36 protein-coding genes and 2 pseudogenes are annotated in these 45,924 nt (G+C 33.6%); 31 read left to right on the forward strand and 7 right to left on the reverse strand.

The window, feature by feature from the left end:
* Nucleotides 1–380 (forward strand): annotated as a pseudogene (locus GXK58_RS24225) (phospho-sugar mutase); the annotation flags it as partial.
* 282 nt (nt 381–662) lie between these two features.
* Here GXK58_RS24225 and GXK58_RS24230 read toward each other — a convergent pair.
* Nucleotides 663–1,448: a WecB/TagA/CpsF family glycosyltransferase gene (locus GXK58_RS24230; RefSeq protein ID WP_160725741.1), complete on the reverse strand. Its 786-nt coding sequence runs from the start codon at nt 1,446–1,448 to the stop codon at nt 663–665.
* Nucleotides 1,449–1,761: 313 nt separating this feature from the next.
* On the opposite strand from GXK58_RS24230, the gene GXK58_RS24235 reads away from it, so the two are divergent.
* The 5 genes from GXK58_RS24235 (at nt 1,762) to GXK58_RS24255 (ending at nt 8,251) form a co-directional block, all read left to right on the forward strand.
* The gene (locus tag GXK58_RS24235) at nt 1,762–3,060 is read left to right on the forward strand and encodes a CDP-glycerol glycerophosphotransferase family protein (RefSeq protein WP_237389769.1); all 1,299 of its coding nucleotides are present in this window, start codon (nt 1,762–1,764) and stop codon (nt 3,058–3,060) included.
* Nucleotides 3,061–3,063: 3 nt separating this feature from the next.
* Entirely contained in the window at nt 3,064–4,272 is a 1,209-nt protein-coding gene (locus tag GXK58_RS24240; protein ID WP_160725742.1) for a CDP-glycerol glycerophosphotransferase family protein, read from the forward strand.
* Nucleotides 4,269–5,075, forward strand: a complete 807-nt coding sequence (locus GXK58_RS24245) for an ABC transporter permease (protein ID WP_160725743.1) — start codon at nt 4,269–4,271, stop codon at nt 5,073–5,075. Before GXK58_RS24240 ends, GXK58_RS24245 begins: the two co-directional genes overlap by 4 nt.
* A gap of 24 nt (nt 5,076–5,099) precedes the next feature.
* Nucleotides 5,100–6,764, forward strand: a complete 1,665-nt coding sequence (locus GXK58_RS24250; protein WP_160725744.1) for an accessory Sec system protein Asp2 — start codon at nt 5,100–5,102, stop codon at nt 6,762–6,764.
* A 218-nt stretch (nt 6,765–6,982) separates the two neighbouring features.
* Nucleotides 6,983–8,251 (forward strand): glycosyl hydrolase family 28-related protein, encoded by a 1,269-nt coding sequence (locus GXK58_RS24255; protein ID WP_160725745.1) that lies wholly within the window; start codon nt 6,983–6,985, stop codon nt 8,249–8,251.
* A gap of 46 nt (nt 8,252–8,297) precedes the next feature.
* Here GXK58_RS24255 and GXK58_RS24260 read toward each other — a convergent pair whose 3' ends face one another.
* The 4 genes from GXK58_RS24260 to galU (GXK58_RS24275) form a co-directional block, all read right to left on the reverse strand.
* Complete coding sequence (locus tag GXK58_RS24260; protein WP_160725746.1) at nt 8,298–9,869, reverse strand: glycosyltransferase; 1,572 nt, start codon at nt 9,867–9,869, stop codon at nt 8,298–8,300.
* A gap of 27 nt (nt 9,870–9,896) precedes the next feature.
* A complete protein-coding gene (locus GXK58_RS24265) occupies nt 9,897–13,298 on the reverse strand; it encodes a CDP-glycerol glycerophosphotransferase family protein (RefSeq protein ID WP_160725747.1) in 3,402 nt (1,133 codons plus the stop codon).
* A gap of 44 nt (nt 13,299–13,342) precedes the next feature.
* Complete coding sequence (locus GXK58_RS24270; RefSeq protein WP_160725748.1) at nt 13,343–15,934, reverse strand: CDP-glycerol glycerophosphotransferase family protein; 2,592 nt, start codon at nt 15,932–15,934, stop codon at nt 13,343–13,345.
* A 254-nt stretch (nt 15,935–16,188) separates the two neighbouring features.
* Entirely contained in the window at nt 16,189–17,073 is an 885-nt protein-coding gene (gene galU / locus GXK58_RS24275) for a UTP--glucose-1-phosphate uridylyltransferase GalU (protein ID WP_160725749.1), read from the reverse strand.
* A 278-nt stretch (nt 17,074–17,351) separates the two neighbouring features.
* Between galU (GXK58_RS24275) and tagH the strand changes: the two genes are divergently transcribed.
* The 3 genes from tagH (at nt 17,352) to pyrH (ending at nt 20,362) form a co-directional block, all read left to right on the forward strand.
* Nucleotides 17,352–18,971 (forward strand): teichoic acids export ABC transporter ATP-binding subunit TagH, encoded by a 1,620-nt coding sequence (gene tagH, locus GXK58_RS24280; RefSeq protein WP_160725750.1) that lies wholly within the window; start codon nt 17,352–17,354, stop codon nt 18,969–18,971.
* Between the two features lie 219 nt (nt 18,972–19,190).
* Nucleotides 19,191–19,331, forward strand: a complete 141-nt coding sequence (locus GXK58_RS24285) for a hypothetical protein (protein ID WP_160725751.1) — start codon at nt 19,191–19,193, stop codon at nt 19,329–19,331.
* A 308-nt stretch (nt 19,332–19,639) separates the two neighbouring features.
* Nucleotides 19,640–20,362 (forward strand): UMP kinase, encoded by a 723-nt coding sequence (gene pyrH / locus GXK58_RS24290; RefSeq protein WP_160725752.1) that lies wholly within the window; start codon nt 19,640–19,642, stop codon nt 20,360–20,362.
* A gap of 119 nt (nt 20,363–20,481) precedes the next feature.
* Here the strand turns inward: pyrH and tagU are convergent, their stop codons facing one another.
* Entirely contained in the window at nt 20,482–21,408 is a 927-nt protein-coding gene (gene tagU, locus GXK58_RS24295; protein ID WP_160725753.1) for a polyisoprenyl-teichoic acid--peptidoglycan teichoic acid transferase TagU, read from the reverse strand.
* A 303-nt stretch (nt 21,409–21,711) separates the two neighbouring features.
* Here tagU and GXK58_RS24300 point away from each other — a divergent pair, with 303 nt between their 5' ends.
* Both GXK58_RS24300 and GXK58_RS24305 read left to right on the forward strand, forming a co-directional pair.
* A complete protein-coding gene (locus tag GXK58_RS24300) occupies nt 21,712–22,233 on the forward strand; it encodes a hypothetical protein (protein WP_160725754.1) in 522 nt (173 codons plus the stop codon).
* A gap of 182 nt (nt 22,234–22,415) precedes the next feature.
* Nucleotides 22,416–22,571 carry a hypothetical protein gene (locus GXK58_RS24305; RefSeq protein WP_160725755.1) on the forward strand — a complete coding sequence of 52 codons (156 nt, stop codon included), beginning with the start codon at nt 22,416–22,418 and terminating at the stop codon, nt 22,569–22,571.
* Between the two features lie 159 nt (nt 22,572–22,730).
* On the opposite strand, the gene GXK58_RS24310 is transcribed toward GXK58_RS24305, so the two are convergent.
* Complete coding sequence (locus GXK58_RS24310) at nt 22,731–23,519, reverse strand: SGNH/GDSL hydrolase family protein (RefSeq protein WP_160725756.1); 789 nt, start codon at nt 23,517–23,519, stop codon at nt 22,731–22,733.
* Nucleotides 23,520–23,729: 210 nt separating this feature from the next.
* Here GXK58_RS24310 and GXK58_RS24315 point away from each other — a divergent pair, with 210 nt between their 5' ends.
* From GXK58_RS24315 to GXK58_RS24410, 20 genes and pseudogenes are all read left to right on the forward strand, one after another.
* Complete coding sequence (locus GXK58_RS24315; protein ID WP_160725757.1) at nt 23,730–24,476, forward strand: YveK family protein; 747 nt, start codon at nt 23,730–23,732, stop codon at nt 24,474–24,476.
* Entirely contained in the window at nt 24,469–25,167 is a 699-nt protein-coding gene (locus GXK58_RS24320; RefSeq protein WP_160725758.1) for a CpsD/CapB family tyrosine-protein kinase, read from the forward strand. The genes GXK58_RS24315 and GXK58_RS24320 overlap by 8 nt, the downstream gene beginning before the upstream one ends.
* 56 nt (nt 25,168–25,223) lie before the next feature.
* Nucleotides 25,224–25,985 (forward strand): tyrosine-protein phosphatase, encoded by a 762-nt coding sequence (locus tag GXK58_RS24325; RefSeq protein WP_160725759.1) that lies wholly within the window; start codon nt 25,224–25,226, stop codon nt 25,983–25,985.
* A gap of 315 nt (nt 25,986–26,300) precedes the next feature.
* A complete protein-coding gene (gene galU, locus GXK58_RS24330; protein WP_160725760.1) occupies nt 26,301–27,194 on the forward strand; it encodes a UTP--glucose-1-phosphate uridylyltransferase GalU in 894 nt (297 codons plus the stop codon).
* Between the two features lie 49 nt (nt 27,195–27,243).
* Complete coding sequence (locus GXK58_RS24335; protein ID WP_237389770.1) at nt 27,244–27,894, forward strand: sugar transferase; 651 nt, start codon at nt 27,244–27,246, stop codon at nt 27,892–27,894.
* 20 nt (nt 27,895–27,914) lie between these two features.
* Nucleotides 27,915–28,856 carry a GDP-L-fucose synthase gene (gene fcl / locus GXK58_RS24340; RefSeq protein ID WP_160725776.1) on the forward strand — a complete coding sequence of 314 codons (942 nt, stop codon included), beginning with the start codon at nt 27,915–27,917 and terminating at the stop codon, nt 28,854–28,856.
* Between the two features lie 18 nt (nt 28,857–28,874).
* A complete protein-coding gene (gene gmd / locus GXK58_RS24345) occupies nt 28,875–29,954 on the forward strand; it encodes a GDP-mannose 4,6-dehydratase (RefSeq protein ID WP_160725762.1) in 1,080 nt (359 codons plus the stop codon).
* A 193-nt stretch (nt 29,955–30,147) separates the two neighbouring features.
* Complete coding sequence (locus GXK58_RS24350; RefSeq protein ID WP_160725763.1) at nt 30,148–31,269, forward strand: glycosyltransferase family 1 protein; 1,122 nt, start codon at nt 30,148–30,150, stop codon at nt 31,267–31,269.
* 32 nt (nt 31,270–31,301) lie between these two features.
* Nucleotides 31,302–32,465, forward strand: a complete 1,164-nt coding sequence (locus tag GXK58_RS24355; protein ID WP_160725764.1) for a glycosyltransferase family 4 protein — start codon at nt 31,302–31,304, stop codon at nt 32,463–32,465.
* Between the two features lie 325 nt (nt 32,466–32,790).
* Nucleotides 32,791–33,360, forward strand: coding sequence for an acyltransferase (locus GXK58_RS24360; RefSeq protein WP_160725765.1), 570 nt, complete (start codon nt 32,791–32,793; stop codon nt 33,358–33,360).
* Nucleotides 33,361–33,404: 44 nt separating this feature from the next.
* A complete protein-coding gene (locus GXK58_RS24365; RefSeq protein ID WP_160725766.1) occupies nt 33,405–34,688 on the forward strand; it encodes a hypothetical protein in 1,284 nt (427 codons plus the stop codon).
* On the forward strand, nt 34,688–35,557 hold the full coding sequence (locus tag GXK58_RS24370) for a glycosyltransferase family 2 protein (RefSeq protein WP_160725767.1): 870 nt from the start codon (nt 34,688–34,690) through the stop codon (nt 35,555–35,557). Before GXK58_RS24365 ends, GXK58_RS24370 begins: the two co-directional genes overlap by 1 nt.
* A gap of 542 nt (nt 35,558–36,099) precedes the next feature.
* The gene (locus tag GXK58_RS27795) at nt 36,100–36,387 is read left to right on the forward strand and encodes a DapH/DapD/GlmU-related protein (RefSeq protein WP_442862504.1); all 288 of its coding nucleotides are present in this window, start codon (nt 36,100–36,102) and stop codon (nt 36,385–36,387) included.
* Nucleotides 36,388–36,536: 149 nt separating this feature from the next.
* Entirely contained in the window at nt 36,537–37,811 is a 1,275-nt protein-coding gene (locus GXK58_RS24380) for a glycosyltransferase family 4 protein (RefSeq protein ID WP_160725769.1), read from the forward strand.
* 18 nt (nt 37,812–37,829) lie between these two features.
* Nucleotides 37,830–38,828, forward strand: coding sequence for a polysaccharide pyruvyl transferase family protein (locus tag GXK58_RS24385; protein ID WP_160725770.1), 999 nt, complete (start codon nt 37,830–37,832; stop codon nt 38,826–38,828).
* A gap of 25 nt (nt 38,829–38,853) precedes the next feature.
* Entirely contained in the window at nt 38,854–40,383 is a 1,530-nt protein-coding gene (locus GXK58_RS24390; RefSeq protein WP_160725771.1) for a lipopolysaccharide biosynthesis protein, read from the forward strand.
* 190 nt (nt 40,384–40,573) lie between these two features.
* Complete coding sequence (locus tag GXK58_RS24395; protein WP_160725772.1) at nt 40,574–41,893, forward strand: UDP-glucose dehydrogenase family protein; 1,320 nt, start codon at nt 40,574–40,576, stop codon at nt 41,891–41,893.
* Nucleotides 41,894–41,993: 100 nt separating this feature from the next.
* Nucleotides 41,994–43,382 carry a sugar phosphate nucleotidyltransferase gene (locus tag GXK58_RS24400; protein WP_160725773.1) on the forward strand — a complete coding sequence of 463 codons (1,389 nt, stop codon included), beginning with the start codon at nt 41,994–41,996 and terminating at the stop codon, nt 43,380–43,382.
* A gap of 60 nt (nt 43,383–43,442) precedes the next feature.
* Complete coding sequence (locus tag GXK58_RS24405; RefSeq protein WP_160725774.1) at nt 43,443–44,528, forward strand: glycosyltransferase; 1,086 nt, start codon at nt 43,443–43,445, stop codon at nt 44,526–44,528.
* Between the two features lie 17 nt (nt 44,529–44,545).
* Nucleotides 44,546–45,804: pseudogene (locus GXK58_RS24410) on the forward strand (phospho-sugar mutase); the annotation flags it as partial.
* Nucleotides 45,805–45,924 lie beyond the last annotated feature (120 nt).

Consider the following 45,924-nt stretch of genomic DNA (forward strand, 5'->3'; position numbering starts at 1 on the left):
AAGAAGGGCTTCGTTCATTGACATTAAAAGGAAAAGAAGGGGCAGAAATGATTCAGCGCCTGTTAGCCTCGTTCCGCAGTGAGCCGTTAAAAAACTTAGGATTCATGAATACACTTGCCAGTGAGGATTATCAGACAAGTATCCGAGTAACAAAAGATGACGAACAAGTGATTCAAATGCCAAAGTCGAATGTTTTGAAATATATTTTTGAAGATGGTTCATGGGTATGTTTACGTCCATCTGGAACAGAGCCAAAAGTAAAATTCTACTTTGGTGTAAACAGTTCAAGTTTGGCAGAGAGCAAGCAAAAACTGCAAACTATTGAAAAAGATTTTATGGAATTGGTTGATAAAAAAGTCAAAATGGTTCAAATGAAATAATTAAAGAAAACGGTTGCTATTAGTGAGGAAAGCTAAAAAATTCTACTTAATAGTAGGTCCCAGTTAAAGTAGGCTGTTAATTTTTGCTCCAATCAACTGAGTTTTTTAACTGAACTAGATAATAAAAAAGGTATATTTCTCATTACTAAAGAGGAATATACCTTTTTTATTATAGGAATAAATATTATCAATTACCATGATTTAAAAAAGTCTTGCTTTTATAAGAATAAATAGTCGACTTAGTATTCACTTTTAGTTAAAGTCGCATTTTATTAGTATAATTTAATGATTCTTTAAAAAATCAAAGAATTTCAATGTTCTTGCAAAGAAGGAGTTGTTACGTAACTCGTGTCTAAACACGCGATTTAAAAATACAGGAATAGCAAACATTCGCTTGGATCTAGATGGCTGCCTAATTAAACGATAAAGCCATTCAAGATTAAGGGTGCGCCAGAACTTTGGAGCCCGTTTATCCACACCTGCCCAGACGTTAAGACAACCTCCTATTCCCATAAAAATCCCCTTCTCGAATTCATGGAGATTTTGTGCAATCCATTTTTCCTGTTTAGGAAAACCAAGGCCGACAAAAACGAGGTCGGGCTTTCTTTTTTTTATCACATTAATGATATCTTCTTGGGCTTGCTCAGATTTAAAGTAACCATGGTGATAACCAACAATGTTAATATTGCCGTACTTCCTCTTAATATTCAAAGCGGTTAAATCAATAACGTGAGGCTTTGTGCCTAATAGGTATACACTATAATGATTTTCATTAGCTAATTTAAGGAGTTTTTCCATCAGGTCGAATCCTGCAAGTCTTTCCTGGAGAGGCTTACCCAATATTTTGGAAGCAAAAACAATTCCTATTCCATCTGGTATTACGTAATCAGACTTTTTTATTATTCTCTCATAGGAAGCATTGGATTGTGCATAAGTAACAATTTCCGGATTAGCAGTTACAATGAACGTTTTTTGGTCGTTAATAATCCGTGTATGAACAACACTAACAAGTTCATTCATGCTATTATTGACAAAATTGTATCCGAGTACTTGCTGATAATTAAGCATAATTTTTTATCTCCCAATTCGAAAAAGCGAATGTAAAGTTATTGTTCGAAAATATTTATTGAAATATTCTAATGACCATAATTAGAGTGAATTTATATCATTACAATATTTAGAAATAAATCATCTAAGTAAAGCTATTTATTTATACAAAACTAGTATAATTGTAACATAAAATTCACTTATTAGTCAGCATCTAACACAAATTTACAATTCCTCAATGGATATTGACATTTTTTTATAAAATACTACAATACTTATAGGAAACTAGTAAACTAATATAATAGGGAAATTTATCGTATAGGGGGTAGAGTAATTGAAAAGGATTCTAACGAATGGCACTTTTGGCCTAGTACATTTAAGCCGATTTAACGTATTAGAAATCAAAGAAGTCGTCATTGCTACTTATTTATTACTTTTTAAGTGTGTCTTTTTCTTCTTTTCTTTAAGCCCCCAAAAGCAAAAAGTTGTTTTTGTTGTTTCCTTTGAGGAAAATGCCTATTACATTCATCAAGAAATGGTAATGCGCAACGTACCCTTTGAAATTGTCTTTTTATGTAAGCCATCACTGTTGAAGAACCTTCAATCAAAACTTCCTGATACAAAAATTATTCCATTTGAAGCGCCCAAAGTGTTTTTTTGGTTTCAATCAATCTATCATCTTGCAACGGCAAAAGTAGTAATTGTTGATAATTATTTTGCCTTTTTATCTTCGATTAAATTCAAACGAAATGTAGAATGTTTCCAAGTTTGGCATGCTGCTGGAGCATTAAAAAAATTCGGTTTAAAAGATAAGTCGACTTCAAATAGACGAAATGCTGCCATAAAACGGTTTAAAAAGGTTTATGAAAAATTTAATAAAATAGTTGTCGGTTCAGAAGAAATGGCGGATATTTTTATGGAGTGCTTTGATGTTCCATCTGAAAATATCTTACGGATGGGAATTCCGAGAACGGACTTTTTTTATGAAGAAGACAATCAAGAAAAGGTAAAGTCTCTCTTATATAAAGAACACCCATTCTTGAAGGATAAAAAAGTCATTCTCTATGCACCTACATTTCGAGACACTCAACTTGATCATTTTAAATTTGAGCTCGATATAGAAAAAATGTACAGTGAATTAAAAGAAGATTATGTTTTACTCATAAAATTGCATCCGGCTGTGAAATATAATAGTGATTTACAGACTCTATATCCTGAATTTTTATATGACTTTTCCAAATATAAAGGAATAAATGAACTATTGGTGGTAACTGATTATTTGATAACTGACTATTCCTCCATTCCCTTTGAGTTTGCTTTATTAAATAAACCAATGATTTTTTACCCTTATGACTTAGAAGAATATCAGTTACAAAGAGGGGTTATACCTAATTACATCGAACAGGTTCCTGGACCGGTTGTGTTTAAAACAGAGGAAATAATTAACCGCTTGAAGCGGGATCAATTTGACCTTGGACAGGTTTATGAGTTTTCAAATCGATGGAATCGTTATTCGAATGGAAAATCGTCAGGAAATCTTGTCCAGTATATCATAGCCCAATTAGAGGTAGCTCCTGCTAGCCAAGTAAATCAACTAGATGTAACACCTACTGGCAAGTCAATTTGGAGGTAGAATGTGAAGAAGTTTACAAAGGTCTTACGTGAGCCGAGAAAAATTGTTTATAAGTTGTATCACACATTGTTTAATTTAATTGGTTTTTTTCCAATTAAGAAAAATTTAATCATCTTCGAAAGCTTCCTGGGTAAACAATATAGTGATAATCCTAGAGCTATTTATGAATATTTACGAGAATATTACCCAAATTATCAACTACTTTGGAGTATAGATAAAAAACAGAAGCGAAGATATCTGGAGGATAACATACCGTTTATCAATCGTTTCTCAATTAAATGGCTATTTGTTATGCCACGGGCTAATTATTGGGTGATAAACAGCAGAATGCCTTATTGGATCAAAAAACCAAGGCATACTATCTATTTGCAGACATGGCATGGTACTCCGCTTAAGAAGTTAGCTGGTGATATGGATGAAATCTATATGCCGGGAACAACGACAAAAAGGTATAAGGAAGCCTTCTATAAAGAGGCACAAAACTGGGATTATCTAATCTCACCTAATGCCTATTCAACGGCAATATTTGAGCGTGCGTTTAAATATGACAGAAGCAAGATTCTTGAGACCGGCTACCCTCGGAATGATTTTCTAAAACAACAAAATACTAAGTCGGCTGATGACAAAATTAAGGACGAATTAGGAATTCCAAAGCATAAAAAAGTTATCCTATATGCACCAACCTGGCGCGATAACGAATATTACGGAATAGGCAAGTACAAATTTTCACTCAAGATTGATTTTGAACAACTCAGGGATGCTCTTGGTGAAGAGTGTGTGATATTGTTAAGATTGCATTATTTAATTGCGAATCGAGTCGATATTTCAGCTTATAAGAATTTTGTGTATGATTTATCTAGTTATGATGATATAAGGGAACTGTATATAATAAGTGATTTACTAATAACCGATTACTCATCGGTGTTTTTTGATTTTCTATGTTTGAAACGACCGATTATTTTTTATACTTATGATTTTGAAACCTACCGAGACCATTTAAGGGGATTTTACTTTGATTTGGAAAAGGAGGCCCCTGGCCCGCTAGTTAAGACGATGGAGCAATTAGTTGTTGCCATACAGCAGGCAATCAAGGAAGGAAGACAACCTTCAGAAGCCATAATAAAATTTCATCAAAAGTTTTGTCACCTTGAGGATGGTTTTTCAACAAAGAGGGTCGTAAAAAGCGTTTTTTTGGAAAGGGCATCAGAATGAAATCATTAATTCAAATTGTAAAAGAGAATGTTACAAATTTTTATCTGATAATTAGACTTTCAGTATTCCAATTAAAGAGTAATAATAATAATAATTATCTAGGTATGTTATGGGAAATTTTAAATCCGATGATTCTTATTGGTATTTACTGGCTTGTGTTCGGATTAGGTATTAGGGGCGGGAAACCGGTAGGTGGTATAGACTTTTTGCCATGGATGCTTTCAGGAATCTCAGTATGGTTCTTTATATCACAAGCTATTATACAAGGATCAAAGTCAGTGTACTCAAGGATTAAAGTTATTGCAAAAATGAATTTTCCAATGAGTGTAATTCCTTCATTTGTTATATTTTCCAGGTTCTATCATCATGTGATGCTTGTAATAATTATAATGGGATTACTTTCTTTTTATGGTTATTCTCCAACAATATATTTAATTCAACTACCCTATTTTATGATTTTATGCTTATTATTACTAATGGCTATTTCTTTAATTACATCGACACTATCTACCATTATTCGTGATATCCAAATGGTTTTACCTGCTATTGTTCGAGTATTAATGTATCTCTCGCCCATCTTATGGTCCAATGAGAAATTACCGCCGACAGTTCTGCATTTTTTGAAGATAAATCCATTTTATTACATTATTGAAGGATATAGATCCACTTTATTAGGAACAGGCTGGTATTTTATTGAAAATGGAAGGTACACGCTCTATATGTGGTTATTAACATTTATTCTGCTTCTAATTGGCTCTATTCTTCATATGAAATTCAAAAAGAACTTTGTCGATTATTTATAAAAAAAGAGGAAGAGGGAAAGACTGTTGGATATAATAAATCTTGGTGAAGGATTGAAATTATCTGAAGTAAGCAATAAAAATGTACACTTGGTGAATGCATACACGATCACCGAAATTCTGGATGCCGAGACTGAAAAGTTAGAAAGCTTGAAAGAAGAGCTATCTAAAGTCGACTACATTATTATAGATCTAATTAAAGAAAAACCTTTGGAACCAACAAATAGAGTTCATATATTAGACTTTTTTACCAGGATGCAGCCAATCAAAAAATTTCTTACCATTGTGCAGGATATCGTTCCGCGTCATAAACTACTTCTGCATGAGGTTTATTATTTTCAAAGTCAGCTTCCTGATAATGAGAAATGGAAAAAATATAATAAAGAGTTAAATGAGCAATATGAGAAATTAAAACAATTTTTTGAATATGAAATTGAAACAATACTTATGAAGGATATTGAGAATTTGGATATAGATTCTTACTTCATAAAGTTTTATAAAAACTTATTTAATGATTATGATAAGACACAGGAAGTATTTAAAGTACAGTTATGGCATGAAGATTTCCTTAGGAGAACGTGGGACAGTGTCTTAGAGTTCCATGGAGGATATATTACAAAGTTTAAAAGCATGACCCATCTAGAGTGGCATCAACTTGCTTTTTGGAGCAATTACACGAATCCTATCTCAGGGAAAACAGTTAAGAGAGTACCGAAGTTGAAAAAAGGTGCAACATATGAAGTTTTACCTACCTTTATTAAAAATGATTTTAATACGAGAATCATTTTTAATTTCTATGGCAGTAATGATAAAGTAATTAGCAGTCAAAAAGTGGAGGATGGAAATTCGCTTATAACTGTGCCAGAAAATTATAATTACTACAGAATGGGGATAAGGCTTCTGGGATCTGGGGAAGCCATTTTTGAATATATTAAAATAAGGCGATACCGTCAAAAAGGATTTGTATCATCCTTTGACCAAATTGAGTACTTTGATAATAGCGAACCTGTCACCTATCAATTTACGAAAGCCCCTAAAGCTAACCATTTAGTTATTTGTTTTAGCGGGGTTAAAGTAAGCAGAGCTGAATATGAGTTCCTAGGTGTTTTACGGAATGTATCCGTACACAAATTATACTTTTTAGATGACTATGCTACAACAGGAAGCTTTTATCAAGGCAGAAATAAGAGCCAAGCTCTTCAGGAAAATATTATAAAAATTATTAATCGATACGCCGAAATGTATAATATCCCAAGAGAAAATATCATTACACTTGGGAACTCCAAAGGTGGCGGTGTAGCTTTATATTATGGGTTTAAAATCGGTGCTGGGGTCATTCTAGCTAGTGGTCCTACACTAAGATGGGGAAAACGATTAAATCAGAACTCGCAGTGGCCAGCAAGTGCATTAAACTATATTGTAGGCGAACCAACGATAGAGAATGTAGAATATCTTGATAATATGATAATCAATGCGATACAATCTGCTCCTTCCTATCCTAAAATTTATTTTATGTTAATAGAAAAGGATAGTCTCACTCAGCCTTATTTCGATGACTTTAGAAAGACCTTAGAGGAGAAGCAAATAAGTTATTCGATTGATTGGAAGGATGGAGAAGGTCATAATGACCTAATAAAGCATGTTGGCGGATGGGCAAAGGGAAAAATTCAACATGATATTTTAAGCCGTTAAAGCGACCTAAAAAATTTAAGTCAGGGATAAAGGGGACTGAAAGAAGCTTCCCTTTATTTTTTTTGCCTTAAACTCCAGAATTTACCGCATAATTCTTGTACGTTCTTGTAACAGATTCATTCCTTTTAACCATATACTTTATATAGAATATTGTTTAGAATAGTGGTTATCTAATTCGTTTTTACTATTAGAAACTCACAAATTAAGGAAGTATTAGTATGAAAAAAATAGTTTCAATGGTTTTATTGTGTATATGCTTAATTTATGGCATGTATCTACTTCATTCCCATACAAGTACAAGTTCTAGCCAAAAAATAAGTAAAAGTACAAGTTCTAGTCAAAAAAAAAGTGATAGTACAAGTCCCTCTAAAAAGAGTAACAGTCAAGCAGAATCCAACCCCTCAAATAATCAAATCTCACTAGAACCTACTACCATCAATAATTCTTTCGAAGATAACGTTTTAAAACTATTTGAAAAGGATTATAAAATAGTAAAGGTGAGTTTTCCAAAAGGCAGTAATCCAAGTAAACAAATCCAGAAGGCATTAAATCTGGCTAAAGATTCAAAAACATCCATTAAGGTTATAATTCCAAAAGGTAAATATACGTTAAAGGATACACTCCATATCTACAGCAATACGTGGCTTTATACGGATCCTGACACCATATTACGGAAATCGGATAAGCACGATGATATCATGCTAATAAATGGTGAATTTAATGCCACATATAAGAAGTACGGTGGAAATTCTAATATTATAGTAGATGGTGGGGTATGGGATGCTAGGGGTGAAAGCTCGAAACAAAGAACCCCATCTGTCTTTGGTTTTGCGCATGGAGAAAATATTATCATCCAACATACAAATGTAAAGAATGTCTATGCAGGACATGCCGTGGATTCCTCTGGAAATAAAAATATCATCATCCGAGATAACAATTTCCTTGGTTCTAGGAACGGGAATGAGTATACAGAAGCTATTCAAATTGATGGTATGGTTTCAGATTTGGCGTTTCGAAGATTCGGCAGTGTGGACCTAACGGTTACCACTAATATGGTGGTAGACAATAATTATTTTGGAAATTCTAATGAAAAGGGTATGAAGGCTTGGGGAGTAGGAATTGGCAGCCATTCAGCTGCATTGAATAAACCATATTCTAACATCCAAATCTTTAATAATACATTTGAAAGGATGACATATGCAGCTATAAGGGGACACAATTGGGAAAATATCATGATAACAGGTAATTACTTCTACGATTGTGTTCTAGGAATCCAAATAGATAGTAGTGGAAAATATTACTATTTAAATAATGGTGAGCACCATCAGGGTTATGGAAATCTTCTAGTATCTGAATATGAAATAAAAGAAAACCATTTTCTTGGTAAAGAGGGATCATCGATTAAGCTGGATGGAAAAAGTGAAGATTTTGAAGGACATATTTATTCAGCGGATAACTCTTTTTATACGCTTAATCTTTCTCATTAATGTGAAAAAAACTACCTGATAACTAAACCAGGTAGTTTTTTTGTTCCTATTTTTCTAAGTTTTCTTTAGCCGATACTTGACGGAATAATTTTCCCCAATTTTCGATAAAATGTTCTTCACTAAACTTTGAAGTCACTTCACTTGCATGTTTAGACATTTCCTCGATTAATACAGGGTTGTCAAAGGCATAAATAATTTTTTCAGCTAAGGCATCAATATCTTTATCCTTTACTAGAAATCCGTTAGTGCCATCAATAATCATATCACTTGGGCCGTATTTTAAATCATATGAAATAACAGGACAACCAACAGATAAACTTTCTAATATGACCAACCCAAATCCTTCGTGGTCACTGGATAATACAGAAAAAGCAGCGCTCTTGTATACATTAGAAGGGTTATTAGTAAAACCCATTAGGCGAACATTTTTTTGTACCTTTTTCTTTTTTATTAATTTAGTTAATTTTTCTTCATCTTTGCCAGTCCCGTAAATCTCCAATTTTACGTCAGGTAAAGTCTCAAGTACTTTAGAAAATGCCAAAATGGCATGATCAATTTGCTTTTGAGGAGCAAGCCGCCCTATTAATACAGCTTTTTTCATATCTTTAGGAATGGTTTCATCATTTAATTGTGGTGCATCTTTATAAGCATGTGGAATTAAAAAGAAATTTGACTTTTCTCCGTATCGAGACACAATATCGCTTTTTTGTTTATTTGTTAAAATGACAATGGCATCAGGTTTATCGATATTTTCAAAAACCTCTTTATTTTCCTTAAGTAAAGGAGAATCAAAATTCCTAGGCTTTTCTAAATGTACATCATGCGTCATGAATATTTTAAACGCATGTTTGTTTTTATAGGACATGATAATTGGATCAGCAGCTCGTGCTTCAGAAATAATAAAATTTTTCTCTTCGTTATTAGTCAAAATATCAAGAAAATAATGCTGCATCTGTAAGTCACTATCTAATACTGTAATTATTTCACCACTTTGGTCATAGATTTGGATTCTTTCTACTTGGTTTTCATTGTCCACTAACTTAAACCACTTCGTCATATATGCAGAACCATTTTTTCGATAAAAGATAGTTTGTCTAACAATATCAGGACTAAATAAATCATAATAATGAGTACGATGAATATAACCCATATTGTCATATTCATCAGTTTTATATCGATATCTGTTCTCATTAAAGTGATGAACCACTTTTAAGTTTCCTTCTTGGTCGAATCTTTTGTACTTTTTATATAGGCCGTTGTAAAAAAACCTATAGATGTTTGTTCCTTGCTGGTGATAGACTAATCCTTCTTCCTCGACTTTATTCTCTTTTTTCTCGTACTGAACCGATTCACGACGGAAATAGTCATATAAATTAATAAAATGAATACTATTTGACATGATTTTTCTATCTCTTAAATTGTCAATAACAGATCCATAATTGGGATTATAATTAAATGTAACAACTGTGGAATGAACATTGGCATATTGACCAAATAATCTTCCTCTTTGAAACATAGAGGAGGTTAATCCCCCGAAGCTCTCACCGAATTTCGATGTAACAAAAAAGTAATTCCCATCGGGAAAAGCAGTGTGATTAGTGTGTTCCGATTCTAACATATAAGCCCCTCTTCACAATAAGTAAGATTATTTTTTATATAGTACTTTTTTATGTTTCTTTATTTCTTTGAAAATCCTCTCTGAATTTTGTCTGTCGTGATATTTAATATGCTTAGCACGATAAGGTTTAAATTTCTCTTTCTCAGTAAAGTCTCGTTGAATGTATTCATCAATTAAATCAACCATTCCATCCACTGTGAAAGCTCGGTCACCAAATAATTCTGTTTCCATGTTAATATAGCTGCCTTCATATTGATTATATTCATCAATATCGAACTGATAAAAGAGAACAGGTTTTGACATATAGAACATATCCCATGCAATGCTCGAATAATCGGTGACTAAAATGGAAGATTCCATAATCTTTTGGTTAACCTTGATATCCCCAAATTGATAAATATTTATATCAGGATTATCAATTTCAAAATTCCCAATATATTCTTTGAACTTTGGATGGATAAAGAAACTTAACTGAATATTATGGTCACTAACCATTTTCTGTAAACGCTCAGAAGTTAACAGGCCAAAATAGTGCTTGTAATAATCGGTCGCTAGAAACTCTTCTTGTGTCATCCCCTCTAACCATGTTCTCCATGTTGGCATAACAAAGATTTCTTTCTTTTCTACCTGTTGTGATTTATCTTCTAATACATCCCAACGTGCGAGACCTGTCACGATAATTTCGTTGTTTTTATAATTAAAATAATCCTTAATGATGGTTCTTTCATAGTCGGAGCTGACCACAAATAAGTCAACTGCATTATTCTTAGTTTTATTTAGTCCGCCGGTATGAGCTTGCTTTAATCCAAATACGCCGTGTTGAAGAAAGACTATTTTTTTTCTATCCAGCGCATTTTTTAATCGGCCTTTTTGAACTCGGATATTCACACTATGGACTTTTAATTCTGATGCAATAAATAATTTAGCTGCATAAGTATAAACCATGTGTTTAAAACTCTTTAATTTAAGGACCCTGTCCTTTTGCTTAGCCAAGGTCTTAAAATCCTTAGAATCTTTATCAATTACATAGAAATAATTCTTGTGTTTATTATTTTCATAACAATACTTAAAGAAGTAGTAACCATTATCCTGAGCAGTTTGTGAGAATTTTTCGAAACCGATCCAAATATCCTTTTTATCAAAGTACTTCTTAAATAAACGATAAGTGTAATAGGCTAAATCCTCCTTGATTTTATGCCAATTTGTTTCGTATTTTTCCTCTGGCCGATAGGTAAAGGATAATTCTTTGTTTACAGTTATATAGGGATAAATAATATAGCCGTTAGTGAAATTATATTGATTTTTTATTAAATGTTTATTTATATCGACTTTTACATTGGATGTGGGATTTTTCACCCTAATATTTACTATTTCAGTACCGGCTTGAACAGCAATGTATAGATCCCAGTAAAATGGTTGAAATTCAAACGCATTTACATTAATGACAGTTTGTATATAAACACCATTTTCAAGTTTATCTGTACGTATAGGATTAATTTTGTATTCTAGAGATTCTCCAGACCCTCTCAATACTAATTTTAAAGAATCTATAGCAAAGTCGGCTAAGTCAACCATTGTTAAGTTAACACCAATCGTGACATGATTTTTTTTCATATCAAATGTTACTAGTTGAATTTTTGACTCATACTTTTCTGAAAGAAGTTTATTATATGGTTTGATTACACAAGATAAATAATTTTTATTCGTAAGGTAAAATCCAAGAACATTATTGGTATCAGTAATTACTTGATTGGTAATGGCAGGAAAATATCTTTGATGCTTTGGTTTTAAACTCTGGCTTAATAGTCCGACCTTTCCTTTTAATATCAAATCACCTTGCAAAACTTTCAAATATATATCCCATCTTGAGTCTTCTGAGATTGCACTTGCTATAAAGTCGTCCAAAACACAAACAAGGTATCCCTCTTGGTCAAGATTTAAATCATATTCATAAACCTCTTTTTTTCCTCTCGCTGTAAAACCCAGGGTTATCTGATGTGCATGATGAACTGTTTCGTTGAATAGTAATCTTAATGCACTGTTATTTATTTTTATATCCTTTAAATCAAAGTTGACAGGTATACTTTCATAAGCAAATTGTTTAAAGCTTTCTTCTGTTTCAATGCGGAATTCAAGAATGTTCATTTCGGATAAAAATGGAACAAGAAGTTGCGAATCCTTTAGTTTAAAAGGAGAAAATGTCCGGAATTTATTTTCAGCTATCCAAGCCGTCTCTAATTTAAACTTAAAAACATTACTCAGAAAAGTATCCTCTTGTATAGATTCATCATCGGTTGGTAAAATTACCACATCTTGATCTGGGAAGGTTTCGAATCTGGCAATTAATTCATAATCCGACATAGCGTTTATGTTTTGAAAAGTGGCTATCATACTCTTATTGGTTAGTGTCAGTATGGAGTCCTCACTTAGCTCAATGGTACCAGTAAAAAGGATTTCACCTTTGTGCTTCTTATTTCGTAAATAAAGTTTGACTCGATTGTCCAAAAATTGATTTATGACGTTATCGGAAAGCATTACCTTTAAATTTCCCTCAGTATCAACATCCAAACGATTTATGGGGAGGGAAGAAATCTTATTATAGCCCCAGAAGGTTAGTTCGCCATTAGTGGTTAAATAAGGAACAATCGTCTCAATTGATGTCTGGATAGGTTTATAGAAAACCTGTTGATGGGACATTTGGCCAGGAAAGGCAATTCCAACTCTCCGTTTAATGATGGAGTGTTTTATTTTTTGTTCAATGTACAAATCGTACCTGTGATCTTTGGAAAAATTTATATTCAAATTTACCTCTAGTTTTATATTATCAATTGAGGTCTCAATAATTTCATAAGGTAAAATGATGGATTTCTTTTTATGTTTCCGATCCACCAATGTTACAAAAAATTCCTTGAAATCTAGATTCTGATTAACATACCTTGGGAAGGTGATAAAAGCTTTGCTTCCAGTAAAATTTAGTTCTATAGCTGTTATTTTACTGGAATAAGTTTTAGCAAATGCATTTGTGATTCTTAAGCTATCCCCATAAAGGATAGACAATTCTCCTTTTTTAGTTAGATATGGAACCACACTCGTTTTATAATTAACTGCAAAAACTTCGCTAAGATATCGAGACTCATCTTGATCGGATGGAATATCAGTATACATAGGTCTGTATAGGGTCCCATCTTGATTAACCAAAAACACATCGAGTATGTTTCTTTCATCTTTTTTATATGGAATTTTACTTAGGTCAAATTTTATTGAAGCTAAATTTCCATTTTGCTCTAGCAAAAATTCAAGTTCGATTGATAATTTGGATTCCCGATCCGTTAAGTGAATCATAGTGGGTTCAAAGTCTTTTTCGGCTTCACAATCCATAATTAAAAAGTTATTTTTCAAATCATATCTTGTTAAAGTAATTTTTTTCATTATAATGCTCCCTACTGTTAATCTTTGTTGTAAACTCCCTATTACTATTTAATATCTGTAAGGATATTCTTTATACGATTTGCCGCTTTAAAGAGAACTGGGTTCTTCTTAGAAAGTGTCCATAATGTTCGAATGAGGGAGGAATCGAGTAGAAACATTCCTCGCTTTTTTTTATTTAACCGCTCAGCATTTTTCAAAATTTCCTGATAAATTCGATTGGAATTATTATGATCTGTGAATTTAAAATATTTCGTTCGTAATTGTGCATATTTTTCCTTTTCTTGAAAATTTCTTTCTGCATAACTTTTAATTAGCGAAATAAGCTGTTCTGCTGTATAAGCCCCATCACCAAATAAATCTCTTTCCAAATCAATATAGCTTCCCTGATATTTAACATACTCCGAAAGATCAAATTGAAAAAAGATGACGGGTTTTTTCTGATAATACATATCCCACGAGACGCTAGAATAATCAGTAACTAATAAAGATGAACGCATTAATAATTTATTTAACTGTATTTCACCAAACTGATATATTTTAATTCGGTTATTATTACTGGTAAATTGTTTAATATACTCCTTAAACTTTGGATGAATAAAGAAGTTAAGATAGATATTATGCTGGGTGAGAATTCCCTTTAGATCAGGAGAATTTAAAAGAGAAAAATATTGTTTATAGTATTCGGTTGTAACAAATTTCTCTTCTGGCAGATCATCCATCCAAGATCTCCAAGTGGGCATTAATAATATAGTTGATTGGCCCCCAGATTGATCAAATAAAACATCCCAACGACTTAGGCCGGTAATAATAATTTCCTCATCTTTATATCCAAAATTTTTCTTAATAATTTCCTTTTCGTGTTCGGAGGAAACGACAAATAAATCCACTGCATTATTACTTGTTTTTTTAAATACTTGGTCCACTCGCTTTAAACCAATTACGCCATGTTGTAAGAACACTTGGCGCTTTTGATTAATGGATCTTTTTAATAGGCCCTTTTGGGTGCGTATATCATAAACATGACCCTTTGATTCAGAGGAAATCAACAATTTTGCTGCAAATAGATAAATCATATATTTAAAGCTCATATATTGGATGACTTTATCATTCATGGATTCCAAGTTATGATAATCAGGGGAATCCTTTTTTATGATATAGTAAAAGTCCTTTTTCTTACCTTTTTGATAACAATACTGAAAAAAGTAAAAACCATTGTCTTGAGCACTATCAGCAAATTTCTCAAATCCGAGCCAAATATTTCTCTTATCGAAATACCACTTAAACAATATATAAATATAATACGCAAGCGTTTCTTTAAAGTAATTGAAAGAGGTTTCGTATACCTCTTTTTCTTTATAAAGTAATGCGATTGTATTGGCTGCAGTGATATAGGGATAAACCCAATACCCATTATCGTAAATATAGGATTGTCTAATTGATTTCTTATTTAAATGACTTCTTACATTACCTGCGGGGTTATTTAAGCGAATCATATAATCATTGTGATTAACATTAACGAGCAGGTAAAAATCCCAATAGTAATTTTGCAGTTCAAGGGATGAAATATCAATTGAAAATTTTATTATACTTTTTGTTTGTGACACCTTTTCATCAGAAATTGGAAAGTTATACTGGATAGGCTCGGTTTTGCTTCTGTATTTTAATACTAAGGATTTCACAGTAAATGAGCTAACATTCGGAAGCTGAAGATTTAGCGTACCTTCTATAATCTTATCTACCATATGAAATCTGATAACTTTTAAGTGCGATTCTAATTTTTCATTTGCTAAGTGAAAAGGTTCTCTTATGACTAATGCAAAACCATTTTTCTCTGTTATATATGGAGTAACGACATGTATCCCTTCAGTTGGTATTGAATCAAGATACCTTTTGTATTTAGAAACAGGCTCTTGGTCGAAGAGCCCTAGTTGACTTCTTCCGCTTATACCAAAGTTATTGGTTGTTTCAATAAAGAAGTCCCATCGAGATGGTTGATTATAGTAGGCTTTAATAAATGAATTCAAATTAATCTTTATTTGCTGTTTCCCGTCAATAGTGGTTGTTGCTGCGTCAGGATGCCACTCTGTCTTTGAACCTCGTTCAACTAAAACTAATTGTGACGTTTGCATGGCTGGTGCTATTATAAAAAAAGATAAGGTATTGTCTAGTAAGTTAAGCTCAACGTCTCTTATGATGGTTTTCTCTTTTTTCAGGCCTTGATAAATCTTTAATGGATTCCCGTATGCAAGAGCAAGCTGGCTTCCTTTGATAAAAAAATGTAATTGATTCCCATTTGGGACTTGGTATGGTAAGGAATAGGTGATTTTATTTCTTAAGGTGTTGGATTGGGGAACCAACATATAGTTTTCATTGTTTGAAAGTGAAACATAGATATTAAGTATTTCTACGTTATTCCGTGGATTCGGAAAATCAATAGTATGTAAAGGGAGCGAAAAGTATAATTCCTCTTTATTTAATTTGGTTATTTTTGCTTCGATAACTTTGCGCTCTTTTAATGTTTTATGGACTAAGGTAACTTTTATTTCACTTTTTAAACAGTGGTTTTTATTTACTTTTATCGAACCTGTGAAGTTTCCGTTTTTAATATCTATATCTGATAACAATAATTTTCTCACCTGCTACTCCCCCCTTCCTTCCGTAATAAAATGTTCAAGCTATTTAAGAAACACTACATATTTTAACATTATTATCCCTTATTCGGCAGAAAATGATGATAATAATGCGAAAATTTGCTATATCTTGCATTTAAAGGATGAATTGAGCAAGAATATACTCATCTTATAAATTTTACCTAGGTTGAAATTGCTATACAGGAAAAACCCTTTTTCCTCAAGAAAAAGGGTAAAGAACCTAAACAGCTAAAGCAGTATTAATTTGTAACACTTTCTTTTTTTAGAATTTCATTTAGAAATTCCAAAACATCATGTCGAAGATCTTTGTCTTGCAGGGCAAAATCGATGGTCGTTTTGACAAAACCAATCTTCTCACCCACATCATATCTTTTACCTTCAAAATCGTAGGCAAATACACGCTGAATATTGTTTAGTTGCTGTATGGCATCGGTAAGTTGAATTTCCCCGCCTGCTCCAGTTTGTTGATTTTCTAGAAACATGAAGATTTCAGGTGTTAATACATACCGCCCCATTATGGCTAGATTTGAAGGAGCCGTACCCTTTTTTGGCTTTTCGACAAAATTATTTACCTGATAGCGACGTCCTTCCTGGGCTAGAGGATCGATAATTCCATAACGATTCGTTTCATCATCTGGAACGGTCTGGACGCCAATCACGGAGGAATGAGTTTCCTCATATTGGTTAATTAATTGTTTAAGACAAGGCACTTGACCTTGGACAATATCATCACCTAGTAGTACAGCAAACGGCTCATCACCGATGAAATTTCTAGCACACCATACAGCATGTCCTAAGCCTTTAGGTTCCTTCTGTCTAATATAATGAATATCTGCAAGGTTAGAAACATAATTAACTTTTTCCAATAAGCTATACTTTTCCTTCTCCAGCAAGTTTTGCTCTAATTCTGGTGTATTATCAAAGTGGTCTTCAATGGCGCGTTTTGACTTTCCGGTTACAATAATAATATCTTCAATACCGGATTGAATGGCTTCTTCCACGATATATTGAATGGTTGGTTTATCTACAATTGGTAACATTTCTTTTGGCATAGCTTTCGTAGCTGGCAGGAAGCGTGTCCCTAATCCAGCAGCAGGTATAATTGCTTTTCTAACTTTTTTCACCTTAGTACCCCACTCCATTTTTCTGCATAATTTGACATTATTAAGTCTAAATGAAATTGAAAAAGTTGTAAATATAAATAGGAATAAAATCCTATTGCTTTAAAAATAGACCTTTTTTTGGCAATTTCCAACAAATTCTGACCTTCTTTTTAGATATGTGCTATTATGAAAAGTGAGTTTTTTTAAAAAAAAACCGTGTACTTATTTTCCTCATTGTAGAAAATAAAATAACTACAAAATTAAGTCATAGTTGGAAATAATATTAGTAAGGAGCAACCATGGATAATTCAGTTGTTTTTAGTAATGTAACAAAAAAATATAAAATGTATAAAAAGACTTCTGATAAATTATTGGATTTAATTTTACCGAGTGGTTATGGGAATGATTTTTATGCTTTACAAAATATAAACTTTGTGGCTAAAAAGGGTGATGTTATTGGCATCATAGGTGTAAATGGTGCAGGTAAATCAACGATATCTAATTTGATTTCAGGTGTTATCCCCCCAACATCAGGTAATGTGAACATTAATGGAGATGCTGCCCTTATTTCTATTGGAGCAGGTCTTAACAATGAGTTAACTGGTCGGGAAAACATCGAGTTAAAATGTTTAATGCTTGGTTTTAAAAAGCATGAGATATTAAATTTGATGCCTAATATTATTGAATTTGCTGATATTGGAGAATTTATTGACCAGCCCGTTAAAAAGTACTCGAGCGGAATGAAATCTAGATTAGGCTTTGCTATCTCAGTCAACATTGATCCTGATATTTTGGTGATTGATGAAGCTTTGTCAGTAGGAGATAAAACATTTTATCAAAAATGTTTAAATAAGATGAATAATTTTAAGGAAAAGGGTAAGACGATATTTTTTATTAGCCATTCTATTGGACAAATAAAAGAATTTTGTCAAAAAGCACTATGGCTAGAAGCAGGAGAAGTAAAAGCTTATGGATCAGTGGATGAAGTGGTGCCGCTATATGATCAATTTATCAAAGAGTTTAACAAGATGTCAAAAGAAGAGAAGAAAAAGTTCAATCGCAGAATAATGGAAAAAAGGAGCAGAAAACGTTCCTCAACTGCAGAAACTAGCAATCATTCTGAAAGTATAACCCTGTCAAGAAAGAAGCCTAAGCGGAAAAGTGATTTATGGTTAAATTCGTTATTACTAGTCGTAGTATTAATCGGAGTTGCACTATTATTTATTAAATGGAATCATGTAATTACTTATTTCCAGGCAGATAAAAAAGAAAATGTCATGATTGAGGAGGGGCAAAAAGAGGCTTCTAAGGAAAAGGTGAAAGAGACGACTACTAAGGAAAACCCAGTGGCAACAGTGAAAGATGTACGCTATGTGCAAATGAGTGCAGGCTTTGTGAGAGACATGCCTGATTTCTCTTCCAGTCAAAAGGTGACGATGGTGAACTTCGGAGATGCCATCACCGTAGAGGAAATCAAAGAAGACCCTGTTCAGGGATTTAATTGGTTAAAATTCAAATTAGCCAATGGACAAGATGTCTGGATTAGTGAAAAACTTGTGACTAAAATAGAGCCACAGCCGGATGAGTCCGAATTTGTATCCTCTGTCAGCTCTTTGACTCAGAATGATCAATTGGGTGAGACGCTGGGCGCCTTTGGAAAAACAAGACAGGAACTTGGGACAGACGCAGACTCTGCCACCATGGCGTTTAATAACCAAGATCAATTGAGTGAACTTCAATTTGAGCTGGACGGTTTAACGAGACAAGAGGTTGTGGAGCAGTTAGGAGAACCTGCACTGCGCCTTAAAGAATATACCTATTTGTATCACGGCGAAGATTACGACTTTATCCTGTATGCTAACAACCAAGGGAACTTTACGGAAATGACGGTCAGACCGGCTCAAGGCTCGTCTTCTTGATAAAAATGAACCTGAATAGATGGCAGAGTCCTGTCATTTATTCAGGTTTTTATGTATGGAAATAAAATGACACTTGGAGCCGGATTAGGTAACGAGATATATCTAAAGACTTAACATAAGTTTTACATTTCATTCACTAACACTTCATATTGGTTTTGTATTATTAAGACAAGGTTTTTTGGACAAACTTTAATAAATCAAAACCAGTGAGGTGGTCTTATGCTAAAAAAATTAAAATTATTAGCAGAACAAATATCATCCTATATGGAAGAGTATGAAAATCTTGAGGTTGAAGATTTAGATGAGTTTAATGAGAATAATGATTATGTATATGATCCCGGTTGGAATCACACTCGATGATATAATAGTTACAAATTGGTTATGATTAGGGCCCTCCGGGGTTCTTTTTTGTTTTTACATAAGTTAATCGATCCGCGGGTAAACCAAAGTAAATTCGGCGCAGGGAATTGTCGACGAGCAAATTTATGTTTATAAGTGATGCGGGGAAATTATATATGGTTAATAATATAAGGAAAAATGAAAAATACTAATACGTGAAGCTAATATTTTGATTTAGCAAGGAAATAACACTATATTTATATCCGGAAATAGTCTTTAAATAGGTACACATAGTGTTCAAAATAATATAAATACATATGGAGGTATATATGAACGGGCCTAAGTACAAACGAGTGGTATTAAAATTGAGTGGGGAAGCACTAGCAGGTGAGGCAGGATTTGGCATAAAACCTTCGGTGATTAAATCAATTGCTGAACAGGTAAAAGAAGTAGCGGAACTAGGCGTGGAAGTAGCTGTTGTTGTCGGCGGCGGTAATATATGGCGCGGGAAAATCGGCAGTGAAATGGGTATGGATCGAGCCACAGCTGATTATATGGGTATGCTTGCAACGGTGATGAATTCGTTAGCGCTTCAGGATAGTTTAGAGAATTTAGGAATTGCGTCACGTGTACAAACATCGATTGAAATGCGTCAGGTGGCTGAACCATACATCAGACGCAAGGCAATGAGACACCTAGAAAAGAATAGGGTTGTGATCTTTGCAGCAGGTACAGGCAATCCGTACTTCTCAACTGATACCACCGCAGCGTTAAGGGCAGCGGAGATTGATGCGGAAGTAATCTTAATGGCGAAGAATAATGTCGATGGTGTTTATTCTGCTGACCCTAGAATCGATGAAAATGCCACAAAGTATGAAGACCTTACTTTCTTGGATGTCATTAAGGAAGGGTTAGCGGTTATGGATTCAACGGCCTCTTCACTGTGTATGGATAACGACATTCCGTTGATCGTTTTTTCAATTATGGAACAAGGAAATATCAAAAGAGCGGTTATGGGCGAGAATATTGGTACCGTTGTTAGCGGGAAGTAATAATCTCAAAATAAGTCATGGCTATAGCTAAAGAAAAAAGTACCTATGGATTAGATACTCTTTCACAAGAGCCTAATCTATAGGTACTTTCTTAATAGATATTTCTTATTTTTAGTTATTTAGTTTAGCTCTAGTTGAGTTCTAAGTTCATTTTGAAGTCTTTGCTTCTCTGCATCAGAAACGATACCGTAATAGATTCCACCGATCTTCGTACCTGTTTCTTTGATTTCCATTTGAGTAATATTGCTACCGACAGATTTATAATTCTTCTGGATGTCGACCATTTCATCAAATGTAAGATTTGTTTTTACGTTCTTGCCAAGGGCATTGAAGATATCGGAGTAATTAGTTAAGCCTGAAAGACTTGCCCCTTCTTTAATAACTGCCTGGATGATTTGACGCTGTCGTGTTTGACGGCCAAAGTCGCCGCGAGGATCATCATATCTCATTCTAGAATAGGCTAATGCTTTTTTACCGTCTAGGTTTAATGTACCTTTAGTAAAATGATAGCCATCATAGGTGAAATCTAGATCATTTTGAACAGTGATTCCGCCAACAGCATTAACGATATCTCTAAAGCCTTCCATATTAACCTTCATGTAGTAATCAATCGGTATATTTAAGAAATTTTCAACCGTATTAACGGACATTTGTACACCGCCAAAAGCATAAGCGTGGTTGATTTTATCCGTTGTGCCTTTTCCAACAATCTCCGTACGAGTATCACGTGGAATACTAAGCATCTTTACTGTATTTGAATTTGGATTAACAGTTAATACAATCATCGTGTCAGAACGGCCTCTGTCGCCTGAGCGCTCGTCAACACCAAGCATTAAAACAGAAAATGGATCTTTTTCTTTAACTGCAACAGGCTCCTCACGCTTGTCGGATTGAGTTTTTTCAAGCGGCTCATTCATTGTTTCGACAGCCGTTTGTAAGGAACTATATACATTATAGGCATACACGCCCACACCAATAACAAGGAGAAGAAGAATAATACCAGTAACTTTCAGCCAAGTTCTCTTTTTCTTTTTTTGAGATCTCATTCGATAATACCTCCAAAAAATTGACAAATATTTTGCACTCAGCTAATAGAATACCAAAAAAGTAGGAAAATAGATATAAAAAATATATGGAATTTTTATGGAAATCACTTTTTCATAACCATTAAAAAACTGCCTTGTATTCATTTGATTACAAAGGTTTTCTAAAATAACTAGAAAACCTGGAATATGAAATTATTTTAGGACTTAGTTAGGTCTAAAATACTAAAAAATGTAAAATAAAAGGAATTAACTCTAAATCCGTCGAAATTATAGTGAAATACTTAACTTAAGGGAGAGAGCTTGATGAGAAGCAGCCGGCCTTATAAATCTCCGATTGCAGCCATGTTATGGTCATTGGTCCTGCCGGGATTTGGGCAACTGTATAACAAAGACTATTTAATAGGAATTATTTTGCTCGGATTAGAGTTTTTAATCAACTTGAACTCACACCTGAACATCGTTCTTGTAAGTACATTTAATGGGGACATACATGGTGCTCATCAATCGGTTAATTACAGCTGGGGATTATTCTATCCATCCATTTATGGATTTGCCATTTGGCACGCCTATAATTCGGCAAGATCCAATAACAATAGATTAGAAGGAAAAGCAGTTGAAAACCGAACCTACTTGTCTGGATTCTTTATTGGTCTCGTCATTGGTATGGATTTCGGTTTAGTTTGGCATGATAGCACTTTTATCAAACCAGTTCCCTTTTTGGATTATCCGGTTTTTAATGGGTTATTATTTGGTTTAATAGTAGGGATAACGGGGTATCTAATGGAAAAGAAGCTCTACCGGAAATGGAAAAGGTACGGAAGCTAGGTTTCATAATATACAGGCACTCTGTAGTATTACTCTTTACTTACCCTTGATAGGCAATCGCAGCTTTCGACTCTATCTACAAATATTCCGCAAATTTCAACTGGTAATATATTTACAAATAGTCAGACTTTCAGTAAAATAAATAAATAGTTCATTCTAAATAAAGGGGGGGATTTTGGGAGTTGGAGAGAAATGATAGAGATAAGAGTCAGAATATTGTTGATTTTTCACAAATTGTGAGAAAAGCATATGAAAAGGGCGTTAATGAATCAGAACTAACACTTGAAAAGTTAATTGAGGATATAAAAACGGATTTAAGACAATTAGTCATCTGTTAATTATTACGGGCTATTACGGGGAAACCTAGATAGCCTTTTTTGATGGCAGGGATTACGTAAAGATCTACAATGAAGAAATTATTAATTAATAATTAAACCGAGTTTCTACTATTATATACGTGTTAAAAGCGTTTACAAAAAAGATGTTAAAAGAGAACTCTATTCAGAGTCCGCCTTCTGGTTAGTAAAGTAGTTAATTAAGTATTCACTCCATACCTGATACCCTTTATCGCTAGGAGCACTCATATTGGGAAGCAGGTATTCTTTAAATGCATCCGTATTTGGATCTGGCCAAGCGGTCCAGTGATTAAGATAGGTCAGATGGTTTTCCTCCGCAAACTTCCTCAACGATTCTACCTGACTAGGATAAATCTTTGCCCTATAGAGTGGATAGGATGGCTGGATAATAAAAGTGGTTTTAGGATTTTGAGCTTTTATATCCTGGATGAGTGTTGTAAGATCTTCTAAGGTTTTATTGATCAAGACCTCGCCGTTATTTAGCTGAATTAAAGGTTCAAGAACGATCATATCAGCCTGCTCTGCTGCAATCTCGTCTTGTTTGTGACTAGCAATAAACTGAGTAGAGGTCATCTGATAGGTTTTGAGGGATACCTGCATATTCTTCTGCTCAAAGGTCTGAAGTAACTTATCACGGACGATAGGGAATGTACCTACCTGCTCAGAGCCAATTGCAGGGGATCCTACAAATAAAACCTTAAAAGTTTGTTTTCCTTCCAATTTTTCTTTAAATTGTTCAACGGCTGCTGCAGGCCACTGGCTAGCATGACCCAGCAATTCCTCTTCTGGAATCTTTTGCTGGTTATCGATAATTCTCTCTGACACTTTCTTGGGCGCTGCTTCAATTTTTTGATTCCAGTGGGATTGTCCGAAGTAGAGGACTGCCGCACACAAGAAACCTAGTAATATCGTTAAGAATTTATTCTTCATTTAGTGCTACCCCCAAAATGTTTTGTAACCCTATTTTAACAAATGTTTAATAGAAATTTAATCCAATTGAAAAAATCTCTTTAAAAAATGTCAAAATGATGTAAAATAATAGACGGAAAAAGGAAAATAATTAGGAAATATGTCGGAAAGTGCTATTTTTATGATATAATCAATTTCGTGCCAATTTTACATATTTTCTGGGAGGACAACATGGAAGAAACGATAAGTTTAAAAGAGTTACTTCAAACACTTCGCAAACGATTAAGCTTAATATTGAGCATAACCTTTATTGCCATCTTGGTATCTGGAGTAGTAAGTTTTTACTTCTTAACTCCAATCTATCAAGCATCCACACAATTACTAGTTAACCAGTCTAAAAGTGATCAGACTTTATACCAAACTAACCAAGTTCAAACTAACCTTCAATTAATTAATACCTACAATGTCATTATTAAAAGCCCAGCGATTCTAGAATTGGTTATTAAAGAGTTAAATCTAGATATGTCAGCTAGCGCATTAAATCAAAAAATAACTGTTTCAAACGAAAAGGACTCACAAGTAGTCAATTTGTCAGTTCAGGACACAGACCCAAAAATGGCAGCAGAAATCGCCAACAAAACAGCAGAAGTATTTAAAACTGAAATTGTAAAAATTATGAGTGTTGATAATGTCAGCATCTTAGCGAAGGCAGATGCTGCAGAAAATGCATCCCCAATTAAACCTAGACCTATAGTAAATATTGCAATTGCGGCAGTAGTCGGTTTAATGGCAGGTGTCGGCTTAGCCTTTTTATTAGAGTACTTCGATAACACCATTAAAACAGAACAAGAAATTGAAAAATTACTTGGTCTATCGGTGCTTGGGGTCATCGCCACCATGGACGAATCGGATATAAAAAATAGTCAAAGTAAACAATCAGCACGAAGTGTAAAAGTAAGAGGTGAAACCATTGGCTAAGAAAAATAAGCGCAATGTGGTTAATAACAGAAGGTCCTTAGTAACACTCTTAAACTCTAAATCTCCGGTTTCAGAACAATACAGGACGATTAGAACCAATATTCAATTTTCCTCTGTTGATCAAGAAATTAGATCAATAATGGTCACTTCAGCTGGACCAGGAGAAGGGAAGTCCACTACGATTGCTAACTTAGCTGTCGTATTCGCTCAGCAAGGAAAAAAAGTTTTACTAATAGACGCGGACTTAAGAAAGCCAACCGTTCACTATACATTTAATCAAACCAATACATTTGGATTAACCACTGTATTAACAAAGCAAATGACGTTAGAAAAAGTAATCGTGGATACCGAGGAGAAAAATCTATTTGTTTTAACGAGCGGGCCAATTCCGCCAAATCCGGCAGAGTTACTCAGCTCAAAAGCTATGGAACAGTTCTTCCAAGAAGCACTTGAGGTGTTTGATATCATCTTATTTGATACACCACCGTTATTAGCCGTTACGGATGCACAAATACTTGCCAATAAATGCGAGGGGACGATTCTAGTTGTTTCTAGTGGGAAGACAGAAAGCGACCAGGCAGTTAAGGCGAAAGAAATGCTTGATGCGGCACAAGGTAAGCTGCTAGGAGTAGTCTTAAATAATAAGAAACTACAAAACGCTAACTACTATTACTATTATGGTGGGAAGTAAAGGATCATAAACCTATTTAACACAATTTGATTATTAAGGAATGAGGGGGCTATTCGATGATTGACATACACTGCCATATCTTGCCTGGGATAGATGATGGGGCACAAACATTAGAGGATAGCATAAAAATGGCCAAGGAAGCTGAAAAAGAAGGAATCCAGACCATTATCGCCACCCCTCATTTAAATAATCATTACGATAATAGAAAACCTTTTATACTCCAAAAGGTAGAAGAGTTAAACCGTGCTTTAGTTGAGGCAAGAGTTAATATAAACATTCTACCAGGTCAGGAACCGAGAGTTTACGGAGAAATAATTGAAGATTATGAAATAGGTGAAATCCAGACATTAAATGATAGTCAGTATTTGTTTATTGAATTCCCATCCAACCATGTTCCAAGATATGCGGAGAAACTTTTATATGATTTACAAGTAAAAGGGTTAATCCCAATTATTGTTCATCCCGAAAGAAATTCAGAACTGATCGAACGGCCTGAATTGCTTTATAGGCTGGTTGAAAAGGGTGCTTTAACCCAAGTAACAGCATCTAGTCTTTGTGGTTACTTTGGAAAAAAAATAAAGAACTTCTCTATGGAAATCATAGAGGCAAATTTAACTCATTTTATCGCTTCTGATGCTCACAATATTAAGAATCGTTCGTTTAAAATGATGGAAGCTTTTGACTTTATTGATGAAATATACGGGACTGATTATGTCTATCTATTCAAGGAAAATGCGGAACTGATCTTTGCTGGGGAAAATGTGATAAAGGAAATCCCAACTCAAATAAAAAAGAAGAAGAAGTTTATATTTTTTTAGTGAGTATCAAAAAGTGTAATTATGATCTTAATTAGGCTAAATGCCTAATTCGGCGAGGCCTCCCTGTCCGATATCCATGGGGGCACTCGACCATGCTGTGGGAGAGGAAACATATTTCCTTATCCTTAGACGCCGGTCGTCGGGAGCATGGTGTGAGGACGGGTTAGATGCCTGATTAAAAAATATACATAATAAATATCTAATGAAATGGTAGGTATGTAAGCACTTGCACTTCCATTAGGTATTTATTTTTTTGCTCTCACACTTAATAGAGAAGAGAGTTTAGTAGATAAACAAAAAAATGGGGGAATAATTTTGAAAAAGGTAAGAAAAGCAATTATCCCTGCTGCTGGGCTAGGGACTAGATTTTTACCAGCAACAAAGGCAATGCCAAAAGAAATGCTTCCAATCGTCGACAAGCCAACGATTCAATACATAATTGAAGAAGCGGTGGCATCAGGAATTGAAGACATCATCATTGTTACTGGTAAAGGAAAGCGTGCCATCGAAGATCACTTTGATATGGCAATGGAGCTCGAAGAAAACCTGAAAGAAAAGGGCAAACTTGATCTATTAGAAAAGGTTCAATTTGCCACTAATCTAGCAGATATCCATTACATCCGCCAAAAGGAGCCAAAAGGACTGGGACATGCCGTTTGGTGTGCAAGGAACTTTATTGGAAATGAGCCATTTGCGGTTCTTTTAGGGGATGATATTGTTCAAGGCGAAACTCCTTGCTTGCGTCAGTTAATTAATGAATACGAAGAAACCTTCTCATCTGTAATTGGAGTTCAAACGGTTCCTGATCAAGACACTCACCGTTATGGTATCATTGATCCTTCATCACAGAACGGTAGATTGTATCAAGTTAATAACTTTGTTGAAAAACCAAAACCTGGTACAGCGCCATCTAATCTAGCGATTATGGGAAGATATGTATTAACTCCGGAAATTTTTATGTTCCTTGAAGAGCAAGAAAAAGGTGCTGGGGGAGAAATACAGTTAACAGATGCGATTCAAAAATTAAATCAAATTCAAAGAGTATTTGCTTATGATTTTGAAGGGAAACGGTACGATGTTGGTGAGAAATTTGGTTTTGTCAAAACAACTGTAGAATTTGCTTTGCAGCATGAAGACCTCCATGATGACATGATCGATTACTTGAAAAACCTCGTTTCTACTTTAGATAAAGAAAAAGTAATTTTATAGATAGAGAAGGAAGGGGTCCAGGTTGCCTGATTTTGCAAATCAAGATGTTGTGTATTTAGAGAAACAAAATGGCAAGTTTCCGGTGAATAATCGAAAATTCTACTCTCTTGTTAAGAGATTGATTGATATCATAGGTGCATCATGTGGAATTATATTTTTGAGTCTTCTATTTATAGTTATCGCTCTGTTAATCAAGATTGAAGACCCCAAAGGAAGAGTATTTTTCTCGCAAAAACGTGTTGGTTTGAATGGGAAAGAATTTAAAATGTATAAATTCCGTTCGATGGTCTCTAATGCGGAGGAAAAATTACAAGAGCTGTTAAAGTATAACGAAGTATCTGGCGCCATGTTCAAAATGAAAGAAGACCCTCGTATTACCAAGGTGGGAAAGTTCATTAGAAAAACAAGTATCGATGAACTTCCGCAGCTATTCAATGTGCTTAAAGGAGAAATGAGTTTGGTAGGACCTCGTCCTCCTCTTCCAAGGGAAGTAGCCATATACTCCAATCATGATAAACAGAGGTTAATGGTTACCCCTGGCTGTACAGGACTTTGGCAAGTAAGTGGAAGGAATAGTTTAGGGTTTGAGGAAATGGTTGAACTAGATATTCAATATATTCGTGAGCGTTCCATATTTTTTGATATCAAAATTATTTTCAAAACGGTCTTAGTATTATTTGGTTCAAAAGATGCATTTTAAGAAAGAGGTACAAAAATATGATGAATATAAACTCTAAAATATATGTAGCTGGCCATCGCGGTCTTGTCGGGTCAGCGATTGTTAGAAAACTAGCAGAAAAAGGATATACAAATTTAGTGTATCGTACTAGTAAAGAATTAGACCTTAGAGACAAAGGTTCAGTAGATAAATTCTTTGCTGAAGAAACACCTGAATTTGTTTTTCTTGCAGCTGCAAAGGTTGGTGGGATTGTGGCAAATAATGAGTATCCAGCTGACTTTATCCGGGACAATCTTTTAATTCAGACGAATATCATAGATGCATCATATCGAAATAATGTTAAAAAGCTTTTATTCCTAGGTAGTACATGTATCTATCCTAAAATGGCGTCACAGCCGTTAAAAGAAGAGTATCTATTAACTGGCGAGCTTGAGCCAACAAACGATGCATATGCCATTGCGAAAATTGCTGGTATCAAAATGTGTCAATCATATAATCGCCAATATGGTACAGAATATTTTTCAGTTATGCCAACCAATCTATATGGTGAAAATGATAACTTTGATCTTCATACATCTCATGTGTTACCAGCTTTAATCAGAAAGTTCCATGAAGCAAAGGAAAGTCATGCACCGTTTGTAGAGGTATGGGGAACAGGTACACCAAAACGTGAGTTCCTATATTCAGATGATCTTGCCGATGCATGTGTCTATCTAATTAATAATTATTCTGGTAATGAAATCGTGAATATCGGAGTTGGCGAAGACCTTCCGATTAAAGAATTAGCAGAAAAAATCAAGGATGTTGTAGGGTTTAAGGGTGATATTCAGTTTGATACAACAAAACCTGATGGCACGCCAAGAAAATTAGTAGATGTAACGAAATTAAATTCATTGGGCTGGAAAGCAACTACTTCATTAGAAGATGGATTAAAGAAAGCTTATCAATGGTTTTTAGATAATCAATTAACAAAAGTAAACTAACATAATTCGGAGGACAAAATGAAAAGGGCATTAATTACGGGCGTAACAGGACAAGACGGATCATACTTAGCGGAATTTTTATTAGAAAAAGGCTACGAGGTGCACGGAGTCATCCGCCGAAGCTCTTCTTATAACCAAGAACGTTTAGAAGACCTTCTTAGTGAAGAAGAGGCAGATGCATTATTAAATAATAGCAACTTCCATCTTCATTATGGAGATGTTACTGATGCATTAAACATTACTCGTATCATCGGTGATATTCAACCAGATGAAATCTACAATCTAGCAGCTCAATCCCATGTTCGTGTTTCATTTGATATGCCTGGTTACACATTAGATGTAGATGCTAAAGGTACATTAAATATATTAGAAGCAGTTAGAATTTTAGGGTTAACAGATAAAACTCGTGTATACCAAGCTTCAACATCTGAATTATTTGGAAAAGTTCAAGAAGTTCCTCAAAAGGAAACAACACCATTTTACCCACGATCTCCATATGGTGTGGCGAAAATTTACGGATTCTGGATTACTAAAAACTATCGTGAATCTTATAACATGTTCGCGGTAAATGGAATCTTATTTAACCATGAATCAGAACGTCGTGGTGAAACATTTGTTACTCGTAAAATAACACTTGCAGCTGCACGTATTGCTCAAGGGAAACAAAAAAAATTATCACTTGGTAACTTAGAATCTTTACGAGATTGGGGTTATGCAAAGGATTATGTTGAATGTATGTGGTTAATCCTGCAACACAATAATCCAGAAGACTTCGTTATTGCAACTGGCGAAATGCACTCTGTACGTGAATTTGTTGAGTTATCATTCAAACATGTTGGTATTGAAATTGAATGGACTGGTGAAGGTATCGAAGAGAAGGGGGTTAACAAAGCAACTGGAGAAGTAATGGTTGAAGTTGATCCTAAATTCTTTCGTCCGGCAGAAGTAGAACAATTATTAGGTGATCCAACAAAGTCAAAAACATTATTAGGGTGGAATCCTACTAAAACTTCATTTGAGGAACTAGTGAAGATAATGGTAACTAGTGATTTGAAAAAGATTTTAAAAGAAGATCGAATCAAGAAAATGTTTGATTAGAAAAATGAAAGAAAGGAAATAGAGCTTTTATTTCTTTTCTTTCATTTTTTATATAGATGTTTATCTAGTTTTGGGGTTCGATTTAATTTTAGTAGTATTGATTACCTACCGTATATAGTTAAAAGAAATTTGATTAATTATATTATAGGATATGTTGGGGAGTACAAAGAACAGAACTACGGAGGAAAGATAAATGGAAAACAAGCCAATTAGGGTGCTCCGGATTATGGGACCAGTAATTTCTGGTGGTGTAGATATAATCACAATGAATTATTACCGAGCTTTAGATAAAGAGAAAGTCCAATTGGATTTTATTTTTGATGGATACCACGAAACACCTATTGATAATGAAATTGAGGAAATGGGTGGAAAAGTCTTTAAAGTAGAACCTTATACATCGAGTATGTGGAAAAGTATGAAGCAAGTATACCGAATAATTAAAGAAAATAATTATCAGATAGTTCATTCACATATGAATGCTTTGAGTGTTTTCCCTTTGTTTGCCGCAAAACTTGCTGGTGCGAAAATAAGAATTGCAAGTAATCATAGTACTGCTACGAAGGGTGAGGTCAAGAAAACAATTATGAAGTATGTTCTACGTCCTTTTGCAAAGGTATTTCCTACACATTATGCAGCATGTTCAAAACATGCAGGTTATTGGTTATTTGGAAAAAAATCCTGCGAGTCAGGCAAAGTTACTTTTATTAAAAATGCTATTGATTTAAATAAATATAATTTTTCTGAAGATGTACGTAATGCTGTAAGAGCTGAATTGGGGATTAAAAATGAATTTGTTATTGGACACGCAGGAAGATTTGCTTATCAAAAAAATCATAGATTTCTTGTGGAGATTTTTGAAGAGGTAGTTAAGGTTTATCCAAACTCAGTTTTACTACTTGCTGGTGAAGGGCCATTAAGGTCAGAGATTGAAAGTTTGGTGAAAGAAAAAGGTCTGAATGATAATGTAAAGTTTTTAGGTGTAAGACGGGACATGAATAAAATAATGCAAGCATTAGATGTGTTTATGTTCCCATCATTCTATGAGGGATTAGGAAACGTAATAACAGAAACACAAGCTGTATCGACCATGTCTATTGTATCAGAAGGAATACCGGATGAAGTTCGATTTACAGAATATGTAGTTGGTATGAATTTATCACAGACAGCAAAAGAGTGGGCTGAGGAAACACTTAAATATAAAGATGGTTATGTAAGAAGAAATACTAAACAGGATATGCAAAAAAATGGTTATGATATTGAGCTGGCTGCAGCAAGGTTAAAAGATTATTATATTGATCTTAATAAATATAAGTAAAAATAGTATTTAGACTAAGGGTGAAGAGTGAAATGAAGATATTAGTGGTCACACATGATTCAAATTTTTCAGGCGGAGCAAATCGATCATTATATACTGTATTAACTAAGCTAAAGGATGATTATGATGTAGATATCGAAGTGCTTTTGCCAAAAAAGAATGGCGAACTCAACAAAAAGTTAGATGAAGCTCAAATCCCTTGGTTTAATTATAGATATTTTGGAGTTATTTCTGGAATAAGAAATGACGGAAAAGATATTTTGCGATTAGGAAAAGTATATGTGGGATTTATTATTGAGTATTGTTTGTCTGTAATGTTAAAGAGTAAACTGCGAAATAAAAATTATGATTTAATTTATACGAATACCAGACTGCCCATAGTGGGGGCCTTGATTGCAAAAAGGTTAAAAATTCCTCATGTATGTCATGTAAGGGAATTTGGTACAGTAAAACCTTTATGGGGATTTTGGGGATATCAGAGAATATATGATTTATCTAGTAAAATCATATTAATTTCACATGCGCTTCAGAAGAAATTTGAGGAATATGTTATCTCAGATAAACTAGTAACTATTCATAATGGAATTGATAGCCCTTTAGATTTGCCTAAAGTGAAGAAAGATGCTACTACATTTGATTTGCTATTAACAGGAAGATTAGTACCAGATAAGGGGCATAAGGATGCAATAGAGGCAATTAACATATTGAAAAAGAGAGGATATACAAATATTAGGTTGCATATTGCAGGAAGTTCACCGACTCGTACACATATTTCTTGGTACGCAGACCAGATGAGAAAATTGGTTAAAGACTTAAGTTTGGATAAAGAAATTGTATTCCTTGGCGAAGTAAAGGATATGACTTTTATACGTTCACAGATGGATATTGAATTAATGTGCGCAATATGTGAGACATTTGGACGTGTGACAGTAGAAGGTATGAGAAGTCATTTATTAGTTATAGGTTCAAACACAGGCGGTACACCAGAAATTATCGAAGATGGAAAGACTGGTTTATTATATGAACAAGGAAATCCTCAAGACCTAGCAGACAATATTGAAAAGGTTTATAAAGACAGAAACTTTATGAAAAGAATTGAAGAAGCAGGATATATTCACTCTCAAATTAATTTTACCGCTGATAAAAATGTTAAAGAAATATATCAAGAACTTGAGAGTGTCCTCAACCACAATTAATGGGGGTTAAAATGCATAATGAAGGTATGTTTTTAAGATTTATTCGATGCATTTCATTTATTTAGCAGAGCAGAAATTTTACACATAGGGCATGTGTAGAATAATTCATTTAAGAAAAGTCGATTTTATAAATTGGAAATTAATAGAGAGAAACAAGTCCAGTTGTTTAAGCTGATATCTAAGGTGAAACATTTCTAGATATACTAGGTGAAATTGTGAATAGAAACTAGAGTATAAAATAAATTTTTTTATTTTAAGTATTAAATCGTAATACATTTTGACGAGAACGTAACAAATAATTATTTGCAATTGAGGAGCTTCAATTATGAATATTGTTTCATCATTGATTAATAATGTTGTTAATAAATATAAATTTAGGAAGAATGGATTAGAGATAAGACCAGATCTAAAAATCTATGGACAAATTAACATTCGCGGTAAAAATATTAAGTTTGGGAAAGGGATTCGGATTCATTCTTCAAAAAAATCTAATGTAATTGGCGGGGATACCCAAACAGTTTTTAAAACTATTTCAAAGGGACAAATTCTAATTGGAGATAATTGTGGTATTTCAAATTCAACGTTTATTTCACAAAGTATGATAAAAATCGATAATAATGTAATGATAGGTGGATCATGTAAATTTTATGATACAGATTTTCATTCTATTGATTATCAGTCTAGGATGGCCGTTCCCGATGTCACAGTTGTTTCAAAACCAATTCATATTGAGGAAGGTGTATTTATTGGTGCACATTCTATTATTTTAAAGGGTGTAACAATTGGCAAATATAGTGTAATTGGTGCAGGTTCTGTAGTTGCATCAAATATTCCAGAAGGTGAAATTTGGGCTGGGAATCCTGCAAAATTTATTAAAAGGGTGCCTAAAATATAAGATGGTTATATTTGTTTTTCAACACCTAACTATGGGGAGTAAGTATGGTGATATTTAAGGAAAACTTGTTTTTAGTTTTTATGAAATATATCTTAATTTTGTTTGTTGTTCTTAATTCTAAAACAGTTTATTTTGGTATTATTCATAATACATTAACACAATATACTTTTATTGTTTTATTCATTATAGGCTTATTTTTTATTAGGATTTCTATTAGAGCAATTAAAATTAATTTGACAAGATTTACATTGATGCTGCTTTATATTCTTATTAATGTATTCATTAATTTTAGTGGAATGGGGAGTTCACATTTCAAAATTGTAATAATCTTTGTTATTAATATAATCTTGATGTCTTTTATTTGCTCACAATTTACTAATTTTGAAATTGCGAATGTCTATGTGAATCTGATGAGTATAATTGCAATTATTAGCCTGATTTGTTTTAGTTTAGCTATTTTTTCACCGGATATCCCCTCAAAATTCGCTACAACTTATCAAGCCGGAAGTAACGGAAATTATGTCCTATCACCTTTTTACATGTGGGGATGGGGACGGATCGCTACTCGGAATTCAGGACTATTTTGGGAGCCTGGTGCTTTTCAGGCATTTATTATGGTGGCTTTACTTATGACACTGTTAGTTTTGTTACCTATAAGCCAAAACATGAAAAATCTAAAGAAATTAAAAGCTCAATTTATAATTTTTTGTATTACAATTCTAACTACACAATCTACTACTTCTTATATTCTTTTTATTTTGTTAATTACTGTATTCTATAAAGATGTTAAAGAATTATTTCTAACTAATTCATCTAAAAATGGCCGTTTAATAAAAGGATTTGTTACTTTTATATTCATATCAATAGGTATTTATTATGTGTTTGCTTCTAACAATATCTCAGATAAATTTTCCGGTATGGGAAATGAATATTCTTCTGTAGCAATCAGAATGAATGATACCATTCAAAGTATAAACTTAATAAAAGAAGGCGGTTTTGTTGGCTTAGGGAAAACAGATAATACAAAAAATATGGAAGTAATGAATGATATTAATAATAACTCCAATGGAATCATGAACATGCTATATACCTATGGTCTTTTCTTTGGTGCTATATATATATTTTTTTATAAAAAAGGAATTGATAGTTTTTTTATAATAAGTAAAAGTAGGAAAAAGTATTTCTTGTATTTAGTTTTTATTATATTCAACTTTACAGAAGGATTCTATTGGTTGTCGTTTTTTATATTATTTTTATTTGAAACAAAAACGTATAAATTCGAATACTTAAAAAGCAAAGATATTAAAATTATCGGAGGAGACGAGTAGTGAATAAAAGTGTTAAAATAGCAGTTTGTCTAACCTGTCATAATAGAAAAGAAAAGACTATTAAATGTTTAGATTCATTACACAAACAGAGGGCATTAAACAATGGACAATGCATTCTTTCAATTTTTCTCTGTGATGATGGATCAAATGATGGGACAGCAGATGAGGTAAAACGAAAATATCCAAATATTAATGTAATTCAAGGTGATGGAACCTTGTTTTGGGCGAGAGGAATGGAAGTAGCTTTTTCTGCATCAAGGAATACAGAACCAGATTTCTTTTTAATGATCAATGACGATGTAGAGTTTAATGATAATATGTTAGAACTAATGATAGATTCATATAATGCAGCAGTTAAAAACAGTAAGCTTGTTTCAGTTGTAGGTACTTTAAAGGATTCAAAAACAAATGAATGGTCATATGGCGGGAAAATGTGGAAGAAGAGACTTTATAAAGATGTAAAGAGTGTTGTATATCCCCAAGTTCCATTTGCTAAATGTGATTTGGCGAATTGGAATTGTTTTTTAATTCCTGCGGATTTAGCAGCAATTGTTGGGAATATTGAAACTGCGTATACACATGCAATGGCTGATTATGATTATTCAATAAGGATAATGAAAAATGGTGGACAAATTGTTGTTGCATCTGATTATGTTGGGACATGTTCAAGAAATAATATAGAAGGAACCTGGCAGGATGTAAGTATACCATTATTTAAGAGGTATAAATTACTTCATAACAGAACTGCTAGACCACCTAAATCTTACGCTTATTATTGCAAAATTGCATATGGAAAGGCATGGTTGTATTGGTTTTTTATTCAATACATTTGGATAGCAAAAACTAGCATTCAACATAGAATTAAATGAAATTTATTAGCCAAAGTGCATTTTTTGGTCAATAGAAGTGAATAAATTTATTTAAAGTTTTTTGAATAAAATATAAATCTACCATATAATGCAAATGAAAAAGGATTACTAGTATATCTAAGTTTTGCCTTAGCAAAAAACATAGGCAGAATTATTTTAGAATTTTGTAATATTTATCTTATTCTTTCTTTAAAATGAGAATCCTAAGGGAAACAGAATGGATAAAGTAATAATTCCTGAAGGTTAATAGTAAATTAGTCAAAGGTGGTCAATCAATGAAAAGGAAGATAAAAAAATTTCTTTCAAAGTTAGGATTTAGAGAGCAAAAATGTGTCTACGAATTTAGAAAATTACCTGGGGTAATTATTGAAGATGGAAATAGATTCATAAATCCCGAAATGGTGACAATTGATGGCTACGTTTATATAGGTCCAAACTGTTACTTTCAAGCACCAGGGGGAATAATTCTAAAACAAGGGGTATGTATTGGCCCTTATGTAACATTCTTAACTGAAAATCATAGATATGATTCACCAGACCTAATGGCAATTCCGTATGATCTTAAGAATATAAGAAAACCAATAATAATAGAGGTAAACTCATGGATAGGTCAAAGAGCAATAATATTACCTGGAGTTACTATTGGTGAGGGAGCAGTTGTGGGTGCTGGGTCTGTTGTTACAAAAGACGTTGAACCATGCTCTATTGTTGGTGGCAACCCTGCAAAACATATTAAATATAGAGATAAAGATGTTTATTATAAACTTAAAAATGAAGGAAAAATACTTCGTAAAATTAAAGACGATTTGATAAAAAAGGGAACGACTTAAGTTAGCGATTCTTGCCAATCAAAACTTGGTATATTAGATGATTCGTCTATAATTTTAAGGTTTAATCGTTTTTCTTAGTTAATTTTTCAGGACCTTTGCTCATTTATTATTCAGAGGGAAGCTAGCATAATTTGGAGGTAATGTAGTAAATGAAGCTATTATGGATTACTAATCAAGCTATTCCAATAATCGCAGAAGATATTGGAATAAATATTGGAAGAGGTGGCGGATGGCTAGTAGAATTAAGTAGACAGCTTTCAGCAATTTCTAATATTGAGTTATGCATTGCATTTCCTATTCCAAACAATAAAGAGTCTCTATATGGAACATTGAATGATATTCAATATTATGCTGTTCCATTTGAGAAAAACACTACAAAATTTAATTTACGTGAAGTAGAAAAATTTGAATCTATAATTAGAGAATTTAAACCAGATCTAGTTCATATATGGGGAACGGAATATATTCACTCTTACTGTGCAATGATGGCATGTAAAAATTTAAACTTGTTAGATAATACTGTTATATCTATACAGGGGTTAGTTTCAATCTATGCAAAGCATTTTGATGGATATATTGAAGAAAAATATATAAATAAATGCACAATAAGAGAGTTAATTAAGAGAGATAGTATAGTCCATCAAAAAAGAGATTTTGTTAAGAGAGGAAAATACGAAATAGAGGCTTTAAAAATTGCTAAGCATGTAATTGGTCGAACAGATTGGGATAGTGCTTGTTCTAGTCAAATAAATCCGAACGTTCAATATCATTTCTGTAACGAGACTTTAAGAAATCAATTTTACAATAAAGCATGGGATATTAATCAATGCGAAAGACATTCAATCTTTGTTAGTCAGAGTCAATATCCTATTAAAGGGTTACACATTTTGTTAGAGGCATTACCTACAATATTAAAAAAATATCCTAACACTATTATTTACACAACTGGTAGAAATAGATTAGACAGGGGCCTAAAAGCAATTCTTAAAGAAAAGACTTATGATAAATATTTAATAAAGCTTATCAAAAAGTATTCACTAGAAAATCATGTAGTCTTTCTAGGTGGTCTAAACGAAAATGAAATGTCTGATAGGTTTTGTAAGTCACATGTATTTGTATCTGCATCATCAATTGAAAATTCGCCAAACTCCGTTGGAGAAGCAATGCTTCTTGGAGTACCAGTTGTTACTTCTGATGTAGGTGGAGTGAAAAATATGATTGTTCATGAAGAAGAGGGTTATGTGTACCAAGCTGATGCTCCTTATATGTTAGCTCATTATATTTGTAATATTTTTCACAATGATGAGATTGCCTTAAAGTTCTCTCAGAACGGAAGGAGACATGCACAAATAACTCATAATAGAGAAGTCAATTTGGAAAAATTACTAAAAATATATAGAGAATTAGAGAAACAGTCAGATTAAGAAGGAGTTTAAAAGTATATGAATTATGAAACAGTACCTGCAAAAGTGAAAGAAAAATATTATAAAATATCATTATTTGAACCCAGTATATCAAGTGAAAATATTGGTGATCATATTATTCAAGATTATTGTATGTCTATATGTAAGGATATCTTTGGAGAATCTATGTATGTTTCAATTCCTACGAGATCAAAATTAACAAAACGTAACTACTCTCATATTAAGTCTTCTGATTTTTCATTAGTTTTCGGTACAAATTTACTTGCATCAAATATGAGGAAAAGAAAGCAATGGGATATTGACTTTAAAGATACAAAGTATATTAATAATGCAGTATTATTTGGTGTTGGTTGGTGGCAGTATCAAGAATCACCTGATTGGTATACTAGGGTACTGCTAAAAAAAATACTAAGTAATAATCTAATGCATTCTGTTAGAGATTCTTATACAGAAAACAAGTTAAAATCAATTGGAATAAAAAATGTAGTAAATACTGCATGTCCGACGATGTGGAACCTTACACCTGAATTTTGTAGTACCATTCCTGAAAATAAATCAAAAAATGTAGTAACAACTCTTACAAATTATAACAAAAATCCTGAAAGTGATAAGGCATTTTTAGAGGTTTTGCTAAAAAATTATGATGGAGTATATGTGTGGTTACAAGCAGTTGAAGATTATAATTATACTAAATCACTTGTAAGTGATTCAAAGATTCATTTTGTAGCACCCACACTTTCAGAATATGATGAAATTTTAAAAGACAATGATATTGAATACGTTGGTACAAGATTACACGGAGGTATTCGAGCTTTAAATAATCATAAAAGAAGTATCATTTTAGCAGTTGACAATAGAGCAACAGAAATATCAAAAGATACGAATTTAATGGTATTACAAAGAGATGAAGATCACTTAAAACTTGAAACCATAATAAATAGTGACTTTAAAACTAGCATAGTTTTGCCTCAAGAGAATATCAACAAGTGGAAAAGTCAATTTGTCAACATAATGTGATGACAAGTGGTATTAGGAGGAAGACATGAACCAATCACGCACTTCAAAATCGGCCAAAAATGTGATCATGGTTTATATTAATCAAATTGTAAGCATTATTTTGCAATTTTTAAGCCGGACAGTTTTTATATATGCTCTAGGGGTTAGTTATCTGGGATTTAATAGCTTATTTAGTGATGTACTTAAATTATTATCACTGGCCGATCTAGGATTTAGTTCAGCGATGGCATATACTTTTTATGAGCCTTTAGCAAAAAATGACAAGGCAAAAATAGCGTCTTTAATTAGATTTTATAAAAAGGTTTACAGGATAATTGCCGTAGCAGTAGCTATTTTAGGATTTTGTTTAATACCATTCTTAGACATAATTGTTAAAACTGAGAAACCAATTCCAAATTTAACTCTGTATTACTTATTATTTTTGTCAAATTCAGTTATGTCTTATTTGTTTGTATACAAGACAACATTACTAGTCGCTGATCAAAAAAATTATATTGTAGTAAAATTAAAAACTAAATTAAATTTTGTTGTAACGATCATACAAATGATATTTCTCTTACTTTCAAAAAACTTTATTGTTTATTTAATTATTATGAATGTATCCACATTTTTACAAAATGTTTTACCGTCAATGCAAGTAGATAAATTATATCCAGAAATAAAAAAGGGTTTGCCATTATCCAAAAAGGAATCCAAAAGTATTTTTGGCAATTTGAGATCGGCATTTATATATAAATTGTCAAATACGCTTATAAATAGCACCGATAATATTTTAATATCTGTTTTAGTTGGCACAGTTTGGGTTGGATATTATTCGAACTATCTCATTATTATCAGTTCCGTAACTACGTTTGTTTCGGGGATATTTACTTCTATGACTGCAAGTGTAGGTAATCTAATTGTTACAGAGAAGCCTGAGAAAAGATTTCAAATTTTTAACAGTGAACAAGTATTGTCATTTGTTGTTGCTGGTGTAGTGGTTCCTTGTTTCTGTCTTCTCTCAAATGATTTTATTTATGTTTGGCTAGGAAAAGAATTTGTACTAAATAAACTAGTTGTATATGGAATATCTATTAATTTCTATTTAACTTGTATTTTTCAACCACTTTGGTCATTTCGGGAAGCAAGCGGTTTATACAGAAAAACTAAGTATGTTATGACTGTTACTGCAATTATTAATTTAATCTTATCTTTAGTGTTGGGAAAGATGATAGGGTTGCCGGGTATTTTAATTGCAACTGCTATTTCCAGACTTTCTACCTACTTTTGGTATGAACCTAATATCCTCTTTAAGGAATATTTTGAAAAAAGTTCGAAGTTATTCTACAAAGCTGTTTTTAAGAATACCATTTTTCTCGTCTTTGAAATTTTCCTGGTTGGCAAAATAATAAACTATTTTAGTGTAGAAAGTTGGTTACATTGGCTAATTAAAGCTATTGTGTGTGGTATATTAAGCTTAATATTAACTATTCTATTATATAGAAAGTCAGAAGGTTTTGGTTTTATTGTGACTAAAATGAAGTCTTTAAACATTAAAAAGTTAAAAATGAATTAAGTTGGTTAATGATGAGGCAAGCTGTCACTTTCAAAATATTTGAAATTTTATTAGTCTATTTAGTTAGTGGCATTTACGAGAGAATATTTTGGATTATCAGTTATCGCTAAAGTATATTACAATTTATAGGACATTAATATAAATTTAGTTTAGTAACAATTATTAAATATATAGATAAGGTGGGACAATAATGAAAATAGCAGTAGCTGGAACGGGATATGTAGGATTAGTTACAGGTGTCTGTCTTGCGGAAAATGGCCATAATGTCACTTGTGTTGATATAGATTATAAAAAGGTAGCCTTAATGAATGCGGGAATATCCCCTATATATGAACCAGGTCTTGAAGAATTACTTGCTAAAAATATAGATCGTTTAAATTTTACAACCGATTATAAAGAAGCGTATAAAAATGCAGATGTTATTTTCATTGGAGTAGGAACTCCAGAAAAGCAAGATGGTTCGGCTAATTTAAGCTATGTTTTTGGAGTAGCAGAACAAATTGCGGAAAGTATTGAGAGAGATTGTATTGTTGTTATTAAATCAACTGTTCCAATAGGTACAAATGATAAAATAGAAGATATGATTAAATCTAGATTGATACATGATGTAAAAGTACATGTAGCTTCTAATCCCGAGTTTTTGGCACAGGGTACTGCAGTAAGGGACACACTACATGCATCAAGAATAGTTATAGGGGTAGAAGAACCATCCGCTGGTGAGATTTTAAAAAAGGTTTACCAAGACTTTGATGCTCCAATTGTTGTTACAAATAGAAAAAGTGCTGAGATGATTAAGTATGCATCCAATGACTTTCTTGCACTGAAGATTTCCTTTATAAATGAAATTGCTAACCTATGTGAGATTATTGGAGCGGATATAGAGGACGTTGCTCATGGAATGGGCTACGATAGTAGAATAGGAAATCGGTTTTTGAATGCAGGTATAGGTTATGGCGGTTCATGTTTCCCTAAAGATACAAAGGCATTGCACTGGCTGGCGAATTTTCATGATAATGAGTTGAAAACTGTGAAAGCAGCAATTGATGTAAATGAAAATCAAAAGCTAAAATTAATAAAAAAATCTCGTAAGTACTTTGATAGTTTTAATGGTTTGAGTGTAGCTGTTTTAGGGCTAACCTTTAAGCCAGGAACAGATGACTTAAGAGAAGCCCCTACACTTGTAAATATCCCCATAATGCTGGAAGATGGCGCGAACATAAAAGCATGGGATCCTGTTGGAGTAGAAAACTTTAAGAAACAGTATTCTAACGAAATTACCTATTGCAACACGATTGAAGAAACCATTAAGGATGCTGATGTTTGTTTTATTTTTACAGAATGGGACGAAGTGAAAGACTTTAATTTATCAAAATACACTGAGTTAATGAAAAGTCCTATCATCCTTGACGGAAGAAACTGTTATGATTTAACAAGTGCTAAAAAAGCACACATAATTTACGATTCAATTGGTAGAGAAACAGTCAATAACTATGAAGTCGCTTTGGTATAGTTAAAAAAGTTAAAAAGCCTAAAATTTTTAAAGAATATACTATATTCTCACTGTCAATCCAAAATAGGCCTAAAGTGCCTGTTTTATGGAGGGGAAAATAATGAAACTTGTATTACTTTCAGGCGGCTCAGGAAAGCGCCTATGGCCATTATCAAACGACACAAGGTCCAAACAGTTTTTAAAAGTATTAGAAGGCAAAAATGTAGAAAAACAATCAATGGTCCAACGTGTATGGGGTCAGATTAAAACAGTTGGGCTTGTGGATTCATCACTTATTGCCACTTCTAAAATGCAAAGAGATATGATCCATAGCCAAATCGGCATAGATGTCCCACTAATTATAGAGCCTGAACGTCGGGATACTTTCCCAGCGATTGCATTAGCAGCTTCTTTTCTGTTTTCTGTTCAAAATGTATCGGAGGATGAAGTGGTAGTGGTATTACCTGTGGATCCTTATGTAGAAGACAACTTTTTTGAGAAAGTAAAAGAATTAGAAAATGTATTGCTGGATTCAGAAGCCGATTTGGCCTTAGTGGGTGTTAGACCTACTTATCCTTCTTCTAAATATGGCTATATTGTTCCAAAAGATAAAGTAGATGACGATTCATATTTTACTGTTAATCATTTTACAGAGAAGCCAAGTGAAGAAAAGGCTCAAACCTTAATTGATATGAACGCTCTTTGGAACTGTGGCGTATTTGCTTTTAAATTAAAGTATTTAATAAAAATATTAGTTGAAAAAGATTTACCACTTCATTATGAGAATCTTTCAGACTACTACACCAATCTACCAAAGATTAGCTTTGATTATGAGGTAGTAGAAAGGGCGAACCATATTGTAGCGCTTCCTTATGATGGCTACTGGAAAGATCTTGGGACATGGAATACATTAACAGAAGAGATGGCTACATCACAATTAGGTAAAGGTGTTGTCAGTGATGATACAGTTAACACCCATTTAATCAATGAGTTGGATATTCCTGTTACTGTCATCGGTGTAAAGGATATTATTGTTGCTGCCAGTCCTGATGGTATTTTAGTTGCCGATAAAGCTTCAAGTCCAAAAATTAAAGATTTAATTAGTGGATTTGATCAGCCACCAATGTATGAGGAGCGGATTTGGGGTTGGTCTCGAGTACTTGACTATGCCAAGTATGATGATGGGAACGAAATGGTAACAAAACGAATTTGTATACACGAAGGAAAAAATTCCAGTTATCATTACCATAACTTGCGTGATGAGGTATGGACCATTGTTCGTGGAGAAGGTGAACTAGCATTGGATGACTATATTACTCGAGTAAAAGCAGGGGATATCATTCATCTTCCAGCAGGAAAGAAGCATGGAATAAAGGCATTTTCAGAATTGGAGTTTGTTGAAGTTCAAACTGGGGTCGGCATAAGTGATGAAGATTTTACGCGACTCTATTTTAAATGGGATGACGTTATTAATCACTTCAATAAGTCTAAAGCAAAAGTGATATTATAATTATTTTGAGAGGGAGGGAACGAATCCCTTCCTCTTTTTATTTTTATTTGAGGTGGAATAGTGAAGTTAATAGCTTATTATATATCCGATTATGGGTATGGGCATGCCTCAAGAAGTATAGCAATTTTAAGGAACCTTTTAAAAGACCCAGAAGTAAACATCATTGTATGTCATTCCTTTGCTCTTTCTTTTATTAAGGATTCCCTAAATTCTAGTCGTGTAATTTTTAGGAATATAAAGACAGATATCGGTTACTTGTTAGAACAGGATTCAATTCAGCCTGATCGGGTGCGATTATGGGAGGAATATAAGAACTTTGTATTTAAGTGGGATAACAAGGGGGAAGTGGAACAAGAGTTTCTAAAGGTAAATAAAATTGATTTGGTCGTTTCTGATATTTCACCGCTTCCGTTTGAAGCCGGAAAACGCCTAGGTATACCTTCTATTGGTCTTTCTAACTTCACATGGTATACCGCCTATCAGGGATTGATTGAAGAGAGAAATCTGCTTTTATTTAAAAATGCTTATCAAAATATGACGCACTTCTATTCTTTGGCATGCAGCAATGAAAGTTGGAATGTCCCTACAAATCATTATGACTTTTTTTCTAGGGAAGTCGATGTAAAAGAAGTTGAGAGAATAAGAAGAATTGTGAATCCAAACGGTCAACAGCATGTTATTTTTCTAGGGCTTGGTATGAAAATAGATGTTGGTTCACTAGAGCAGCTTCCTATATGGGATAGCCCGGATTGTGTCTTTATAGTATCCTCAAATGTTCAGGTAAATCGTTCGAATGTCTTTCAGATCCCAAGTGATTATTTAGAATCCCAAAACTATATCGCTGCATCCGACCTTATTATTTCAAAGGCAGGTTGGGGAATGATTGGTGAGGCAATCAATGCAAATGTACCTCTACTAATTCTGAATCGGCCTTCCATGAGAGAAGACCAAAACACTATCAAATATCTCAAGAACCATCCTCTTTGTCATACCATCGATTGGGATCGTTTTAAGTCCTTTAAGGTAGACAAGTCCTTTATGAGAGGTATTACAGGAGATTGGGGTAGGGATGGTTCTTTAAATAACTATGAAGCAGATAAAATAGCTTTAGATATCTTGCAAGTTCTTAATACTCATACATCGTAGACAAGGGGGAACCAATTATGAGTTGGTTACATCATGCTGAAAAATGGCTTACTTTTAGTGATTTAGAAAGTGATTTAAAAGAAACATTACTAAAAAAGAGAGCAATGAAATATTATTAGAGGATCATTTTTATAAGCATCTGGAGTTTGGTACTGGCGGTATGCGGGGCGAGTTAGGGCCTGGTATTAACCGGTTAAATACTCACACGATCCGTAGGGCTGCTGAAGGTTTAGCCAAGTATATTGTGGAACAGGGTGAAGAAGCAAAAAACGCGGAGTTGTGATTGCCTATGATTCCCGTCATAAATCTCCTGAATTTGCCTTAGAAGTGGCTAAAACCGTAGGTAAACATGGAATCAAGGCCTATGTATTTGATGAGCTTCGTCCAACACCGGTATTCTCCCTTTGGGGTTAGATACTTACATGCTTTTTCAGGTGTAGTCATCACTGCAAGTCATAATCCGCCTGAATATAATGGTTTTAAAGTGTATGGGGAAGACGGCGGCCAAATTCCTCCTGAGGCAGCAGATACAATCATCAAATATGTGGATTCTGTTGAAAATGAATTGACGGTCGAAGTAGCTGAAGAGCAGGCCCTTCTCTCAACGGGGTTATTAACCTACATTGGCGAAGAAAACGACAATGCTTATGTGGAAAAATTGAAATCACTGCAGCTAAATCCTGAGGTTGTTGCCGATGTGGCGAAGGATTTGAAAATTGTTTACTCACCATTACATGGAACAGGAAATAAACCTGTCAGGGCTGGACTAAAAGCGTTCGGGTTTGAACATGTTACGGTTGTAAAGGAACAGGAGCTGCCGGACGCCAATTTTTCAACAGTTAAGTCTCCGATTCCGGAGGAGCACGCAGCCTTTGAATTAGCCATCCAATATGGGGAAGAAATTGGTGCAGACATTCTTATGGCAACCGATCCTGATGCGGACCGATTAGGGGTAGCAGTAAAGAATAGTTCCGGTGAATATGTTGTATTAACAGGTAACCAAATGGGCGCCTTGATGCTTGAATATTTGCTATCCCAAAAACAAGCAAAGGGCCTTCTTCCTGGAAATGGAGTGGTCATTAAAACTATTGTAACCTCTGAAATTGGCCGTGCCATCGCAAAGCACTATGGAATACAAGCAATGGATACACTAACTGGATTTAAATTCATCGGTGAAAAAATCAATGAATTTGAGCAAACAGGCCAGCATACTTTCTTATTTGGATATGAGGAAAGCTATGGCTATCTGATTGGAGATTTTGTTCGTGATAAAGATGTATTTGGCAAGCTAAAAATGCATGTAACGGCTGCTAAAAATGTAACCACTCGCCAACTTTTTTCTAGTTTTGTAATAATGATTCTTTATAGCGATGACTGTCGCCGTTAAATACAACCA

Source organism: Bacillus sp. USDA818B3_A, from assembly GCF_009928415.1.
Classification (GTDB): domain Bacteria; phylum Bacillota; class Bacilli; order Bacillales; family Cytobacillaceae; genus Neobacillus.

Excerpts from the sequence above, each read along its gene's own strand:
- GXK58_RS27795 (WP_442862504.1), top strand. The coding sequence starts at position 36,100 with ATGGCAATTCCGTATGATCTTAAGAATATAAGAAAACCAATAATAATA.
- GXK58_RS24360 (WP_160725765.1), top strand. The coding sequence starts at position 32,791 with ATGAATATTGTTTCATCATTGATTAATAATGTTGTTAATAAATATAAA.
- GXK58_RS24255 (WP_160725745.1), top strand. The coding sequence starts at position 6,983 with ATGAAAAAAATAGTTTCAATGGTTTTATTGTGTATATGCTTAATTTAT.
- GXK58_RS24315 (WP_160725757.1), top strand. The coding sequence starts at position 23,730 with ATGGAAGAAACGATAAGTTTAAAAGAGTTACTTCAAACACTTCGCAAA.
- GXK58_RS24400 (WP_160725773.1), top strand. The coding sequence starts at position 41,994 with ATGAAACTTGTATTACTTTCAGGCGGCTCAGGAAAGCGCCTATGGCCA.
- tagH (WP_160725750.1), top strand. The coding sequence starts at position 17,352 with ATGGATAATTCAGTTGTTTTTAGTAATGTAACAAAAAAATATAAAATG.
- fcl (WP_160725776.1), top strand. The coding sequence starts at position 27,915 with ATGAATATAAACTCTAAAATATATGTAGCTGGCCATCGCGGTCTTGTC.
- GXK58_RS24395 (WP_160725772.1), top strand. The coding sequence starts at position 40,574 with ATGAAAATAGCAGTAGCTGGAACGGGATATGTAGGATTAGTTACAGGT.
- GXK58_RS24265 (WP_160725747.1), bottom strand. The coding sequence starts at position 13,298 with ATGAAAAAAATTACTTTAACAAGATATGATTTGAAAAATAACTTTTTA.
- GXK58_RS24390 (WP_160725771.1), top strand. The coding sequence starts at position 38,854 with ATGAACCAATCACGCACTTCAAAATCGGCCAAAAATGTGATCATGGTT.
- GXK58_RS24325 (WP_160725759.1), top strand. The coding sequence starts at position 25,224 with ATGATTGACATACACTGCCATATCTTGCCTGGGATAGATGATGGGGCA.
- GXK58_RS24285 (WP_160725751.1), top strand. The coding sequence starts at position 19,191 with ATGCTAAAAAAATTAAAATTATTAGCAGAACAAATATCATCCTATATG.
- pyrH (WP_160725752.1), top strand. The coding sequence starts at position 19,640 with ATGAACGGGCCTAAGTACAAACGAGTGGTATTAAAATTGAGTGGGGAA.
- GXK58_RS24355 (WP_160725764.1), top strand. The coding sequence starts at position 31,302 with ATGAAGATATTAGTGGTCACACATGATTCAAATTTTTCAGGCGGAGCA.
- GXK58_RS24245 (WP_160725743.1), top strand. The coding sequence starts at position 4,269 with ATGAAATCATTAATTCAAATTGTAAAAGAGAATGTTACAAATTTTTAT.
- GXK58_RS24350 (WP_160725763.1), top strand. The coding sequence starts at position 30,148 with ATGGAAAACAAGCCAATTAGGGTGCTCCGGATTATGGGACCAGTAATT.
- GXK58_RS24300 (WP_160725754.1), top strand. The coding sequence starts at position 21,712 with ATGAGAAGCAGCCGGCCTTATAAATCTCCGATTGCAGCCATGTTATGG.
- gmd (WP_160725762.1), top strand. The coding sequence starts at position 28,875 with ATGAAAAGGGCATTAATTACGGGCGTAACAGGACAAGACGGATCATAC.
- tagU (WP_160725753.1), bottom strand. The coding sequence starts at position 21,408 with ATGAGATCTCAAAAAAAGAAAAAGAGAACTTGGCTGAAAGTTACTGGT.
- GXK58_RS24260 (WP_160725746.1), bottom strand. The coding sequence starts at position 9,869 with ATGTTAGAATCGGAACACACTAATCACACTGCTTTTCCCGATGGGAAT.
- GXK58_RS24380 (WP_160725769.1), top strand. The coding sequence starts at position 36,537 with ATGAAGCTATTATGGATTACTAATCAAGCTATTCCAATAATCGCAGAA.
- GXK58_RS24385 (WP_160725770.1), top strand. The coding sequence starts at position 37,830 with ATGAATTATGAAACAGTACCTGCAAAAGTGAAAGAAAAATATTATAAA.
- GXK58_RS24365 (WP_160725766.1), top strand. The coding sequence starts at position 33,405 with ATGGTGATATTTAAGGAAAACTTGTTTTTAGTTTTTATGAAATATATC.
- GXK58_RS24230 (WP_160725741.1), bottom strand. The coding sequence starts at position 1,448 with ATGCTTAATTATCAGCAAGTACTCGGATACAATTTTGTCAATAATAGC.
- GXK58_RS24310 (WP_160725756.1), bottom strand. The coding sequence starts at position 23,519 with ATGAAGAATAAATTCTTAACGATATTACTAGGTTTCTTGTGTGCGGCA.